The sequence below is a fragment of the Halalkalicoccus tibetensis genome, from assembly GCF_037996645.1.
Classification (GTDB): Archaea; Halobacteriota; Halobacteria; order Halobacteriales; family Halalkalicoccaceae; genus Halalkalicoccus; species Halalkalicoccus tibetensis.
In genome coordinates, this window is the sequence record NZ_JBBMXV010000004.1 from 216587 (window position 1) to 269782 (window position 53196).

General features: G+C 67.3%; 61 protein-coding genes and 2 tRNA genes (2 of these 63 only partly in view). 35 read left to right on the forward strand and 28 right to left on the reverse strand.

Annotated features, from left to right (window positions below; translation table 11 throughout):
* Positions 1-30, forward strand: a tRNA-Arg gene (locus tag WOA58_RS13920) (it extends 43 nt beyond the left edge of the window).
* Positions 31-150: 120 nt separating this feature from the next.
* Here the strand turns inward: WOA58_RS13920 and WOA58_RS13925 are convergent.
* Complete coding sequence (locus tag WOA58_RS13925) at positions 151-936, reverse strand: hypothetical protein (protein WP_340604851.1); 786 nt, start codon at positions 934-936, stop codon at positions 151-153.
* A gap of 285 nt (positions 937-1221) precedes the next feature.
* Positions 1222-1359, reverse strand: a complete 138-nt coding sequence (locus WOA58_RS13930) for a hypothetical protein (protein ID WP_340604852.1) — start codon at positions 1357-1359, stop codon at positions 1222-1224.
* A gap of 179 nt (positions 1360-1538) precedes the next feature.
* Between WOA58_RS13930 and WOA58_RS13935 the strand changes: the two genes are divergently transcribed.
* The 3 genes from WOA58_RS13935 to WOA58_RS13945 are packed head-to-tail and all read left to right on the forward strand — an operon-like array spanning position 1539 to position 7197.
* Positions 1539-3857, forward strand: coding sequence for a type II/IV secretion system ATPase subunit (locus tag WOA58_RS13935; RefSeq protein ID WP_340604853.1), 2319 nt, complete (start codon positions 1539-1541; stop codon positions 3855-3857).
* The gene (locus WOA58_RS13940; RefSeq protein WP_340604854.1) at positions 3854-5857 is read left to right on the forward strand and encodes a type II secretion system F family protein; all 2004 of its coding nucleotides are present in this window, start codon (positions 3854-3856) and stop codon (positions 5855-5857) included. Before WOA58_RS13935 ends, WOA58_RS13940 begins: the two co-directional genes overlap by 4 nt.
* Positions 5857-7197 carry a DUF7289 family protein gene (locus tag WOA58_RS13945; protein ID WP_340604855.1) on the forward strand — a complete coding sequence of 447 codons (1341 nt, stop codon included), beginning with the start codon at positions 5857-5859 and terminating at the stop codon, positions 7195-7197. Before WOA58_RS13940 ends, WOA58_RS13945 begins: the two co-directional genes overlap by 1 nt.
* Here the strand turns inward: WOA58_RS13945 and WOA58_RS13950 are convergent.
* From WOA58_RS13950 to WOA58_RS13970, 5 genes are read right to left on the reverse strand one after another with little or no spacing between them, the layout of a single operon-like run.
* Positions 7190-7906 (reverse strand): DUF7289 family protein, encoded by a 717-nt coding sequence (locus tag WOA58_RS13950; protein WP_340604856.1) that lies wholly within the window; start codon positions 7904-7906, stop codon positions 7190-7192. The genes WOA58_RS13945 and WOA58_RS13950 overlap by 8 nt on opposite strands.
* Positions 7899-8357 carry a DUF7266 family protein gene (locus WOA58_RS13955; RefSeq protein ID WP_340604857.1) on the reverse strand — a complete coding sequence of 153 codons (459 nt, stop codon included), beginning with the start codon at positions 8355-8357 and terminating at the stop codon, positions 7899-7901. Before WOA58_RS13955 ends, WOA58_RS13950 begins: the two co-directional genes overlap by 8 nt.
* The gene (locus WOA58_RS13960) at positions 8354-8773 is read right to left on the reverse strand and encodes a DUF7261 family protein (protein WP_340604858.1); all 420 of its coding nucleotides are present in this window, start codon (positions 8771-8773) and stop codon (positions 8354-8356) included. The genes WOA58_RS13955 and WOA58_RS13960 overlap by 4 nt, the downstream gene beginning before the upstream one ends.
* A complete protein-coding gene (locus WOA58_RS13965; RefSeq protein WP_340604859.1) occupies positions 8761-9348 on the reverse strand; it encodes a DUF7288 family protein in 588 nt (195 codons plus the stop codon). The genes WOA58_RS13960 and WOA58_RS13965 overlap by 13 nt, the downstream gene beginning before the upstream one ends.
* The gene (locus tag WOA58_RS13970; RefSeq protein ID WP_340604860.1) at positions 9348-9818 is read right to left on the reverse strand and encodes a DUF7287 family protein; all 471 of its coding nucleotides are present in this window, start codon (positions 9816-9818) and stop codon (positions 9348-9350) included. Before WOA58_RS13970 ends, WOA58_RS13965 begins: the two co-directional genes overlap by 1 nt.
* Positions 9819-9924: 106 nt before the next feature.
* On the opposite strand from WOA58_RS13970, the gene WOA58_RS13975 reads away from it, so the two are divergent.
* Positions 9925-10122 carry a hypothetical protein gene (locus tag WOA58_RS13975; protein WP_340604861.1) on the forward strand — a complete coding sequence of 66 codons (198 nt, stop codon included), beginning with the start codon at positions 9925-9927 and terminating at the stop codon, positions 10120-10122.
* Here WOA58_RS13975 and WOA58_RS13980 read toward each other — a convergent pair.
* Positions 10119-11564, reverse strand: a complete 1446-nt coding sequence (locus WOA58_RS13980) for an MATE family efflux transporter (protein WP_340604862.1) — start codon at positions 11562-11564, stop codon at positions 10119-10121. The two genes, WOA58_RS13975 and WOA58_RS13980, sit on opposite strands and share 4 nt — an antisense overlap.
* 538 nt (positions 11565-12102) lie before the next feature.
* Between WOA58_RS13980 and WOA58_RS13985 the strand changes: the two genes are divergently transcribed.
* Together WOA58_RS13985 and WOA58_RS13990 are read left to right on the forward strand one after the other, a co-directional pair.
* The gene (locus WOA58_RS13985) at positions 12103-12525 is read left to right on the forward strand and encodes a hypothetical protein (RefSeq protein ID WP_340604863.1); all 423 of its coding nucleotides are present in this window, start codon (positions 12103-12105) and stop codon (positions 12523-12525) included.
* 350 nt (positions 12526-12875) lie between these two features.
* Positions 12876-13499, forward strand: coding sequence for a hypothetical protein (locus tag WOA58_RS13990; protein WP_340604864.1), 624 nt, complete (start codon positions 12876-12878; stop codon positions 13497-13499).
* Between the two features lie 356 nt (positions 13500-13855).
* On the opposite strand, the gene WOA58_RS13995 is transcribed toward WOA58_RS13990, so the two are convergent.
* Together WOA58_RS13995 and WOA58_RS14000 are read right to left on the reverse strand one after the other, a co-directional pair.
* Positions 13856-13927, reverse strand: a tRNA-Ala gene (locus WOA58_RS13995).
* 97 nt (positions 13928-14024) lie between these two features.
* A complete protein-coding gene (locus tag WOA58_RS14000; RefSeq protein ID WP_340604865.1) occupies positions 14025-14228 on the reverse strand; it encodes a hypothetical protein in 204 nt (67 codons plus the stop codon).
* A gap of 484 nt (positions 14229-14712) precedes the next feature.
* Here WOA58_RS14000 and WOA58_RS14005 point away from each other — a divergent pair, with 484 nt between their 5' ends.
* The 7 genes from WOA58_RS14005 (at position 14713) to WOA58_RS14035 (ending at position 20218) form a co-directional block, all read left to right on the forward strand.
* Entirely contained in the window at positions 14713-15789 is a 1077-nt protein-coding gene (locus WOA58_RS14005; RefSeq protein WP_340604866.1) for a TRAP transporter substrate-binding protein, read from the forward strand.
* A 37-nt stretch (positions 15790-15826) separates the two neighbouring features.
* Positions 15827-16390 carry a TRAP transporter small permease gene (locus WOA58_RS14010; RefSeq protein WP_340604867.1) on the forward strand — a complete coding sequence of 188 codons (564 nt, stop codon included), beginning with the start codon at positions 15827-15829 and terminating at the stop codon, positions 16388-16390.
* A gap of 2 nt (positions 16391-16392) precedes the next feature.
* A complete protein-coding gene (locus WOA58_RS14015) occupies positions 16393-17664 on the forward strand; it encodes a TRAP transporter large permease (RefSeq protein ID WP_340604868.1) in 1272 nt (423 codons plus the stop codon).
* 178 nt (positions 17665-17842) lie between these two features.
* Positions 17843-18307, forward strand: a complete 465-nt coding sequence (locus WOA58_RS14020) for a 30S ribosomal protein S15 (protein ID WP_340604869.1) — start codon at positions 17843-17845, stop codon at positions 18305-18307.
* Positions 18307-19353 (forward strand): exonuclease RecJ, encoded by a 1047-nt coding sequence (locus WOA58_RS14025; RefSeq protein ID WP_340604870.1) that lies wholly within the window; start codon positions 18307-18309, stop codon positions 19351-19353. Before WOA58_RS14020 ends, WOA58_RS14025 begins: the two co-directional genes overlap by 1 nt.
* A complete protein-coding gene (locus WOA58_RS14030; protein WP_340604871.1) occupies positions 19350-19586 on the forward strand; it encodes a KEOPS complex subunit Pcc1 in 237 nt (78 codons plus the stop codon). The genes WOA58_RS14025 and WOA58_RS14030 overlap by 4 nt, the downstream gene beginning before the upstream one ends.
* Entirely contained in the window at positions 19583-20218 is a 636-nt protein-coding gene (locus WOA58_RS14035) for a 30S ribosomal protein S3ae (protein ID WP_340604872.1), read from the forward strand. The genes WOA58_RS14030 and WOA58_RS14035 overlap by 4 nt, the downstream gene beginning before the upstream one ends.
* Before the next feature lie 27 nt (positions 20219-20245).
* Here the strand turns inward: WOA58_RS14035 and WOA58_RS14040 are convergent, their stop codons facing one another.
* Complete coding sequence (locus WOA58_RS14040; RefSeq protein ID WP_340604873.1) at positions 20246-20662, reverse strand: plastocyanin/azurin family copper-binding protein; 417 nt, start codon at positions 20660-20662, stop codon at positions 20246-20248.
* 129 nt (positions 20663-20791) lie between these two features.
* Here WOA58_RS14040 and WOA58_RS14045 point away from each other — a divergent pair, with 129 nt between their 5' ends.
* The 4 genes from WOA58_RS14045 to WOA58_RS14060 are packed head-to-tail and all read left to right on the forward strand — an operon-like array spanning position 20792 to position 24630.
* A complete protein-coding gene (locus WOA58_RS14045; protein ID WP_340604874.1) occupies positions 20792-21502 on the forward strand; it encodes a protein sorting system archaetidylserine synthase in 711 nt (236 codons plus the stop codon).
* Between the two features lie 23 nt (positions 21503-21525).
* Positions 21526-22974, forward strand: coding sequence for a HEAT repeat domain-containing protein (locus tag WOA58_RS14050; protein ID WP_340604875.1), 1449 nt, complete (start codon positions 21526-21528; stop codon positions 22972-22974).
* 42 nt (positions 22975-23016) lie between these two features.
* Positions 23017-23364, forward strand: coding sequence for a hypothetical protein (locus tag WOA58_RS14055; protein WP_340604876.1), 348 nt, complete (start codon positions 23017-23019; stop codon positions 23362-23364).
* 12 nt (positions 23365-23376) lie between these two features.
* Positions 23377-24630: a phospholipase D-like domain-containing protein gene (locus tag WOA58_RS14060; protein WP_340605270.1), complete on the forward strand. Its 1254-nt coding sequence runs from the start codon at positions 23377-23379 to the stop codon at positions 24628-24630.
* Here WOA58_RS14060 and WOA58_RS14065 read toward each other — a convergent pair.
* Positions 24627-26525, reverse strand: a complete 1899-nt coding sequence (locus tag WOA58_RS14065) for a DHH family phosphoesterase (RefSeq protein WP_340604877.1) — start codon at positions 26523-26525, stop codon at positions 24627-24629. The genes WOA58_RS14060 and WOA58_RS14065 overlap by 4 nt on opposite strands.
* 92 nt (positions 26526-26617) lie before the next feature.
* On the opposite strand from WOA58_RS14065, the gene WOA58_RS14070 reads away from it, so the two are divergent.
* The 3 genes from WOA58_RS14070 to WOA58_RS14080 all read left to right on the forward strand — a co-directional run bounded on the left by WOA58_RS14070 (position 26618) and on the right by WOA58_RS14080 (position 27897).
* Positions 26618-27130 carry a Mov34/MPN/PAD-1 family protein gene (locus WOA58_RS14070; protein WP_340604878.1) on the forward strand — a complete coding sequence of 171 codons (513 nt, stop codon included), beginning with the start codon at positions 26618-26620 and terminating at the stop codon, positions 27128-27130.
* The gene (locus WOA58_RS14075) at positions 27124-27552 is read left to right on the forward strand and encodes an adenylyltransferase/cytidyltransferase family protein (protein WP_340604879.1); all 429 of its coding nucleotides are present in this window, start codon (positions 27124-27126) and stop codon (positions 27550-27552) included. The genes WOA58_RS14070 and WOA58_RS14075 overlap by 7 nt, the downstream gene beginning before the upstream one ends.
* 168 nt (positions 27553-27720) lie before the next feature.
* A complete protein-coding gene (locus tag WOA58_RS14080) occupies positions 27721-27897 on the forward strand; it encodes a hypothetical protein (RefSeq protein WP_340604880.1) in 177 nt (58 codons plus the stop codon).
* On the opposite strand, the gene purM is transcribed toward WOA58_RS14080, so the two are convergent.
* Positions 27894-28886, reverse strand: a complete 993-nt coding sequence (gene purM, locus WOA58_RS14085) for a phosphoribosylformylglycinamidine cyclo-ligase (protein WP_340604881.1) — start codon at positions 28884-28886, stop codon at positions 27894-27896. The genes WOA58_RS14080 and purM overlap by 4 nt on opposite strands.
* 98 nt (positions 28887-28984) lie before the next feature.
* Between purM and WOA58_RS14090 the strand changes: the two genes are divergently transcribed.
* Positions 28985-29902: a M48 family metalloprotease gene (locus WOA58_RS14090; protein ID WP_340604882.1), complete on the forward strand. Its 918-nt coding sequence runs from the start codon at positions 28985-28987 to the stop codon at positions 29900-29902.
* Positions 29903-29929: 27 nt separating this feature from the next.
* On the opposite strand, the gene WOA58_RS14095 is transcribed toward WOA58_RS14090, so the two are convergent.
* The 3 genes from WOA58_RS14095 to WOA58_RS14105 are packed head-to-tail and all read right to left on the reverse strand — an operon-like array spanning position 29930 to position 32964.
* Complete coding sequence (locus tag WOA58_RS14095) at positions 29930-30997, reverse strand: restriction endonuclease (protein ID WP_340604883.1); 1068 nt, start codon at positions 30995-30997, stop codon at positions 29930-29932.
* Between the two features lie 60 nt (positions 30998-31057).
* Positions 31058-31675 carry a zinc metalloprotease gene (locus WOA58_RS14100; protein ID WP_340604884.1) on the reverse strand — a complete coding sequence of 206 codons (618 nt, stop codon included), beginning with the start codon at positions 31673-31675 and terminating at the stop codon, positions 31058-31060.
* Entirely contained in the window at positions 31672-32964 is a 1293-nt protein-coding gene (locus WOA58_RS14105; RefSeq protein ID WP_340604885.1) for a TraB/GumN family protein, read from the reverse strand. The genes WOA58_RS14100 and WOA58_RS14105 overlap by 4 nt, the downstream gene beginning before the upstream one ends.
* A 198-nt stretch (positions 32965-33162) precedes the next feature.
* On the opposite strand from WOA58_RS14105, the gene WOA58_RS14110 reads away from it, so the two are divergent.
* On the forward strand, positions 33163-34146 hold the full coding sequence (locus tag WOA58_RS14110; protein ID WP_340604886.1) for a TackOD1 domain-containing metal-binding protein: 984 nt from the start codon (positions 33163-33165) through the stop codon (positions 34144-34146).
* Here WOA58_RS14110 and WOA58_RS14115 read toward each other — a convergent pair whose 3' ends face one another.
* Positions 34147-34590, reverse strand: a complete 444-nt coding sequence (locus WOA58_RS14115; RefSeq protein WP_340604887.1) for an acyl-CoA thioesterase — start codon at positions 34588-34590, stop codon at positions 34147-34149.
* Positions 34591-34674: 84 nt separating this feature from the next.
* Between WOA58_RS14115 and WOA58_RS14120 the strand changes: the two genes are divergently transcribed.
* Positions 34675-35130: a hypothetical protein gene (locus WOA58_RS14120; RefSeq protein WP_340604888.1), complete on the forward strand. Its 456-nt coding sequence runs from the start codon at positions 34675-34677 to the stop codon at positions 35128-35130.
* 7 nt (positions 35131-35137) lie between these two features.
* Here WOA58_RS14120 and WOA58_RS14125 read toward each other — a convergent pair whose 3' ends face one another.
* Both WOA58_RS14125 and WOA58_RS14130 read right to left on the reverse strand, forming a co-directional pair.
* On the reverse strand, positions 35138-35281 hold the full coding sequence (locus tag WOA58_RS14125; protein WP_340604889.1) for a rubrerythrin-like domain-containing protein: 144 nt from the start codon (positions 35279-35281) through the stop codon (positions 35138-35140).
* A gap of 68 nt (positions 35282-35349) precedes the next feature.
* A complete protein-coding gene (locus WOA58_RS14130) occupies positions 35350-35907 on the reverse strand; it encodes a class I SAM-dependent methyltransferase (protein ID WP_340604890.1) in 558 nt (185 codons plus the stop codon).
* A gap of 93 nt (positions 35908-36000) precedes the next feature.
* Between WOA58_RS14130 and WOA58_RS14135 the strand changes: the two genes are divergently transcribed.
* Both WOA58_RS14135 and WOA58_RS14140 read left to right on the forward strand, forming a co-directional pair.
* Complete coding sequence (locus WOA58_RS14135) at positions 36001-36480, forward strand: YeeE/YedE family protein (protein ID WP_340605271.1); 480 nt, start codon at positions 36001-36003, stop codon at positions 36478-36480.
* Positions 36481-36607: 127 nt separating this feature from the next.
* On the forward strand, positions 36608-37060 hold the full coding sequence (locus WOA58_RS14140; RefSeq protein ID WP_340604891.1) for a DUF6691 family protein: 453 nt from the start codon (positions 36608-36610) through the stop codon (positions 37058-37060).
* A 54-nt stretch (positions 37061-37114) separates the two neighbouring features.
* On the opposite strand, the gene WOA58_RS14145 is transcribed toward WOA58_RS14140, so the two are convergent.
* Both WOA58_RS14145 and WOA58_RS14150 read right to left on the reverse strand, forming a co-directional pair.
* Entirely contained in the window at positions 37115-37459 is a 345-nt protein-coding gene (locus WOA58_RS14145) for a hypothetical protein (RefSeq protein ID WP_340604892.1), read from the reverse strand.
* A complete protein-coding gene (locus tag WOA58_RS14150; protein ID WP_340604893.1) occupies positions 37459-37677 on the reverse strand; it encodes a hypothetical protein in 219 nt (72 codons plus the stop codon). The genes WOA58_RS14145 and WOA58_RS14150 overlap by 1 nt, the downstream gene beginning before the upstream one ends.
* A gap of 110 nt (positions 37678-37787) precedes the next feature.
* On the opposite strand from WOA58_RS14150, the gene WOA58_RS14155 reads away from it, so the two are divergent.
* Both WOA58_RS14155 and cutA read left to right on the forward strand, forming a co-directional pair.
* Positions 37788-37973, forward strand: a complete 186-nt coding sequence (locus WOA58_RS14155; protein ID WP_340604894.1) for an HEWD family protein — start codon at positions 37788-37790, stop codon at positions 37971-37973.
* Positions 37974-38276, forward strand: a complete 303-nt coding sequence (gene cutA, locus WOA58_RS14160) for a divalent-cation tolerance protein CutA (protein ID WP_340604895.1) — start codon at positions 37974-37976, stop codon at positions 38274-38276. It begins immediately after the preceding gene.
* A gap of 7 nt (positions 38277-38283) precedes the next feature.
* Here the strand turns inward: cutA and WOA58_RS14165 are convergent, their stop codons facing one another.
* Positions 38284-38955: an HAD-IIB family hydrolase gene (locus WOA58_RS14165; protein ID WP_340604896.1), complete on the reverse strand. Its 672-nt coding sequence runs from the start codon at positions 38953-38955 to the stop codon at positions 38284-38286.
* A gap of 92 nt (positions 38956-39047) precedes the next feature.
* Here WOA58_RS14165 and WOA58_RS14170 point away from each other — a divergent pair, with 92 nt between their 5' ends.
* From WOA58_RS14170 to WOA58_RS14185, 4 genes are read left to right on the forward strand one after another with little or no spacing between them, the layout of a single operon-like run.
* Complete coding sequence (locus WOA58_RS14170) at positions 39048-39539, forward strand: hypothetical protein (protein WP_340604897.1); 492 nt, start codon at positions 39048-39050, stop codon at positions 39537-39539.
* Positions 39532-41112, forward strand: coding sequence for a sodium:solute symporter family transporter (locus tag WOA58_RS14175; RefSeq protein ID WP_340604898.1), 1581 nt, complete (start codon positions 39532-39534; stop codon positions 41110-41112). The genes WOA58_RS14170 and WOA58_RS14175 overlap by 8 nt, the downstream gene beginning before the upstream one ends.
* Entirely contained in the window at positions 41109-41552 is a 444-nt protein-coding gene (locus WOA58_RS14180; RefSeq protein ID WP_340604899.1) for a hypothetical protein, read from the forward strand. Before WOA58_RS14175 ends, WOA58_RS14180 begins: the two co-directional genes overlap by 4 nt.
* Entirely contained in the window at positions 41549-43177 is a 1629-nt protein-coding gene (locus tag WOA58_RS14185) for an AMP-binding protein (RefSeq protein ID WP_340604901.1), read from the forward strand. The genes WOA58_RS14180 and WOA58_RS14185 overlap by 4 nt, the downstream gene beginning before the upstream one ends.
* Before the next feature lies 1 nt (position 43178).
* On the opposite strand, the gene WOA58_RS14190 is transcribed toward WOA58_RS14185, so the two are convergent.
* The 4 genes from WOA58_RS14190 to WOA58_RS14205 all read right to left on the reverse strand — a co-directional run bounded on the left by WOA58_RS14190 (position 43179) and on the right by WOA58_RS14205 (position 47305).
* On the reverse strand, positions 43179-43361 hold the full coding sequence (locus WOA58_RS14190) for a hypothetical protein (protein ID WP_340604902.1): 183 nt from the start codon (positions 43359-43361) through the stop codon (positions 43179-43181).
* A gap of 73 nt (positions 43362-43434) precedes the next feature.
* Positions 43435-44478: a hypothetical protein gene (locus WOA58_RS14195; protein WP_390220962.1), complete on the reverse strand. Its 1044-nt coding sequence runs from the start codon at positions 44476-44478 to the stop codon at positions 43435-43437.
* Positions 44479-44482: 4 nt separating this feature from the next.
* Positions 44483-46018, reverse strand: a complete 1536-nt coding sequence (glpK, locus tag WOA58_RS14200; RefSeq protein ID WP_340604904.1) for a glycerol kinase GlpK — start codon at positions 46016-46018, stop codon at positions 44483-44485.
* 102 nt (positions 46019-46120) lie between these two features.
* Entirely contained in the window at positions 46121-47305 is a 1185-nt protein-coding gene (locus tag WOA58_RS14205) for a Cdc6/Cdc18 family protein (protein WP_340604905.1), read from the reverse strand.
* 228 nt (positions 47306-47533) lie between these two features.
* On the opposite strand from WOA58_RS14205, the gene glpA reads away from it, so the two are divergent.
* Genes glpA through WOA58_RS14220 form a run of 3 tightly spaced genes read left to right on the forward strand, consistent with a single transcriptional unit; the run spans position 47534 to position 51949 of the window.
* On the forward strand, positions 47534-49399 hold the full coding sequence (gene glpA, locus WOA58_RS14210; protein WP_340604906.1) for an anaerobic glycerol-3-phosphate dehydrogenase subunit GlpA: 1866 nt from the start codon (positions 47534-47536) through the stop codon (positions 49397-49399).
* Positions 49389-50666: a glycerol-3-phosphate dehydrogenase subunit GlpB gene (gene glpB / locus WOA58_RS14215; RefSeq protein WP_340605272.1), complete on the forward strand. Its 1278-nt coding sequence runs from the start codon at positions 49389-49391 to the stop codon at positions 50664-50666. The genes glpA and glpB overlap by 11 nt, the downstream gene beginning before the upstream one ends.
* Positions 50663-51949, forward strand: coding sequence for an anaerobic glycerol-3-phosphate dehydrogenase subunit C (locus WOA58_RS14220; protein WP_340604907.1), 1287 nt, complete (start codon positions 50663-50665; stop codon positions 51947-51949). The genes glpB and WOA58_RS14220 overlap by 4 nt, the downstream gene beginning before the upstream one ends.
* On the opposite strand, the gene WOA58_RS14225 is transcribed toward WOA58_RS14220, so the two are convergent.
* Together WOA58_RS14225 and WOA58_RS14230 are read right to left on the reverse strand one after the other, a co-directional pair.
* Positions 51946-52212, reverse strand: coding sequence for a hypothetical protein (locus tag WOA58_RS14225; RefSeq protein WP_340604908.1), 267 nt, complete (start codon positions 52210-52212; stop codon positions 51946-51948). The two genes, WOA58_RS14220 and WOA58_RS14225, sit on opposite strands and share 4 nt — an antisense overlap.
* A 48-nt stretch (positions 52213-52260) precedes the next feature.
* Positions 52261-53196 carry the 3' portion of a DUF368 domain-containing protein gene (locus tag WOA58_RS14230; protein WP_340604909.1) on the reverse strand. Its footprint extends 9 nt past the window's final position, so 936 of the gene's 945 nt are visible here — the last part of the coding sequence; its start codon lies off the right edge, out of view — the gene reads right to left on this strand; it ends in the stop codon at positions 52261-52263.

A 53196-nucleotide genomic window follows, 5' to 3' on the forward strand; every position in this document is an offset into this window, starting at 1 on the left:
AGACCGCGGGTTCGAATCCCGTCACGCCCGCTCACTTCGTTCGCGGGCGTTCCTGACTGCCGCTCGCGTTCGCTCGCGGCAGTCCCGCCACGCCCGCTCGTAATAAAGTTAGAGCAACTACTCACAATTAACGAAGTGTCTTCGCACGCATCAGTTTTCGCCGAAAAGATACCTATTTTGCTTTCTTTCTAGTATAGCAGCTAAGTGTATTCCATCAAAATATATATCTTCAAACTCAGTCATCACATAATCCTCAAACCACTCGTAAAGTGACTCCATTGAGGTATAATAATCTACAATCAATTGTTCTAACGGTAACCCACCGTCTCTTGAGTTCTCATTGATGATGCACTTCGAAGAAGAGCTCCATTTATCGCTCTGTAGCAACTTTTCAGTCTTCACGCCGATTTCTCGCTCCATAGTGATTGTTCCATCACGCATCTCCCCTTGCTCGTTTCCGGATAGCGCAGAGGGGAAGTCATGCACGAATACTGTACGTAGGTCTTTGAAGAACGGGCCGAGTGTAAGGAGGTTGTTCAGTTGCTTCGTCTTCTTATCATGCGCTTTTCTCAACTCAATCTCCGGACGCAACTCTTCTAACCTTGGGATAACATGGTCGAGAAGATGCTCTTCGCGGTTTTTAGATGAGACAACGAAATTACTGAGATGCCGTAGAATATCCATGGCGGAATCATCGAGTTTGTTGCTGCCAATCAAATATTCTGATGAGGTGTAGTTTCTGACCTCCGTAATGAGGGCGTTATAATTCTCGTCAACGATGTAGTTTGATCGATTTAGTGTACGCAGGTGGTCAAGTACCTCGCTCCATTCATGGTTGTTGAGTTCTTTCTTGAGAGTGACGAATTCTCGGTATTCTTCATCAGTAAGCTTCTCTTTTCGTTGTTCTATTTGGTGTAACGTGAGAATATTTGGCATTGTATTATGGATAGAATTAGATCGTATTGAAATTTCTCCATTGATTCATATCAGCCGAAATGTATGTAGTGAAAATTTACATGTAGTATTATGATTGATGATGCGACGGTAGCCCTCATAACTGCTGTTCTGGGTAACTGTATTTTCCGGAAGCTGTCTTCTTCGTGATATGCAACACCGATGCAATCCTTCTGTGTCCTAAAAACCTCATTTACAGTAGAGCGCGATGAACGCCCCGCCACGCCGATGAAAAACGAAACCGCGAGAAACGGTTGCCGCTCGGCTCTACTTCCCGAGGATCTGTGAGACGAGCGTTCGGAACCGCAGCGGGTGCTCCGCCGTCGTTTTCCCGTTGTACCCGTCCATCGCCGCGCCCGCGTTCTCGATGTGCTGCGTCTGCCGTGTGTGCTGTGTTCGACTCATAGTTACTCGTCCTATACTACCTCCCTTAGAGACTTAACTATTTTTAGAGATAACAATCATCCAAAAACGCCGACCCGTCCGTTGTGGTCTCTATCTACTGGTATGGTACCGCACGCCGACCGTAGGGAACGACGACACGGTCGAAAAACTTTTTTACATATATGTTTTCTATATGTTCAATGTCAACTGACGATGCCGACGGGAGCGCCGAGGGTCCCGTTTCACCGAGGGGGCTTGTGGGCGCGGAGACGGACGTCGGCGATCGTCCGGAGGGTATCGAGGCGTCGATCGCCGCGGGCGCCGCTGACGCCGCGTTGCTCGCCGACTATCTCGACCCCGACGAGCTCGTCGTCAAGGACTGCTACGCGTGGGAGCACGTCAAGCGCAAGTACCACTACGCGGACGACGGCTCCGTTCCTATGGGCTCCAATGGCGAGCTGATCCCGTTCGACCCCGCGGCACTGCTGGGGTTCGATCCCGAGCGAACCGGGGACCGCCTCCGTGAAGGGGCCGCCGCAGCCGACGCGCTCGCCGATCTCGTCGACGAGCGGACAGTCGACGTGAACCTGGGGATCGACGAGGACGCCTTCTTCGCGCCGGGGGGCGAGCCCGCCCTCACGACGCGCTACGACCTCGAGAAGGCGGTGCCGATGGCGAAGAAACGCCAGTTCAAGGAGGTCGAGCGCTACTGGGTGAACGAGCCCTACGCGTTCGTGATCGTCTTTCACTCCCGGACGGAGAACGAGACCAAGTACTACGCGATCGAACCGCATCTCGACCCGATCGAAACCGAGCTCGCCGAGTTCCTCACCGGGAAGCTCAGGACCGCGATCAAGTACACCGACGACGCCGGCGTCGGAAGCGAGGCCGAACGCAGGGCGGTGATCGAACGCGAGACGCGCCGGCTGCTCGATCGCTACGACCTGATCGAGCGCCACGACGCCGGGCTGATCGGTCGAGTGCGGTCGCTCCTCGGGCGGGGCGAGGGGACCGAGCCCGTCCCCGCGACCGGGGTCCGCCCGGAGCCGGTCGTCCTCGCCGAGGACCCCGAGACGGTGACCGAAGCCCAGATCACGAAGCTGCTCTACTACCTCAAGCGCGACTTCATCGGCTACGAGCGGATCGACCCGATCAAACACGACATCAACGTCGAGGACATCAGCTGTGACGGCTACGACTCGCCCGTCTTCGTCTACCACACCGACTACGAGCAGATCATCACCAACGTCCGCCACGGCCGCGAGCGCCTCGACGACTTCGTCGTGAAGCTCGCCCAGCGCTCGGGCAAGGGGATCTCCAAACGTCGCCCGCAGGTCGACGCCACGCTGCCCGACGGCTCGCGCGCCCAGCTCACGCTCGGCCGCGAGGTGAGCGATCACGGCACCAACTACACGATCCGGCAGTTCAAGGACGTCCCGTTCACGCCGATCGACCTGATCAACTGGCACACCTTCTCGCTCGAACAGATGGCCTTCCTCTGGCTCGCCATCGAGAACCACAAGAGCGTGCTGTTCGCGGGCGGCACCGCCAGCGGGAAGACCACCGCCCTGAACGCCGTCTCGCTGTTCATCCCCTCGAACGCGAAGATCGTCTCGATCGAGGACACCCGCGAGGTCGAGCTGCCCCAGCGAAACTGGATCGCCTCCGTCACGAGGCCCTCCTTCGCCGAGGACGGCGGGGGCGACGTCGACGAGTTCGACCTGCTCGAGGCCGCGCTGCGCCAGCGGCCCGACTACATCGTGATGGGCGAGATCCGCGGCGAGGAGGGGCGCACGCTGTTTCAGGTCATGTCGACCGGCCACACCACCTACACCACCTTCCACGCCGACTCGGTGGGCGAGGTGCTGAAACGGTTCACGACCGACCCGATCAACGTCTCGAAGACGATGTTCACGGCGCTCGACCTCGTCGCGGTCCAGACCTCGACCCGGGTCCGGGGGAGGAAGGTCCGCCGGAACAAGTCGCTCACCGAGATCAACCACTACGACCCGGAGCACGACGAGATCAACGTCAGGGACGTCTACCGGTGGCGCTCCGAGTCCGACGCGTTCCTCGAGGTCGGCGACTCGAACACCCTCGAGGAGATCCGCTTCGACCGCGGCTGGAGCCACGAGGAGCTGCGCGAACAGCTGTTCGTCCGCCGGGTCGTCCTGGCCTACCTCATCGACGAGGGACTCGACGAGTACCGCCAGGTCGCCGCGACCCTCCAGGCGTTCATCAACGATCCCGAGACGATCCTCGAGCTGATCGCGAACGACGAGCTGGCGGCGGGTCTCGAGGACCTCCGCTCGATGGAGAGCGTCCTGATCGACGTCGATCCCGAGACCGAGGCGCTGGTCCCCCGGCCCGAGCCCGACGAGGCGACCGCCGAGCTCGCTAAGGAGGTCCTCGAGCGGGCCGACGACCGGCTGTTCGCGGACCACCGCGGGACGGCGCGGTCGCTCGGGGACGCGCTCGCGGCCGAGTCGGGGCGGGGCGACGAGGGGCCCGCCCCGTGAGCCTCGCGCTCGGGGACGCCGCCACCGACCGCCTCGGCGACGCCTTCTACCCCCTCTATCGCCTGCTGTTCGGCGAAGAGAGCCAGTTCGCCGCGGAGTTCGCGACGACGCTCGAACGGGCCAGAATGAGCGACACCGTCGAGCACTACCTCTCGCGCGCGCTCGCCTACGGCGTGCTCGCGGGCGGGGCGCTGTGGATCCTCGGCCTCCTGCTGGGCTACGCGCTGTTCGCGACCGGGCTCGTCTCGCCCCCGATCGTCGGCGTCCCGATCTCGGATCAGCGCCTGATCGACCTCATCGTCGCCGCGCGGATCCCCTCGCTGGTCGCCGGGACCGGTCTCCTGCTGGGATCGGTCGGCTTCGCCCTCGGGTTCGGGACGCTCGTCGCGCTCCCCTACTCGCGGGCCGGGGCGCGGAGACGGGAGATCGACATGCTGCTCGCCGATTCGGTCTCGTTCATGTACGCGCTGTCGGTCGGCGGGCTCGATCAGCTGGAGATCGTCGAGGCGATGGCGGCGGCCGACGACACCTACGGCGAAGTCAGCAAGGAGTTCCAGAGCATCGTCGCCGAAACGGAGTACTTCGACACGGACTACCGGACCGCGATCAGGAACCAGGCGCTCGAGACGCCCTCCGACGAACTGGGCCAGTTCCTGACGGACATGCTCTCGATCATGAACTCCGGCGGGGACATGACGCGCTTTCTCGAAGACAAGAAGGACAAACACATGCGCACCGCGAAACAGCAGGAGGAGCTCACCCTCGAGACCCTTGAGCTGTTCGGCGAGATGTACATGACCCTCTCGCTGTTCCCCCTCCTGTTGATCATCCTGCTGGTGATCATGAGCATGCTCGGCGAGGCCTCGGAGTTCATGCTGTACGCGACGGTCTACGCGCTGATCCCCCTGGTCGGCGTCGCCTTCCTCGTGCTCGTCTCGACGGTGAAACGCGACGAGCCCGGCGACGGCTATCTCCACGCCGAGGACGGGGGCGCCGATCCGGAGGAAGGGAACCCGCTGTTCGACCTCGGGCTGGTCGAGCGCTACGCCGGCTCGTTCGGCGTGTTCGATCGGATCGAGCACAACGAGGGGACCCACAGGACCGGCCGGCTCCTGCGTCGCCCGCACCACTTCTTCCGGGACTACCCCGCCTACACGCTGGCTCTGACGGTCCCGGCCGCGCTCGCGCTCGTCGGCGCCGCCGTCGTCGGCGGGGCCGCGCCGCTGTCGTGGGGCGGGCTGGTCGACGCGCCCGTCTGGGGTACCTTCGTCTGGATCTACCTCCCGATATACGTCGTCTGCGTCCCGCTCGCGGTCTTCCGGGAGTGGAACGTCCGCTCGCGGACCGCGATCACCGGCTCGCTCTCGGATACCCTCCGGAAGCTCTCGAGCGCGAACGACACCGGGATGACGCTGCTCGAGTCGATCCGGGTCGTCGCCGACACCTCCTCCGGGAAGCTCGCCCGCGAACTCGAGGTCATGCACGCGAAGGTCGCCTACGGGACGAGCCTGAAGGGCGCCCTGATCGAGTTCAACAACCGCTATCACATCCCGCGACTCGCCCGGACGGTCAAGCTGATCACCGAGGCCCAGACGGCCTCGAGCCGGATCACGCCGGTGCTCACGACTGCGGCCCAGGCGAGCGAGAACCAGGACGACATCGCCCGCGAGCGGAGATCCAGAACGCGGATGCAGGTCGTGATCATCGTGATGACCTACCTCACCCTGCTGGCGGTGATGGCGGTTCTGAAGTCCCAGTTCCTCGACGTGATGGGCGGGCTCGACACCGGTGGGGCCGGGGCGGCGGGCGGGGGCGGCGCCGGGTTCGAGGGTGTCGACGCCGGGCTGCTCTCGTTGCTGTTCTTCCACGCGGTGACGCTCCAGGCGATCCTTTCGGGGCTCATCAGCGGCTACATGCGCGACGCGGAGATCCTGAGCGGGGTCAAGTACGTCGTCGTCCTGATGACGATCGCGCTCTGCGTCTGGACGGTGGTGGGCTGATGACCGGATCGAACGGGACGGGGAGGACGGATGGGATCGACGAGCGCGGGCAGACGGAGCTCGTCGGGGTCGTCCTGCTGATCGGGCTGACGATCATCGGGACGACCGCCATCGTCGCGTTCGGGACGGCGACGATCGCCGACTCGCGGGAGGCCTCGGAGCTCCGGAGCACCGAGCACGCGATGACGCTGTTCGACTCGAAGGCCGCGAACGTCGCGCTCGGCGAATCGCCCGTCCGGTCGGTGCAGTTCGGCCGGACCGGCGGCCAGTTCGAGGTGCGCGAGGACGTCGGATCGATGCGCATCGAACACCACACCGAGGGAGAGGAGGAGCCGGTCGAGTGGGAGGGCTGTGGGACCGAGCGCGGCGTCTGTGAGGTCGACCTCGGGGCGATGGTCTACACCCACGGCGGGGCCGAGATCGCCTACCAGGGTGGCGGCGTCTGGCGCCACGAGGGCGGCGGGACGACGATGGTCTCCCCGCCGGAGTTCCACTACCGCGGCGAGACGCTGACGCTCCCGGTCGTCGCGACCAGCGGCGAGGGCTCCGCGGGCGGTGGCCCGATGGCCACGCTCCGACCGGGCTCCGAGGACGGCTCGGCGCCGGCCTACGCCGGCGCGATCGAGAACGGCACCGTCTCGGTCACCGTCGAGAGCCCCTACTACCGGGGCTGGGAGCGGTACTTCGAGGAGCGGACCAACGGGAACGTCAGCGTGGACCGGGAGGCCGAATCGGCGACCGTCGAGCTGGTCTCGACCGAGACCCAGGGCGAGTTCACCATGTCCGGCAACGGCGACGAGATACGGATACGCGGGCTCGTCGAGGAGGAATCGGTGAACGAGTTCGACCTCACGCTCTACCCGAACGTGCCCGGACAGGGGGCGAGCGGGCGGAGCTTCAACCCGTTCGAGTGGGGGTTCTCCGACCCCGACTCCTCGTTCGACCTGCTGCTCTGGAACGACGGCGACGACGTCGGGATCGAGGTCACCGACGCCGACGGCGGGGAGACGTGGCGAAACGACGCGGCGTTCGCGATCGAGGAGGACGAACACGGCGACGAGTACGTGGAGGTCGTTCTGGTCCCCGAGGGGGACGGGCCGATGCTCGAGGGCGATGCGAGCGGCGAGGAGCGCCCGCTCGGCGAGGTCGTCGGCTCGGAGCTGTACGCGGCGGGGCCGAACGTCGATCTCGAGATCTACGACCAGGGACAGGGCGGGGGATCGGGCAGCGACCGGGTCGACTACGAGGTCGCGTTCGGCTACATCGACTACGAGAGCTCCGGGCAGTTCATCGCCTACCTGCACGTCACCGAGAACGAAGTCGAAGTGCGCCTCAGCTGAACGCGACGTCGAGGCTGTCCTTGGTCACGTACACCCGGTCGGTCTCGAACGTACAGGCGACGTTCGTCCCCGACGTCTCACAGCTCGAACCGTCGTCGAGCGACCGGAGGGTCCGCTCCCAGGCGTCTGTCCGGTCGGTTTCCACCTCGATGGTCACGGTATGACTCCCGTCGGTCGCCGTCCGGGTGACCGTGTTCCGGTGGTCCGTGCGGACGAGTACCGTCCGATCCCCGCTCACCGGCGCCGAGCGGACGCCCGAGACGTCCGTGAGGTGGATCATCGCGCGGTCCCCGTCGATCGACATCCGCGGGTCGCGAACCGCGACGGTTCCCGGCGCCGACTCCCTGAGGACCGCCCCGTTGCTGTAGACGATATCGGTCCCCATGTTCGAGTCGTAGACGACCTCCCCCGTCGAGACGATCGGCTCGCCGCCGTCGACGCTGACGGCGATCCGATCGCGGCTCTCGACGCGCAGTCCCGCGTCGGCGAGTTTGACCTCCGTCGCCCGGCTCGGGGCGTCCCGATGGGTGATCGCCTCGACGTTGTCCGCGAGTACGTCGAAGGCGCGCTCGGCGTTGTTCACGCGCTCGGCGTCGCGCGCGTCGGTCAACCCCGCCATCCCGGTGACGTAGACGACCCCGAGGGTCGTCACGACAAGCGCGAAGATCAACACGAACCCGAGCGCCTCGCTCACCCCGCGATCAGCCATTTCGCACCTCGATAGCGCCCCCGTCGAACCCGATCACGACGGTGCCGCCGGCGATCGGGCCCGGTTCCACCGCCACGTCGCGCTCCGTGGTGAACCGGACCGACACCGGCCCGTCGAGCCGGTCGCTTCGCAGCTCGATCCGCTGTGTCGCCTCCCCATCCTCGTCGGGCTCCCCGGCGACCCCGATGGAGTAGCTCCCCCCGCCGACCACGGTAGGAAGGTCCCGCTCGAGCTCGACCGCCTGTCCGCTCCGCGAGAGACGGTCGACGGTCATGAGGTCCGCCGCGAGGCGCTCGCCGTGGACGGTCAGTTCCTCGGCGGTCGCCCGCTCGCGCTGGGTGTCGACGACGGAGCCGGCGGTGACGAACAGTCCCGAGATCAGGACCGCCGTGATCGCGAGCGTGAGGGTGTAGCCGAGCGCGGTCGAGACGCCCCGATCGGACCGGCTCATACCCGCCCCTCCCCGGTGACGGCGATCTCCCCGGAACGATACGTCAGCTCCGCGTTCTCGTAGGTGACCTCGATCGTCGCCCCCGTGATCGCCTCGTCGCCCTCGATGCCCAGGACGTCGACCCGGACGGACGAGCCCGAACGCAGCTCGTGGGCGAGGACCTGCTCGGTCCAGGCGTCGAGCTCCGCCTCGAACGTCCCCGCGTCCGTCCCCGAGGAGGTCATCGTGGCGACGTGGTCGACGGCGAGCGCCTCGGCCGCGAGCGCGTCGCGCTCGCCGACGTCGGCCGTGCGCGTCCCGACGGTCTCCGTGTAGATGACGCCGTTGAGCACGAGCGCGAGGACGACGAACGTGACCGCGATCGTCAGTCCGGCTACCAGAAGAAGCTGGCCCCGATCGTGCACTACATCCGCCACACGACCACCTCCACCTCGACGACCGCGTAGAACGACTCCTCGTTGGTGTTCTCGACGTAGAACTCGTCGGTCTCGCCCAGTTCGTCGTCAGTCGGACCCCCCTCGTCGTAGAACGGGTCCTCGCCGTAGAGGGTGCGGAGGCGGGTCGCGCTCACGGCGTGGTCGCTTGGCTCGCCGGCGTGGACGATTCGCTGTCGCTCGACGGACCCCTCGCCGTCGACGTGGTCGACGTGGAGGTTGTACGCGACCCCGCGGTCGGAGAACGCCCCCGTGAGCCGATCGCCGAGATCGGTGTCGAGCTCGCCCGGGGCGTAGTGGTCGTCGTCCTCGCCCTCGAGACCGTGGAAGGTGCCCTCCGCGTCGTTCCAGTACAGCACCGTTTCCTCCAACTCCCCCGCCCCGTCGGCCGCGCGGAGGACGTCCTCGGCGGCGGCCCGCTGTTGGTTCTCGATGTGCTGGCTCGACGTGCTGGCCGAGAGCGGCGTGACCGCGGTGACCTGCATGGCGAACAGGAGGCTCGCGATCAGGATCACCGCCGCCGCGAACGCCTCGAGGGTGTGGGCCTGGGCGCGCATCACCAGACCTCCACGACGAGGCGGTGGGCCTCCCCGTCGTAGGTCACCGTCCGCTCGGCCACCGTCACGTCGGCCGATTCCGGCGGTGTCGGACCGCGTTCGTGGTCGGTCCCGTCGATCGCGACGTTGAGCCGCGCCGGCTCCGAGACACCCAGCTCGGCGACGAACTCCCCGCTGTCGTCCGATCCGCCGAAGAACTCCTCGACCTCGCTTTCGTCGAGCACGCCCGGCTCGTCCGCCAGGGCGTCGTCCGCGAGATGCGTCGCGGTTCGGTCGGCGACGGCCGGATGGGCCGACTGGCTGGCGCCAAAGGGCACGATCATCTCCGGGACCAGCGCGAAGACGAACCCCACCACCATCAGGAACATCGCGGCCCCGACGAGGAAGTCGATCGTCAGCTGTGCCCGTTCGTCGGTTCGCCACCGGCCCGAACGGCCGGCCCCTGCCCGCGTATCGCCGTCGTCGCTCACTACGTTCTTATTATATTGAGAATATAAAAATACTATGAATTAAGTGATGTCGGGGCGAGCGCGGAGTAAACAGCGTCATTACCGAGGGCGCCCACTGGACGACCGAATGGCGAAATGGAAATGTGACCAGTGTGGAACCGTCCACCGGCGCAACCCGAACAAGTGTCGTTCCTGCGGGAACACCGTTCTGAGCCCGTATCACGGCGATGAAGGCGGGAGCCCGCTCGACGACCCCCGGGTGCGCTACGGGCTGATCGCGCTCGCGGTACTGCTCGTCGTCGTCCTGGTGGTCGCCCTGCTTTAGTCGTCGGTCGGGGCCCCGCGGGGCCCGTACGAGCGGCTGATGACCTTCCACTTGCCGGTCGAGAACCGGTAGTAGTTGATCACCGCGGGGACGGCCGTCTCGGCGACGAACGCGAGGTAGAGCCCCCAGAGCCCGAGCGGCGTGACGGCCCCGAGATAGGCGAGCGGGATCGAGAAGCCGAACATGCCGAGCGCCTGGCTGTAGAAGGGCCAGCGGGTGTCGCCGCTGGCGTCGAGCGGGCCGGCCGCGCCCTTCGAGACGCCCTGAAGGATCGTGGCCACGCAGGCCGCATAGACCAGCGAGACCGCGATCGGGACGGTCGAGGAGGCGGGATCGTCGACGAACGCGAGCACGATCGGCTCGGCGAACAGGAAGATCAGCGCCGCCGAGACCACGTAGACCGCGACCGCGAAGCGGACGATCTCGTGGCCGTAGGCCTCGGCGATACCCTCGTGGTCCTCGCCGAGCTCCTGACCGACCAAACTCGAGGAGGCAAGCCCGAAGCCCCAGCCGGGCGTGTTCATGATGCCCCAGATCCGCCGGGCGACGACGTACGCCGCGACGGTGTTCTGGCCGAAGAGGTCGACGATCAAGAGCAGGGGGAACTCCGCGACCGTCCAGACGAGGTTCCGGCCCATCACGGGCAGCCCGATCGAGACCAGCTGGCGGAGCGTCCCGACGTCGGCGTACGCCCCCGTCGGCGAGACGGTGACGGGGAACTCGCCCATGCCCGGGAACCGGCCGGCGACGAGTCCGACGGCGAACATCCCGGCGACGACGACGTTCGAGAGCACGGTCCCGATCGCCGCGCCGACGACGCCCAGCTCGAGCCCGAAGATCAACACGGCGTTGATCCCGATGTTCGCGACCGCGCCGCTGGCGCGCGCGAGCATCGCGGTGTAGGCGTCGTCGCTCCCGACGAGCGTCCGGCTGCCGATCAGGTTGAGCGCCGCGAAGGGCACCCCGAGCGAGGCGATCCGGAGGTACTGTCCGCCCAGCTCGATCGCCTCGGGGTCGTTGCTGATCAGCGCGATCAGCTCCGTCGAGAACAGCCAGAACGTCGCGGTGAGCGGGAGGGTCAGCAGCACGACCAGCAGCGCGCTCGATCGGACCGCCCGCCCCAGCTCGCCGTGGGCGTCGGCGCCGAACGACTGGGAGACCAGCGCGATCGTCCCGCCGGCGACCCCGCCGCCGACGGCGAACGCGAGCCCCCAGTAGGCGCCCGCGAACCCGACGCCGGCGATCGCCCCGGAGCCGACGGCGACCCCGACCATCGCCACGTCGACCGCGTTCTTCGACATCCGGGCGATACCCGTAACTACGCGCGGCCACGCGAGGTCGGTGATCCGACGGACGCGGTGGCGGTCGATCAGGCCGGCCCAGGAGAGCGCCAGCCCGACCCAGAGGATGAGCAGCTTGACCGGGTTCGGGACACGACTCACAGAACTCGTCCGTTCTAACGGCTTGGGCCCAAAAGCCCTTGTTTACGCGGCAGTCGCGACCGGTTTCAGGGTGGCTCGCACACACATGACCGTCGTCCTCCCGCGTGCCGGATCCGACGAAACGGATTTCACGGGGTGTGCTATATCACGTCACACCTTCGGACGGTCCGGTCACGAGCATCGATGCCGTTCGAGATCGGTTCTCGTCGGACGTTCGTCGCGACGTTCCGCGAACGGGTTCAGGCCCCACGTGTGCCGGATCCCGGCAGTCCGGGCGCGATAAACGGGATCCCCGTCCGGGAGGACGCATCAGAGGCGAACGGTTGCCGTCCCAGGGGAGCTCATCCAGTTCAGCCATGGGAAGGTCCGATCCGGATCGGGGACAGATGGGCTCCGTCGTGAAGAGTAATCAGTGTTATCACTCGAAAATACGCACGTGTTCCCGATATCGCTCCGCGATCGGTCCTCTCGACCCGACGCGTGAGCCGACGGCTACCGAGGCCCCGAACTATAAGGGATCACGTCCACATTCCCTCCCATGGCAGACGTCTCGACGGAGTCCGAGAAGACCCGCGCGGAAGTCGCCGAGTACCTCCGGGAGTTCGCCGACGAGCTCAGCCCGCGAGGGGAGGGCGCGACCGACGACGATCGGGACCGTTCGCGGATGGGCAAGGACCGAACGGGGACCGAGGACGCCCGGACGGGCGACGCCGGAACGGGAGATGCCCGGGAGGCCGGCGACCGAACGACCGACGACCGGACTGCCACCGATCGGAAGGTGACGGTCATCGCCGGGAACGAGAGCGCGACGATCGTCCCCCCGGAGACCCTCTCGTTCGGGGTTGAGGTCGACTCGGAGGACTCGCTGCTCGGGGGTCCCACCGGCGAGCGCGGCGTGACGTTCTCGCTCGGCTGGTCGTCCGACGACGTCGAGACGGACGACGAGCTCGACGTCGAATAGCGCCCTTCGAACCGTCGATCAGACCGCGACGGGAAACGACGACGCCGTCGCTTCCACTGGTCGGCCGTAGCGTCGGGCTGTCGGACGAACGAAGCGAGTCGGGTGGACTCGACGGGATTTGAACCCGTTGAGTCTCTCCTGCGGGGGTATTTTATCAACCAGAATATAGATATTATGCGAAAAAATAGTACAAAAATACGCAATAATTATACTAAGCGAGTTAAATCCCAACCGGCATTTGCCGTCTACGTTTTAGTATCATCAATTATCTCGTTCTATACTAGTTGCGGTGGGTTATTACATCTATATAATTCTAGACCATACTAGCAGTGTTAAACGGTGTACTTTATGTGGGTTGGTCACAAGGACTAATTATTCCAGGCATGGATTTAGACTCTGAAGACGAATTGGGGGACGCTTTCAAGAAAAATCCAGTATTTATTGCTAGTGCCGCTACAATTCTTTTTCTTGGAGTCATTCTTGGTGTACTTCTACCAGGAATTGGCGGCGGTATAGTATTCCTTTTGGTCATTCTCGGATTTATAGTACTTATCTTTCTATGGGACAAGAATATTGAACTCCCAGATCACGAGAAATCACATAGTGAGTACCCAAAATCCTATACTAAATCTCGTGAATATGAGGGATACAATGTCACAATTTCCGTTGAGGAGTGGATAGGTGGAGAACATAACAAGAATATTAAGCGGAGAGTCAGTGCAACCGCAACGGATGTAGACAATACTCTTGTTACAGAAGTAGATGATACACGTACAATCGGACGTGTGATACAAACAACGATTGACGAGACAGTTAATGCAGAGGAATTGAATCATTCTCGGTCCGACCAAACACACGATGTTGTTGAATCGGTCTATGATGACATTATTACCTATGAAGCGACAGGTTCCTCTGAAGACACAACAGAATTAGATTCAGCACTTGATGTGGTATTCGGTGAGAAAGAACCGTGAAGTGGCACTGCATAGAGGCGTTATTCAATTTCGTGCTACACCAATATTGTAATTCAATCCCCGATTATGACTATTCAATAGGGGGAAGTGATGTCATAAATTAACTAATGGCTGTTAGCCAAGCTGGCTATCCAATTCGTTCCAGAACTTCCTTCCGGTCTTATATGGGTGTTTGGTCATATCGCAGGTGGCTGGGGGACTCTTGTGTCTCAATTGGCTCTGTGCTGCTTTTAGGCCTCTCTCTGCGGTCATGTATGCCCCAAGGGAGTGGTTCTCGGCCCAAAAGTGACGAATCCGTCCGTCTCAGAGTCCGTACCTTTCGGTGTGGGACCCTGATTACGACGGAGGAATGGTAGTGGACTCGCCGGGATTTGAACCCGGGGCCTCTCCCATGCCAAGGGAGTGATCTACCACTGATCTACGAGCCCTCGTACTTCCCGGTATCCGGGGTAGAATGATAAACGCTTCGAACCCCGGTCGGGCTGTGTCCCTCGTAGGCTCGATACCGCGCTGGAAGGGCCGACCTCAGATCTGCTCCCCGGCGCTCACCACGCCGATCCCCAGGGTCAGCGAGACGGCCAGCAGGAGCACGAACTCCAGGATGTGGGAGCTTCCCGCGAGCACCGGGAGCTCCATCGGGACGATGTCGGACGTGATCACCGCTACGAGGAGATAAGCGCCGAACAGCGCGGCCGCAGCCGAGAAGAACCCCGCTTTCGTCGAGACCATGTCCCGACCGTAGCCGGGCCAGCCACTAAAGCCCACGGGGTTTCTCCCGTACCGGGCCGTCTTCGGGCCTCCGACGCCCGTCGGGAACGTGCAAGCGAAGACCTTAATCGTCTCGCTGTTCGCACACTTACTACGGCGTTCACGGACCGATCACTGACCGTATCGGCGCCCGAACAGAGCGAACGGCGACCACAACGGACCACACGGATCGACCCGAGATACCTGTTACTCACCAAGTAAACGGACAACACGACCCACACACCGGGGCTTCCGTTCGAACATCGCTCGACAGTGTACCGGACGGTACCAACCATGGCGCTCTGAACGACGAAACGACATCACCAGATAGGCCACGTCCGATGTCCCACGCGCCGGCTCGTACGGCTCCTCGAGGGACGGCTCCGTCCTTAATTGTGTTATTTTATCACGATACCTAACGCATCTTATAATAAGACGTATATATCCCTGTCCGGTAACTGGGTCCATGAGACTCTCGAGGCGGAGAGCCCTGAAGTCGGCGGGGGCCCTCGGCGCGATCGGACTTGCCGGGTGTACGGGCGACGATGACGACGAGAACGGCGACTCGGGGACGATGCGGGTCGCGACCGCCTACGCCGAGGACTCGCCGGTCCCGCTCGCCCAGCAGGAGTTCGTCGAGAACGTCGAGGAAGCGACCGACGGCGAGCTCGAGCCCGACCTCTACCCGGGCGGGCAGCTGACCTCGGGGCCCGATCTCGGTTCCCAGCTCCAGGGCGGGAGCGTGGAGGTCGGCTCGCTGTCCTACTCGAACCTCTCGCCGTACGCCGACATCATGGACATCGTCAACCTCCCCTATTTCGCCGGGGACTTCGAGTCCTTCCTGAACCTGATCACCAGCGACGTCTGGGAGGAGGTGGCCCATGAGGAGCTGCGCCAGCAGGGGTTCGAGCCGCTCTACACCTGGATGAGCAGCCCGCGGGCGGTCGGCGTCCGCGAGGAGGTCGGCGGGGCCGTCGAGTCGATCGACGACGTCGCGGGGCTCGACATCCGGATCGCGGCCTCGGACATCGGCGAGCAGACCTGGGATCTGGCGGGCGCGAACGCGGTCCCCGTCGACTGGGGCGAGACCGCCCAGGCCCTCGAGGAAGGCGTCGTCGACGGGCTGCACGTCTCGGTCCCGCCGCTCGCTGCCTACGGGTTCGAGGACAGCCTCGGCTCGATCACGGTCATCGATCAGGTGATGGACGTCGGCATCTTCGTCGCGAGCCGGGACTGGTTCGACGACCTCGAAGAGGACGTCCAGGAGGACATCCACGAGGCCGCAGAAGAGACCTTCGAGTACCAGCTCGACGGCCTCGTCGAGATGGCCGAGGAGTCCGAGCAGGTCTTCGAGGAGGCGGGCGTCGAGATCAACGAGCTCGACGATGCGGCCCTCGAGGAGTGGGAGGAGGCCACCGGCTACCAGCGCTCGGAGTGGGACGACTGGAAGACGGATCTCGCGGGCGACATGGAGACGTTCGAGGCCTTGGAGGAGGCGACCGAGCAGGAGAGCGACTACGAAGTCCCCGGCTACGACGCGTAACCGGACGGACCGATCCACCTCATTTTCCCCACACACGATGGACTACGATACCCTGTACGAGAAGTCGAAGGGCGTCCTCGGGAGCCTGGAGCTGTACCTGTTGATCAGCCTCTACATCTACCTGATCGTGATCGTCAACATCGAGATCATCCGTCGGTTCATCCTCGATAGCTCGTCGGTCTGGGGCCAGGAATCGGCCCAGTTCATGTACATCTACCTGACCTGGCTCGGCGTCAGCTGGGGGGTCCACAAGCGGGTCCACGTCCGGATCGACGTCCTCCATACGTTCATCTCGGAGCGCGCACGGGGGATCCTCTACGTGCTGAGCGGGATCGGGCTGCTCGTGTTCTCGCTGTACGCGATCCGTTGGACCCTGCCGCTCATCGAGACCTCCCTGGAGTTCGGCTCCGAGACGCCGGGGATGCGGGTCAACCAGGCGTACTTCCAGGCGGCGATCCCGATCGCGTTCACCCTGACGGTGATCCGGACCCTCCAGTGGCTCTATCGGGACCTCCGTGACCTCTCGGCGGGCGACCCGATCGACGACGGCACCCAGCTGTTCCGCACCGACGACGAAGACCAAGCCGACCGAACGATCTGACCATGGAGCTACTCGCCGGATTCCTCGCGCTGATCGTACTGCTCGCGCTCGGATTTCCGATCTTCGTCGCCATCGGGCTGAGCTGTGTCGTCTTCCTCCAGATGGGGGTGCTCGATCCACAGATCTTCGGGGAGACGATGTTCTCCGGGCTCAACGAGTTCGCCTTCCTCGCGATCCCGCTGTTCATCCTGACGGGGACGGCGATCGTCGAGACGGGGATGTCCCAGCGCCTGCTCGATCTGAGCCTGGAGCTGTTCGGCTCGCTGAAGACCGGGATCGGCACCTCGGTCTCCTTCGGCAGCGGCATCTTCGCGACCATCAGCGGCTCGAACGCCGCCGACTCGGCCGCGATCGGGCGGATGGCGCTCGGCCCGCTCGAACAGGTGGGCTACGACCGGACCTACGCCTCGGCGATGATCGCGAGCGGCTCGGCCACCGGGATCCTCATCCCGCCGAGCATCTCCTACATCATCGCCGGGATCGCGCTGGGGGTGTCGGTCTCCCAGCTGTTCCTCGCGACGTTCGTCCCGGGAGCGATCCTCCTGACGGGCGTGATCCTGGTCAACGTCGTGATCAACAGGACGCGGGGCTACGAGACCGACAACCGCGAACACCAGGGGTTCGACGCGAGCGATGCGGCCGCCGCCCTCTGGCGCGCGAAGTTCGCCCTGTTCGTTCCGTTTCTCATCCTCGGCGGGATCTACTCGGGGGTGTTCACGGCGACCGAGGCTGCGATCGCCGCGGTCACGGTGATCTTCGTCATCGGCGCGCTCACCGGGACGATGTCGCTGTCCTCCTATAGTCGGGTGCTCGAGGAGAGCGCGCTGGTCAACGGGATGATCGCGCCCATCATCGCGACGGCGCTGATCTTCGGCGACATCCTCACGCTCAACCAAATCCCCCAGATGGTCGCCGAGACGGTGACGACGCTCTCGACGAGCTACGTCGTGATGATCCTGCTCATGCTCGTGGTCTTCTTCGTCGCCGGCGCGACGATGGAGCTGGGGCCGAACATCCTGATCCTCGGGCCGCTGTTCCTGCCGCTGGCCCAGGAGTTCGGGATGGACCCGATCCACTACACGATCTTCATGATGTGTGCGTTCGGGATCGGCTTCATTACCCCGCCGATCGGGATCAACCTCTACGTGCTCTCGGGGATCAGCGGCGAGTCCGTCATGGACATCTCGCGGGAGGCCGTCCCGTTCATGCTCGTCATGCTGCTTCTGGTGCTGGTCATCGGGCTGGTGCCGGAGCTCTCGCTGGTCTTCTTCTAAGGCCTTCCGGGCCCGCTCCGGGACGAGTCACAACCCTTTAGCCCGCGCATGAACGAACCCGAGTGGGAACAGCACGGCCGCAAATCCGACTCGCCACGGACACTTATCCCGTGGCTCTGGGATTGCGGTAGTGCACGAAAAGTGCCGTCTGCGGTCTGTGCGGTTCCTATCCTCAACAATGGCACGAATGCATACACGCCGCCGCGGCTCGTCCGGTTCGGACCGGCCGGCGGCAGACGAACCACCGGAGTGGAGCGACGTCGACGCGAGCGAGATCGAATCGCGCGTCGTCGAGCTCGCAGAGCAGGGTCACGACCCCAGCCAGATCGGCATGAAACTGCGCGATGAGGGCGTCAAGGGGACCCCGATCCCGAACGTCAAACTCGCGACCGGCAAGAAGGTCGGCGAGATCCTCGAGGAGAACGACGCCTCGCCCGAGGTCCCCGAGGACCTCCGGAACCTGATGGAGCGGGCGATCCGCCTGCGCGAGCACATGCAGGACAACCAGCAGGACGCCCAGAACAAACGCGCCCTGCAGAACACGGAGGCGAAGGTCCGCCGTCTCGTCAACTACTACCGTGGCGACGAGATGCCCGCGGACTTCCGCTACACCTACCAGAACGCCCAGGAACTCCTCGAGTAATGGCCGCCACGGGTCGATCGGAGCATGATCTCGCCGCGGCGCTCACGGAGTCCGGCTTCGTCCGGATAGCCCCGCGTGCGGACGGCGACGCGATCGCCGCCGCCGGGCTGCTCTTGCGGGCGCTCGCGGCCCGATCGATCCCGTTTCAGGCCCGCGTCGTCCCGCCGACCGACGAGCCGTCCGCCGCGGCGACCCTGCCGGTCGGCTTCCCCGACGGGCTCGCGCCCGCGGACCGACCGATCAGCGCCGCCGCGGCCGACCTCGTCCGCGAGCTCGGCTGCGAGCCCGATCCCGGCCTCGTGCTCGCGGGCTGTCTGCTCGGGGGCGACCCCGACGCGGCCGGCGTCGAGCTCGACCGACGACGGGGCGTGGGGATCCCCACGGCCGACCTGGCCGACGGGCTGGCCCACTCGACGCTCGTTCACGCCGAGTTCTCGGGCGACGAGACGGCCGTCGCCGCGGCGCTCGCCGAGCTGGTCGACGACGACCGGGCGGTCGCGTCGCTGGCGGCGCTCGAAACCGTCGGCTCCGACGGGGCGAGCGAACGCGCCGCGGCCGCCATCGAGCGGGCGCTGCGCCCGCACCCGACCCCCGAGGGCCCCTTCGAGACCGCAGAAGGCCTCGCGGACGTGCTCGACTGCCTCGCGGGCGACGCGCCGGGGCTCGCCCTCGCGCTCGCGATGGGCCACGACGTCCGGGTCGACGCGCTCGAAGCGTGGCGAACCCACTCGACGGCCGCCCACGAGGCGGTCCGGGCGGCCGACACCGGCCGGTACGACGGCCTGTTCGTCGCCCGGATCGCAGAGGGGCCGGTCGGAACGGTCGCGCGCCTGCTCAGGGACTTCCGCTCGCCCGAGCCCGTCGTCCTCGTCATCGGGGACGACGAGGCGGGGGCGGCCGGCCTCACCGACGGGATCGGCGACGCGGTGATCGAGGCCGCCGAGGCGGTCGGCGGGACGGGCGGCGCCACCCCGTCGCGGGGTCTCGCCCGCTTCGACTGCCCGCCCGAGGCGTTCCTCGAGTCGTTCCGGGAGGCGATGGCATGAGACGGATCACGATCCGAACGACCCACGACGAGCCCGAGCGGGTCGCGCGAGCGGTCGGCCCGGACAACACGCCCGAGATGACGACGCGGAGCGACGACGACCGGGTGGTGACGACGATCGAGCGCGAGTCGACGGGCGGCCTGCGGACGACCGCGGACGACTACGTCGTGAACCTGACGGTGGCCGACGAAGTGGTACAGCTTTCAGACCGAACCGATGAACACAAACCATGAGTGAACGATCAGTTTCCCGACAGCAGCAACAGAAACGGTGGTACACCGTGCACGCGCCCGAGCAGTTCGACCGGGCCGAGCTCGGCCAGTCACCCGCGAACGAACCCGAACAGCTCCTCGGGCGTAACCTCGAGACCACGCTCGGCGAGCTCAACAACAACGCGAGCGAGAACAACATCAAGCTCACGTTCAAGATCAACGACGTGGGCAGCGACAGCGCGTACACGGAGTTCACGAAACAGGAACTCACGCGCGACTACCTGCGCAGCCTCGTCCGCCGTGGCGCCTCGAAGATCGACGCCTACGTCACGGTGATGACGACCGACGACTACCGCGTGCAGGTCCAGCCCGTCGCCTTCACCACGAAGAAGGCCGATCACAGCCAGGAGCACGCCATCCGAAAGCGGATGATCGAGATGGTGCGCGAGGCCGGCGAGGAGCGCACCTTCTCGGGGCTCGTCGACAGCGTGATCGAGGGACGGCTCTCGAGCGCGATCTACGGCGAGGCCAAGACGATCTACCCGCTCCGACGGGTGGAGATCCAGAAGCTCACCCTCGAAGCCCGACCCGAGGAGGTCGCCGAGGAGGAGGCGACCGCCGTCGACGTCGACGAGGAGGACGTCGAGGCGTAATCGGCAATCGACGCTCGATCCGATCCGCTATTCTTCGACGACGATCCGGCCGATCATCCCGCCGCGTTCGTGCGGGACGCAGTAGTAGTCGTGCTCGCCGGGCACCTCGAAGGTGTGCTCGAACCGGTCGCCGGTGTAGATCGAGCCCTCGCGGTCGTCGTACCACGCCATCCGGGCGTCGTTCTCGGTCTCGAACCCGCCGGTGGCGAAGAAGCCCGCACCCTCCGGTTGGCCGCCGTCGTAGGCGGTGACCGTGTGGGCGCGCGAGCCGGTGTTCTCCCAGATCACCGTATCGCCGGCCTCGACAGTGTAGGACTCGGGCAGGAACTCGTGGGCGCTCATACCGATGTCGTGGTCCTCGGTGAGGTCCGCGATGGCGGTACAGCCCCCCAGGCCGGCGATGGTGCCGCTCCCGGCGAGCGCGAGGAACGTACGCCGTTTCATGGTTCGATGTCGGCACCCCGGAGCCTATAGGCTGTCGATCACCGGCAAGGGTGGGGACGTCGCGGCACCGTTACCGATCCCTTCACACGGATTCACAATCGATAAAAGGACGCTGTGAGAGCGGGGGGTATGGAGCTCGCGCCCCGCTTCGTCGGCCGGCTGGGGATCGCCGACGCGGTGACCGTCGGCAACGCCGCGCTCGGCTTCCTGGCGGCGGCGGTCGCGGCGGTCGACGTCCGGGTCGCGGCGCAGTTCGTCCTGCTTGCGGCAGTGCTCGACGGGCTCGACGGCGTGCTCGCACGGCGCTACGGCGGCACGCCGGCCGGCCCGCATCTCGACTCGCTCGCCGACGTCGCCTCCTTCGGCGTCGCGCCCGCCATGCTGGTGATCGCGGTCGCAGAGGACGCGGCCGAGGGCGCACCGGAGGCGGCCGTCGCCTTTGGGATCCCCGCGCTGTTCGTCGCGATGGCGGTCGTCCGGCTGGGGCTGTACACGGCCTACGACGCGGAACGGACGACGACGCTGGGCGCGCCGAGCACGCTCGCCGCGACGGCGCTGGGCGCGGCGGTGCTCGCGGGGGTCGAGGAGCCCGCTGCGGTGCTCGCGATCACGGCCGCGTTCTGTTATCTGATGGTCTCGCCGATCGAGTATCCCGACCTGCTCGCGCGCGACGCGCTGTTGATGGGGGTGATCCACGTGCTCGCGGTCGTGATCCCGGGCTTCCAGGGCGGGCTGTTCCCCGTCGCCCTGCTGACGCTCGCGCTCGCGTATCTCGTCCTCGGGCCGCGCTTCTACTGGGGGGAGGCCGAGCGGCGCCGCGAGGAAGGGAAACGCTCATAGGCCGCTCGGCCGGACCCCACTGTATGAGCGAGGACGCCCCCGACGAGAACGAGGCGGCTCCCGAGGAGGAGCCCCCGGCGGACGACGAGGCGGCCGAACAGGAGGACGCCGAGCCGGAGCCAGAGCCCGATACCGAGGGCGAGAACGGTGAGGAGGTCGCCGAAGAGGAGGAAGACCCGGACGACGAAGGGGCCGACGAGGAGGAAGGAGCTGACGAGGACGAGGCCAGCGAGGACGACGAAGGCGAGGAGGGCGACGACCTGCCCGTCGAGCCGCTGACCGAGGAGACGCTCACCGAGCGCCTCGACGGCGCGGAGGCCGCCCTCGAGGAGGCAGAGACCGAGGACGACCTCGACGACGTCTCGGCGACGCTCGTCTCGATCGGCGACGACCTCGAGGAGGCCGACCTGCCCGAGCCCGACGAGGACGACGAGGACGCGGAAGACCCCCGTGAGGCCCTCGAGGAACGTCTCGACGGGCTCCAGGACGAGCTCGAAGAGCAGCGCGGCCCCTACAGCGAGGACGTCATCGAGGGGATCGAGGAGGCCGGAACGACCATCGACGAGACCCGCTGGACCGAGACGGGCGAGGCCGAGCTCGTCGAGCCCGTCGAGTCGTTCGTCGAGACCGTAAACGACGTCCTCGGGGTCCATCTCGGGCTCGGCGGCGAGGAGCCCGACGCTCTCGTTGCGATCCTCGAGTCGGCCGCAGTAGCGGTCGGCGACGCCGAGCTCCACCCCGACGAGGACGGCGAGGAGATCGCAACGCTGCTCGAGGCCGTCGAGGAGCTCCAGGCGGCGCTCAACGACGCCGAGGAGTGGGACGACCTCAGCACCCGCCAGAAGCTCGCCGCCCACGGCTTCTACGACGTGCTCGACCATCGCAAGGACTTCCCGCCCGAGTGGCACGCGCTCAAGGTCTACGAGAAGCGCGGCGAGCCCGAACCCATCCTGCTCGCGCTCGAGCAGCTCGGCTCGGAGTTCATGGAACGCCACTGCATCGAGTCGCTCACCCGGATGGGCGACGAGGCGGCACTGGACGCGATGACCCAGCGCGCGAACAAGCGCGACAAGCCCGCGATCAAGGCGCTCGGGAAGATCGGCAGCGAGGAGTCCGTCGAGATGCTCTCGGAGTACATCGAGGGCGACAGCGACCCGAAGCTCCAGCTCGTGACGCTCAAGGCGCTCGGCGAGATCGGCAGCGAGGAGGCCACCCAGGCCGTCGCCGACCGCTTGGTCGCGGACAACGACGAGGTCCGAAGCCGGGCGGCCCGCGCGCTTGGCCTGATCGGGGACACCCGGGCGATCGAGCCGCTCTCGGACCTCCTCGCCGACGACGACTCCGACACCGTGCGCGCGAGCGCCGCATGGGCGCTCAACCAGATCGGCACCGAGAAGGCCCTCGACGCCGTCGAGCCCTATGCCGACGACCGTGCGTTCCTCGTACAGGCCGAGGCCGAGAAGGTCGCCTGACGGGGACGAAGCTTCTTATACGGGGACGGGGCCAACCGGGGCGTGCCCCGGTCGCGCCCCGCCGTCGCCGCTCGCCTGCTCGCTCTCGTTCTCCTGCTCGGTAGCGCTGCGGCTCTCGGAGCGGCCGCGACGGCCGATCCGTCCGAAACCACCATCGTCGAGGTCTATCCCAACACGAACCACGCGGGTAACGCCGGGGAGTACCTCGTCGTCGAGTTCCCCGACGACGGCGACCTCGCCGAGTACTCGCTGACCGACGGCAAGACGACGACGCCGCTCGGCGACGATACCGTCTCGGGAGCCGTCGCGTTCAGTCGCGCGCCCGACCTCACTAGAGGGAAGGTCGCCCACCCGGTCTACGAGCTGCCCGAACACTTCGCGATGGCCTAGACCGGCGAGACCATCCGCCTCCAGCGCGACGGCCGGACTGTCGACGAGACCACCTACGAGAGCGCCTCACAGGGCGAGCGGTGGCTCCGGACCGACGAGGGATGGGGATGGGAAAAGCGCGGGGCGACCGACTTCGAGGCCCGCGACCTCCCCGCCGAGCGCGCGACGGGGTTCACCCTCCCCGACAGCCCCGAGGTCCCGCTCGACACCCTCGGGGATGCCGACGACCGGCTCTATCTCGGCGGCTACTCCCTCGAATCCGAGCGAACGGTCGAGGAGCTGCTCGCGGCCCATGACCGGGGCGTCGAAGTGCGCGTGCTCGTCGACGGCACGCCCGTCGGCGGCCAGAGCGAGACCGAGGCCGAGGCGCTCGACCGGCTCGCGGCGGCGGGCGTCGACGTCCGGGTGTTCGACGGACCCCCGACTCGATACCGGTTTCACCACCCCAAGTACGCCGTCGTCGACGATCGCGCGCTCGTCATGACCGAGAACTGGAAGCCCGCCGGCACGGGCGGGGCGTCGAGCCGCGGCTGGGGCCTCCTCGTCGAGGGAAGGGAGGTCGCCGACGAGCTGGCGACCGTCTTCGAGGCCGACGCGGGCTGGGAGGACACCGCCGCGTGGGACCGCTCGCTCGCCGGAACGTTGGTCGAGGCGGAGGCCGAAAGCGCCGGTTTCCCGGGCGAGTTCGACCCCGTGACGGCCGAGGTCGACTCGGTCCGACTGGTGGTCGCGCCCGACAACGCCGAGGAAGAGACGCTCTCACTACTCGCAAGCGCCGAGGAGTCGATCCTGGTCAAGCAGCCGACGATCGCCGACGACCACGCGTTCCTCCGGGAGGTCGTGGCGGCGGCCGAACGGGGCGTCGAGGTCCGGGTCCTGCTCGACTCGACGTGGTACGTCGAGGACGAAAACGAGGAACTCGTCCGCTGGCTCGACGATCAGGCCGAGTCGGGCGGCCTCCCGATCGAGGCCCGGCTGGTCGAGCCCGACGGCTTCGAGAAGCTCCACGCGAAGGGGATCGTCGTCGACGACCGGACCACGATGGTCGGGAGCATCAACTGGAACGCGAACTCGGTGGAGAACAACCGGGAAGTGGCGCTGATCGTCGAGAGCGAGGCGATCGCGAGCCAGTTCGCCGCGGTCTTCGAGGCCGACTGGGCGGGCGAGGACGGTCGCTGGTCGTTCCCGGTCGGAGTCGGCCTCGGGGTCGCCGCCGCGGCCGCCGGCGCCGTCCTGGTCGGGTCGCGGCTGGTCCGCTTCGACTAGCGATCGGTGACCGTCTCGGCGCTCGAGAGCGCCTCGTCGATCTCCGCGTCGCCCATCTTCTCGACCAGCGCGTCGAGCACTTCCTCGCGCATGCCCGCGACGAACTTGATCGACCCGACGACCAGATGGCCGCCGCCGGCGACGCCGGCGCCGTCGATCTCCTCGACGAGTTCGCTCACCATTCGGGGGATGTCGAGGCGCACGCCGTCGGACCGGAGGACGGCGAAGTCGGGACCGTAGCCGATCGTGATGACGGGGTCGCCCGTCTCCTCGACGACCCGGTCGTGGATCTCGCCGGTGGTCGTGCCGGGTGCGGGGAACGTGAAGCGGTGGGCGTGGTTCTCGACGTCGATCCGACAGAGGTGTGCACCGTTGTCTAAGCGCTCACGTTCGACGTGGGGCATCGCGGCCTCGAGCTGTTCGTCGATGTCGCGCCGGGCGCGCTCGGCGAGGAACGAGACGAGCTCGGCGTGACGGTCGGTGTCGCTGCCGACGTCGAGCACGTCGGCGATGAGCGACCGGCCGGCGCTGTAGCGCAGCCAGTGGGCGGCGTAGTCGAGCGCCTCGCTGACGTCCCGGAGCTCGTTCTCGTCGTAGCCCTCCTCGCGGGCCAGCTCGAGGTAGTCGTCCATCGCGTCGGCCTTCGAGCGGTCGGCGATGCCCGCGACCGCGGGGACGTGCCGGAGCTCGTCGGTGATCGTCGGGTCGATCATCCGCGCGAGCTCGACACAGAGCATCCCCGTGGTGATGCGGTAGTCCTCGCCGTGGAGATACGGGTTAACGTGGGCCGCGAGCAGCTCCTCTACGGCCTCCGGGTCGGGGTGGTGGTGGTCGACCGCGGCGATCGGGATGTCGTAGTGGGCCAACGTCTCGTAGGCCGGAACGTCCTCCTCGGTGCTCCCGTTGTCGAGCATCAACAGGAGGGGGAGCTTCTGGCCGTGGCGCGCCCGATCGCCGAGCGCGTAGTTGAGATCGCGCGTGGCGTCCTCCATCTCGTAGAAGGGCGCCTTGCTCGGCAGCCGTTTGAGGAGGTGCTGGGCTGCGTCGGGGTCCTCGTGGGTCGCCTCGATGAACCGCTCGATCGCGAGCGCGACGGGGACGGCGGCGCACATCCCGTCGCCGTCGGCGTGATGACGCATCCGGATGGGACGCCCCTCCAGAACCATCCGCCGGATCAGCCGCGCGACCTCCTCGAGTCCCGAGAGCATGGGTTCGAGGGCGTCCCACTCGATCAGCGGGTCGATCCCGTGGGGTTCGGATCGCTCCGCGAGGGCCTCGGCGAGGCGGTCCTCGGCGGCCGTCCTCGTCTCGCCCTCGAGCGTCGATAGCTCCTCGACCTCGACCTGTAGGGCGCCCTCGCGCTCCTCGACGCCTCCCGAGACGTGGACGAGGTCGCCGACCTCGATCTCGGGATGCGACCGAACGCCCGCCCCCTCGAAGGCCGTACAGGGGACGACGCCGTTCTCGTCGCGGACCTGAAAGATCGTCGGGCCGCCGGTCTGTTTGATCTGGACGACCTCGCCCTCGAGATGGACCGACTCGCCCGTGGCGAGGTCGCTGGTCTGGGTGGTCTCGTAGCTGTGTTCGATCTCCTTGGTCCTCGCCGATTCGGGGTCGATCGGGGCCGGCGAGAAGGCGATATCGCCGTTCTCGCGGACCTGATCGAGCGTGACGACCAGCCGGTCGCCGACCTCGTAGTCGGCGTCGCCCTCGAGCGTCGATTCGTGGACGAGACCGGAGACTTCCTCCGAGAGATCGACGAAGACGCCGTATTCGACCACGCCATTGACCGTCGCGAGATAGGGAGTGTCGGGATCGAGGTCCTCGACCGTACACGCTGCACGGAGCTCATAGACGACTTCGTCGTCGCCCGCGAGCTCAGAGTTCGCTGTCATTACGGCCCCTTTTGGGGGCGCCCGGTTTAACCGTTATCAAGCGCGCTCGGGGTTTCGCAACCGTTAGTACGCGCCGGCGGCCAGACGTGGGTATGGGACTGTTCCGGTCGCTGTTCCGATCCAGCGAGATCATCGGCATCGCGGCCGACACCCTCGACTTCGCGCTCTCGGCCTCGGAGGAGACCCACCCCGACGAGTACATGGGGATGCTCCGGGGCGAGGACGCCCGCAAACTCGGGCTCGATCGCGACGGCACCGTCGTCACCGACGTGCTCGTGATTCCCGGGACCGAATCCGGCCCCACCAGTGCGACCGTGAAAACGAACATGATCCCCAACGACCTCTCTGGGGTCGGCTCGATTCACTCGCATCCCAACGGCGTCCTCGAACCCAGCGACGCCGACCTACGCACCTTCGGCAGCGGCTCGGTCCACGTCATCATCGGCGCACCCTACCGGCGGAACTGTTGGAAGGCGTTCGACTCGAAGGGCGAACCCCGCGAGCTCGACGTTCTCGACGTCTCGCTGCCCGAGGAGCGCTTCTTCGACTTCGACCAGCAGGACATCGACCGCGAGCTCAAGGAGGAGGACCGCCGGCGATGGTGAGGGCGCTCGCACAGGGCACCTTCGACCTCCTGCATCCCGGCCACGTCCACTACCTCGAGGAGGCCGCCCGGATGGGCGAGGAACTGCACGTCATCGTCGCTCGGAGTGCGAACGTCACCCACAAGGACCCCCCGCTGCTCGACGGCCGCCAGCGCCGGGACATGGTCGGGGCCCTGGAGGCCGTCGACCGCGCCCACCTCGGCCACGAGTCGGACATCTTCGCCCCCATCGAGCGGATTGACCCCGACGTGATCGTGCTGGGCCACGACCAGCACCACGACGAGGCGGCGATCGAGCGCGCGCTCGCCGACCGGGGGATCGACTGCGAGGTGCGCCGGGCCTCCCCGCGCGAGCCGGCCCATGACGACGAACTGCTCTCGACGGGCCGGATCATCGACCGGATCCGCGAGCGGCGCTGCTAACGGACTTTTTTATCGGAGGTCCTCACTCACTTCGTTCGCTCGAACCCCCGACAAAAACCTCCACTAAAAAGGCCGGCGCGGCGGAGCCGCGCCGGGCCGCCACCACCATGATCAGCCAGTTCTCGGTTTCGGTGATACGTTGAAGTGGCTGCCGAGCCTACTACCACCATGTTCCGAGCCATCCTCCCCGAAGGCGAGTTCGACTGTGAAAGCTACGAGCAGACCGATCAGGGCGTCGAGCTCTACACGGGGGACGGGGAGCTGATCGCGTTCGTCCCCTACGCGAACCTCGTCGCGATCCTCAACGAGGAGGTCGAGTCGGCCGACGATCGATCGGTCTTCTAGAGCGAGAGTCCGCGGATCGCGACCGCCTCACCCTCCTCGACGCGGCCGATCACCCGGCCGTCGGTCCCCTCGGCGAGCGCCTCGGCCGCCCCCTCCTCGGGGACCGCCGCGACGAATCCCGTCCCCATGTTGAACGTGCGGTGCATCTCCTCGTCGGAGACCCCCGCCGACCGAACGAACTCGAAGACCGGCTGGGCCGGGTAGGGGTCGTCGATCTCATAGCGAAGATCGCCGAGGCGCTTGAGGTTCGTCCACCCGCCGCCGGTGATATGGGCCGCACCGCGGACGCCGTGTGATCGCATCGGCTCCAAGAGATCCGTATAGAGGCGGGTGGGCTCCAGCAACGCCTCGCCGACGGTCTCGTAGCCGTCGTGGGGGAACGGGTCGTCGTAGCCCCCCTCGCGGGTCGCGGCCTCGCGGGCCAGCGTCAGCCCGTTGGAGTGGATTCCCGACGAACGCCATCCCACGAGCGTGTCGCCCGGCTCCGCGCTCCCCTCGAAGACCGCGTCCTTGGGCGCGAGGCCCGCGCAGGTGCCCGCGAGGTCCAGTCCCCGAACGACCTCGGGCATCACGGCCGTCTCGCCGCCGACCAGCGCGAGGCCAGCTTCCTCGGCACCCGCCGAAAGCCCCTCGCCGACCTGTTCTGCGACCCCCTCGTCGGGCTCGTCGACCGCGATGTAGTCGACGAACGCGACCGGCTCGACGCCGGCGGCCACGAGGTCGTTCGCGTTCATCGCGATGCAGTCGATCCCGATCGTCGAGTAGTCGTTGAGGGCTTCGGCGACCAGCAGTTTCGTTCCCACGCCGTCGGTCGCGAGCGCGAGGTACCGGTCGCCGATGTCGAGCAGGCCCGCGTAGTCGCCCTCGCTCTGGCCGACCGCCGAGACCAGCGCCGCCGTCGCGGCCTCGCTGTCGGCGATGTCGACGCCGGCTCCCGAATAAGTGAGCTCCCCGTCGGCGCCCGCGTCCGTGTCCTCGTTCTCGCTCATGGCCGAGTGCGCGCGCGGTGCGGCCAAAAGCCCACCGTTTCGCCCCTCGAGCCCCCGCTCCCGATACGCGTTTGCGTCCCGACGCCCTACGCTCCCCCATGGGACGCCGCACGCTCGCCACCCTGCTCGGGCTGTTCGTGCTGGCGGGGTATCTCGCGGCCGCCTACCTCCTCTACCGCGGCCTGGTCACGATTCTCGGGGCGATCGACCCGCTCACGCTCCTCGTGGCGCTGCTCGCCGGCACCCTCCTCTCGGGCTATCTGAGCTACCGCTTCGGCACCCGGGGGCTGCTCCGGAGCCTCGATTCGCGACCCCTCGAACGTGCACAGGCACCCTGGCTCCACCGCCGGATCGACGCGCTCGCCGGGTCGATGGCCCTCGAGCGCCCGGACGTGTTCGTGGCGTCGCTCGGCGCGCCCAACGCCCTCGCGATGGGCAGCTCCCGACGGGGCGCGCTCGTCCTCGACGTCGGGCTCGTCCGGCTGCTCGACGCCGACGAGCTGACCGCGATCGTCGCCCACGAGCTCGCACACCTCGAGAGCGACGACGGGCTCGTCCGTACGCTGGTCTACGCGTCGGTCCAGACCCTGCTGGGCGCCGCGCTCGTCGTCGCGGCACCGTTCGCGCTCGCGCTCACCGGCGTCGGCCACGGGCTGGCGCTGATCACTGGTTGGCGGGAGAACCCGGCTCTCAGGATCCGGGCGGCGCTCGGCGCTGCGGTCGGCCTGGTCGTCCTCCTGGTGGCGGCGCTCGCCCGGGCCCGCTCGCGCCGGCGCGAGATCGCCGCAGACGACCGCGCGGCGGAGGTAACCGATGACCCGCTCGCGCTCGCGCGGGCGCTACGCAGGATCGAACACGCCTCACAGCCCCGCGTGGGCCCGTTTCGGATCCCCGTCGAACACGAGGAGAGGCCGATCGAGCGGGTGCTCTCGACGCATCCCTCGACGGACGAGCGCGTCGAACGGCTGGCCGAAAGCGCTCGCGGGAGGACGGGACGGCGGGTGCGAATCGAATAGTCACTCAAACGGGTGCGAATCGAATAGTCACTCAAGGCCCACCGCCCGCCAGCGCATCAGCAGGTACCACCCTCCGACGAACATCGCGAACCCCGGGAGCAGCGCGGCGACGGCGTACCATCGCCGCCACCGAGTCCAGGTCCCGTCCTTGAGGATGGCATAGGGAAGCCCGGCCCACGCGATCAGCATCGAGAGCCCGCCGTCAGCGCCGCCGAGCATGGCGGCGATCGGCCACAGCGCCGTGGTCGCCGCGACCCACTGCCAGCGCTCGCCGGGGAGCCGCGAGTCGAGCGGCCCCTCGTCCTCGCGGGCCGCCGTTCCCGCCTTCGCCGTCGATCCACGATCGGCTGTCGTTTCCCCGATCGAACCCGCTTCGATCGACTCGTCGGGCGATCCGAAGCTCGGTGTCGACGTCCGCGACTCCACCTCCGCCTCCGCTTCCGAATCCGATTCGGGCTCGGGATTCGGTTCGACTCCTGGGCCGGGCTCGGGTTCCGGTTCGCGGATCGCGGGGACGTACCGCTCGACGAGACCCGTCGCGTCGAGCCCCTCGACCAGGCCCGCGAGGTCGTCGCCGTCGACGAGCTTCACGTTGAGCTGGTGGGCCAGCTCCCGTGCCTGGCCCGAGAAACCGTTGGTCGTCACCACCAGCACCTTGTCGACCCCGTGGCGCTGGTGTTTCAGGCTCGCGTACTGCTGGATGTCGGGGCTTCCGACGGTCGTGTTCGGCCCGTAGCGTTTGGCCTGGATCAGCGCTTTCTCCTCGTAGGGCGAGTTCCGCGTCGCCACCACGTCGATCCCCCGATCGTTCGACTGGGTCGAGACCTCCGTCTCCCAGCCCATCCGCTCCCAGAGGTCCGCGACGAACTGCTCGAAGTCGTAGTCGTCCATCGACTGGAGGGCCTCCTTAAGCCCCGAGTCCGGGGTCACGTCCGTTTCGGTAGTGCGGGCCCGGGCGTCGACGCCCACGTTCGATTCCGCACCCGTCTTTCCGTCGCTCTGCCCGTCCTCGGCGGCCTGCTCCAGGGCTCGAATCGCCTCCTTGGTCTGCTTGCGTGCCTGGCGCCGAAGGAGGCGCTTCAGGCTCCGCTTCACCGACCACACCCCTCGGTGTCCATGGGATACCCACAGACTGACACTACAAATCGCTGCCGGCTACAGGAAGAGGAACGCGGCCGCCCCCAGCGCCAGCCCGACGCTGACCCCGAACGTGAGCAGGAATACCGGAAGGTTCCACGCGAGGACGGTTTTCCCATCTAGGGGCCCGAACGGGATCATGTTGAACGCCGCCAGCAGGAGGTTGATCCCGACGCCGTAGAGTCCGAGCCGGAAGACGAAGTCGGCGGGGACGAACAGCAGCGGCGCGAACAACAGCGCCAGCGCGAGGTTCGTCACGGGGCCGGCGACGGCGATCAGGCCGTTCTCGCGTTTCGTGATCCGGCCGCGGTGGTAGACTGCGCCGGGGGCGGCGAAGATGAAGCCGGCCATCGCGCTGACGATCGCGAGCCCGAGCATGCTGTAGTCGGCCTTGAACGCCGCCTGCTGGCCGAACTCGATGGCGACGACCTTGTGGGCCAGCTCGTGGAGCAGGAACCCCACCCCGGCGGTGAGCATGCTGATCAGGAGCAGCGACGCGAAATCGCCGCGCGCGACGCCCGCCGCCCCGCCCGCGAAGAACAGCGCGAAGGCGACCCCAAGCGCGACCCACGCGATCAGCAGGTCCCGGAGCTCCTGGCTCCCGAACCGGATCGAACCGATCGTCGCGCCGCTCATGCCAGCACCCCCCAGATCAGCTCGGCGCTGTTTCTCGCCCCCTCGATCATGAGGTCGCCGACCGCGCCGACCCCGCCGATGTCGCTCGCGAGCCACGGCAGGACGACCAGCGGGAACAACACGGTGGCGATGACGCTGCCGATGTTGGTCGCGGCGACGACCGCGATCAGACGGAACAGCGGAACCTCGAGCATCCGCCTGAAGAGGTCGAGGATCGCGCTCTCGTCGTCCGAAAGGATCTCGTTCAGCGTCCCGATGTCGGCGACGTTGACCGCCTGATAGCGCAGCTCGACGTAGCCCGCGAACCAGCCCGGCGCCAGCAGCGGGTTGACGCTGGTCATCCAGGCGATCGCGCCGCCGACGGTCGCGCTCGGCCAGTGGGCGCCCGCGAGCTTCGCCATCGTGAACGCGAAGACGCCGTTGAAGAGGAACCACGCCGCGAACACCCGCAGCAGGAAGTCGTTCTGCGCGCCGGCCATCGCCAACAGGAAGAAGAAGCCGAGGAAGGCCAGCGCGATCAGGTAGCCCACGACCTTGTAGATCGAGAAGCGCCGCCCCGACTGGGTGCCGACGAGCGACTCCATCGGCGGCAGGCCCGCGGGGTCCTCGAGATGGCGCTCGATCCCCTGGCGGTGGCCCGCGCCGACGACCGCGACCACGTCGAAGCCCTGCTCGCGCAAGGAAAGCAGTTTGTGGGCGATGTAGGCGTCGCGCTCGTCGATCAGCGCCTCCGCGCCGCCCGGCGAGAAGCGGCGGAACTCCGCCATCATCGCCGTGACGACGTCGGCGTCGGTCAGCTCCTCCATGTCGATCTCCTCCTCCTCGGAGCCGTAGCCGAACATCCCCATGAACAGCCCGCCGACGAGCTTGAACTTCTCGATCAGCGTCATCCGGGCCCAGAAGCGCTGGATCGTCGTCTGGATCTCCCGGTCGACCAGCGCGACCCCCAGCCCGATCTCCTCGGCGGTCTCGACGGCGGCGTGCATGTCCGCGCCGGGCTCGATGTCGAAGCGCTCGCCCAGGCGGGTCTGGACGTACGAGAGCATCCAGTAAGCGAGGAACTGGAAGACGGTGTTTCCGCGCAGGAGGTCGCCCGCGTCGAGGTCGTCGGGGAGCTCGCCCTTCATCTGGCGGTAGCGACCCTCGTCGAGCTCGACGGCGACGACGTCGGGGCGCTCGCGTTCGATCGTTTCCTCGACCTCGGCGACGCTGTCGGCGGAGATGTGGGCGGTGCCCACGAGGCGGATCGAGCCCTCGCCCGCCTCGCGTGACACCTGCCGGTCGGTCATCACCACCCCTTGTGGGGCCCGGTTTTTATACTGTCGGTTGTCCGCCCATGGGTCGGACCACCCCATCGGTGGCTTCGTCGGCACGGCCGGTTCGGGCATATCCGTCGGAGCAGGGCGGATAACGTCAAACAGTCGAAATGTAGGGCCGCACGAGAGAGGCAGATTCATGCGCGTTCGTGAGAATGGGCCAGTAGAACCATGGTTTCGCCAGGGGAGCTGCGGATGTTGCTGGAGTTGACCGAGGGAGAGGGGGAGTTCACGCCGGAGACGGGGACCGGCGGGGCGGTCGAGTACCCGAGGGCGGCACAGCTGCTCGACGACCGCGACGAGCAGGTCGTCGACGTGCTCGAACGCTACGGCACGCGGGGCGTGCTCGCGGGCGAGTTCGTCTCGAAGGTCTACAGCTGCCCGGAGTGTTCGACCCAGGGCATGCAGTACACGACCGCCTGCCCGAGCTGCGAGTCGGCCCACGCCGTCGAGACGACCGTCGCCGAGCACCGCGCCTGCGGGCTCACGGTCCCCGAATCGGAGTTCCGGCACGACGGCGAGCTCGTCTGTCCCGAATGCGAGACGACGGTCGGCTCCGAGGAGCTCGACCGCGACGAGCGCTACGTCTGTAAGGAGTGCGACGAGCAGTTCACCGAGCCCGACCATCGGCTGTGGTGTCGGGAGTGTCTGTACATGTTCCCGCCCCAGGAGACGATCGAGCGGGCGCTCTATCGCTACCGGCTGACCGACGACGGCCGCGAGTGGATCGAGCACCACCGCAGGGCCCGGGAGGCGGCCGCCGACACCCTCGAGGAACGCCGGTTCGAGGTGAGCATCGACGCGGCCGTCGAGGGCGAGGGCCGGAGCTACCCGGTCCACGTCTTCGCCGAGGACCAGCTGCTGGGCGAGCGCCGGATCGTCGCGCTGGCCGAGCGCCCGACCGACGAGGATATCGAGGAGTTCAGCGAGCTCGCCCGCCGGGTCGACGCCCACCCGATCGTCGTCACCACGACGGGGGCCGTCTCCGAGGAGGTCGCGGAGCGGGCGAACACCTCGGAGCTCACGCTGCTGTCGGCCCGCTCGGACGGCACCCTCGACAGCGACTTCGACGTCGGCCGGACCGCCACCCGGAACCGCTCGCTGTTCCAGCGCTTCACCTCGGCGGTGGACGTCCCGGCCTGGAAGAGCCAGTAGCTACCGCCCGCCGTTCTCGCCGTCGAGCGCCTCCTCGCGCAGGCGCTCGCCGCGCTCGCTCCCGACCGTGAGATCGGGCACCGAGGTCGGGTGCCGATCGTCGTCGATCGCGACGTAGACGAAGTACGACTCGGTGGTCTTTTCGGCCTCCCCGGTCCGGAGGTCCTCGCGATACGTCCGCAGACGGACCTTCACGCTGGTCTTCCCGGCCTCGTAGACGTACGCCTCGATCAGCGCGACGTCGCCGACCTCGATCGGGCGCTCGAAGTCGACCCCGTTGATGTGGGCCGTGACACAGGACTCGCCGGCGAAGCGCATCGCGCTCATCGCGCCGATCTCGTCCATCCACTTCAGGACGTTGCCCCCGTGGGCGGTCTGGAGGCTGTTCGCGTGGTTGGGCTGGACCATCTCCCGGTTCTCGATGAAGGTCTCGAGCAGATCCATACGCCGGCTTGCGCGGGTGGGTAGATGAGCCTGCTGTCTCGTCCGAGGGTCACGCTTATCGGCGTCCCCGACCTCCGATCGGCCATGGGCCTCGACGTCGAAATCCCCGATCCCCCCGAGCTCGACGCAGATGATCCCGCGGAGTACGACGACGTCGACGCGGTCGGCGTCGAGGACTACCGCCGCGAGGAGCTAGAGGGCTTCCTCGCCGACGGCGCGTGGGCCGACGCCTTCGAGGAGTGGGCCGCCCACACCGAGCTCACCGAGGAGGAGTACGCGGTCGCCCGTGACCTCGATCTCCTCGATGAGTTCGACTTCTTCTGGGACGACTTCGCCGACCGCGTGGGCTATCACGCCCCCGGCCTCCCGGAGGACTGGCGCGAGCGCGAGCTCCATCCCGAGCTCGACTCCTGGAGCACCGTCTCCGCGATCAACGCCTCGCTCACCGAGCTCGGCCAGATCGCGAGCGACGTGCTCAAGGAGGAGTACGTCGACTGGGAGGCCGAGTACGAGGCGCCCGACGACCTCCCCGACTTCTGAACGCCGGCTACTCGCGGGGAACGGCGAGGTTCCGGACCGGCTCGCCGCAGTCGGGACAGCTCCCAAGGTGGTCGTCGCTCACCGTGCGCGCCTGACAGGCCACACACTCGTAGTACGATCCGGTCGGGCTGTAGGGGTCCCCTTGATGCATGGTCGTCGGTAATCGCGTGCTACTGGATAACGCTTGTCCTGATATACGACCGAATCGATTGAAGTATATTAGGCACTACTAGCGACGACGGCGAACGTTTCTGGACGTTCGTCCGAAAAACCGACCTCGAAGCCGGCCGCGACGAGCTGTTCGGTGGCGGCCGCGAGGTCGTAGCGTTCCTCGGTCGGCGGGCCGTCCTCGCCCGCACCGGCGGCCGACCAGTCGACGACGACGAACCGGCCGCCCGAGGCGAGCACCCGCCGGACCTCCGCCAGCGCCGCCTCGCTGTAGAACTCGTGGTAGGTCATCGTCGTCACCGCGGCGTCGCACTCGTCGTCCTCGAAGGGGAGATCGGCCACGTCCGCGGTCACGGGCGTGACGTTCGCCGGGAGTCCCTTCTCGCGATAGATCTCGTGCATCTCGGCCTGGAGGTCGACCGCGTGGACGCGATCGGCGAAGGGCGCGACGTCGTCGGTGTAGAAGCCGGTCCCGCTGCCCAGATCGACGACGGTCTCGGTGCCGTCGAGCGCGAGCAGCCCAAGCAGCTCCTCGCGCGAGCAGTAGCGATAGCGCGAGGGGTCCTCGAGGCTCGTGGCGCGCTCGACCGGGTAGGTATGAAAGCCCATGATCTCGGGAGGTGTCCCCGGGACTTAGCTCCCGCGCGGGCAGGACGTGCCGATTCCGTGGTTCATATAGGCACCAACCCCTACGTGACTGTCATGCTCGAACTCGCTCCGCTCGCGGACCCGTTCCCGCGGGGGATCGCCCATTACCTGATCGGCGGGCTGTTCATCGGCCTGGGGGTCGCGACGATCTACCTCGGCACCGGCATCATCGCCGGCGCGAGCACGTTCCTCGAATCCACCCTCTCGTACGTCTCGTCGGTCGAGCGCTTCCAGCGGTACCGGCCCTCGCGCGACTGGCGCGTGGTCTTCACCGTCGGGATCGTCCTCGGCGCGGGGCTCTACGCGCTGGTGTTCGCCCGCGAGGTCTTCGTCACGGACGTCCAACCCTGGCGCCTCGCGCTCGGCGGCGTGCTCATCGGGATCGGCACCCGCGTCGGGAAGGGCTGTACCTCGGGCCACGGCGTCTGTGGGATCGGCTCGCTGTCGGGCACCTCGGTCGCGAACGTCGCGACGTTCATGCTGATCGCGATCGGGACCGCGCTGTTCGTCGGGACGATGGGGGTGAGTCCCTGATGCACGAGGTTCGACGAGTGCAGACGAGGAGAACCTCGGTATGGACGAGCGGGAAGGGACGACCCGCGAGTCACGAGATCCGAGCACAGCGAGGATCTCGGAACGAGCGAACGGGGAGGAACGACTCATGAGCCTCGACAATCGCGGGACGGCCCTCGTACTCGTCGGGGGGATCCTCTTCGGCTTCGGGCTGGGCTACAGCCGGATGGCCGAACCCGAGATCGTGCTCGCCTTCCTCCAGCTCACCGACTTCGGGCTGTTGTTCGTGATGGGCGGGGCGGTGATGGTCACCGCCACGGTCTTCGCGATCGCGACCCGGCGGGGCGGGCGCGCGCCGCTGACGGGCGAGCTCTACGCGATGCGCCACAAGTCCTTCGACAACAACGTGCTGTTCGGCGGGGCGATCTTCGGCGTCGGCTGGGGCCTCTCGGGGATCTGCCCCGGCGCGGCCTACGCGAGCCTCGGGCTGGGCAACTACCTCATCCTCTACGGGATCGGCGGGATGTTCCTCGGCGCCTACGTCCAGGGCCTCGCCCGGTCGTACGTCGGCGGAACCGACGCCGCCGCCGACCCGAGCTGAACGGCGGCTCCCGACACGACACTGTCGCGATCGGAAACCACGGGCCGGTCCCGCTCAGGGCCGGATCTCGCGAACGGCGACCCGTGCCGCCGCGCCGGGCCACACCCGTGCGGGGGCGACCCCGAGCGCACGCGAGAGCGCCGTCGGCTCGACGTGTGGGCCGATCCGGGCGACGGTGGTCCCGCCGACCGCGACGTCAGCCGAGAGTTCCGCGTCGACGAACCGCGAGCCGAGGGGACCGATCAGCTCCGTTATCGTCCCTAGGCTCCGGAGAACGGCGATCGCCCCGCTCACCGACTCGAGCCCGACGGTGAGGTGCGTACCCGAACCGGTCATCGAGACGGGGTGGCCCTCGACGGCGAGTTCGAGATCGGCCTCGACGGCGATCGCCCGGTCCATCAGTCGCGCTCGCGCGTCGAGATCCGCAGCGTGCCGTCGACCCGCCAGTGGGCGTAGTCGGCGTCCTCGCCGGTCTTGCTCGGGACGTCGACCTCCATCTCCTCGAACTCGTAGGTGATCTCCGCACCCCGCCCCGTCAGTCGGTCGTAGAGTCCGATCGCGAGCTCGGGCCAGGTCTCGGTCTCGTCCACTCCGTCCGCCGGATCATCAGAGCTCATCGGACCCGTCTAGGGACCCTCCCTACGTCATTGTTCACATCTGACCGATTATCGATACGAGCCCGGCTCCTTTCGCTACGGTTATGAGTGTGCACTTCATTGCCATGGGTATGCTGGCACGCACCGAGCTACGAACGCCACAACAGCGCGAATGCGAACGCTGCGGACGGCGCGAGGTATGGGACGCGACCGATGGATGTTGGCGGATCGCGACCGAGGACGGCGTACGATCGAGCGGCAACCTCCACTGTATCCATGAGTGGGACATCGACGGCACCTTCCGCCCCTACGAGTAGATGCCCACGGCCTATATCACGGCCCCGACCGACGCCGCCCCCGCGCTCGCGCGGACCCTCGTCGAGGAACGCCTCGCGGCCTGCGTCAACCGCGTCCCCTGCGAGTCGACCTACCGCTGGGAGGGCGAGGTCGTCGAGAGCGAGGAGGTGATCCTGCTCGCGAAGACCACCGACGGGCGCTTCTCCGAACTGGTCGAGCGCGTCGAGGCGGAACACCCCTACGAAACGCCCTGTATCGAACGGTTCGACGAGGAAGCGGTTCTCCCGGCGTTCGCCGAGTGGATCGAGGAATCGACCCGGTGAGGGCCGCTCAGCGAAGCTCCGACAGCACCGACAGCGCGCCCGCCGAGTAGCTCCCCTCGATGACCTCGTCGGCGGCCGCGAGCGCCGCGTCGTCGGCGTTGGCCACCGCGAACGACCGGCCGGCCGCCTCAAAAGTTGAAACGTCGTTCTCCGAGTCCCCGATGGCGACGAACTCCTCCGGCGAGCGATCGATCACCCGACAGACCGCGTGCAGCCCCTCGCCCTTCGAGATCGCGGGGTCCTTGACGTGGTAGGCGTAGCCCGTATCGACGACCTCGAGGCCGTGGTCCTCGGCCAGCGCCTCGAGAGGGGCAAGCGGCGAGGCGCGGTTGACGGCGACCTCGGTCTCGCGCCAGCGGTTCACCAGGTCGCTCTCGCCCCATCCTACACTATGGCCCGCCTCGCGGTACTCCGCGGCGACCGTCCGGGGGCCGTCCGCGTCGCCCGTCACCCGGACCTCCTCGCCCGCCAGCGCGATCCCGCCGTTCTCGGCGATCACCAGCGGCTCGATTCCGACGAACTGACAGAGCGCGACGGGATAGGGGAAGGCCTTCCCGGTGGCGATCACGACGGGGGCGGGCCACTCGCGCAGCGTCTCGAAGACGCGCGGGTCGATCGCGCTCGAGCCGTCGCCGCGGGTGATCGTGCCGTCAATGTCGAGGACGATCGGTGGGGTCATACCCTCCCTCGAACCCGGACGGGTAAACTGGCGACGGTTCCCATTTCCAGTACCATCAAAGGTTATGTTCCCGCTCATTGATGTGGGCCGTGATGCCACGAAACGTACTCATGACGGGAATCGGGGGGCTGTCGGTCGCGCTGCTCGTGACGGGCGCGCTCGGCGCGTATCGGGTGTTCTCCTATCTGGCCGCGCTGCTCATCCTCGCGACGTTCGCCGTCCCGGCGATCGAGGCGGGCGAGCGCGAGCGGTCGGTCGCGCCGTTCACCGGGCTGATCGCCGGGTTGGCGGTGTTCTTTCTCGTCGGCCTCACCGGGATCTGGCTGCTCTGGGATCCGGCGGTCGTCGAGTACAGCTACGTCCTCGGGGTGCCCGAACCCACCCTCGTCTACTTCGCGTTCATCTGGCTGCTCCCGCTTCTGGGGGCGATCTACTACTCGCTGATCTTCGACCGGATCGGCGGCGAGGGGATCGTCGACGACATCCTCGAGCGGGCGCGCGACGCCCAGCGGACCGAGCAGTTCCCGCTGGCGCCCGATCAGATCGAGCGGACGACCGACCTGGAGGTGGAGGACGATGATTGATCACCTGCTCCCGCTCCAGGAGGGGGGGATCCCCGTCGCCGACGACCCGGTGATCCTCGCGTTCGGGGCGGCCTACCTGCTGATCGTCATTCTGATCGGCGCCTGGGGCTACCTACAGACCAACTCCACGAGCGACTTCCTGATCACCGGCAAGTCCATCGGGACGTGGGTGCTCGCGATGACCGCTTTTTCGGTCATTCAGTCGGGCTTCGGCTTCGTCGGCGGCCCCGAGCTCGTCTTCGAGTTCGGCATCTCGGCGCTATGGATCTTCTTCACGGCACCGCTGGGCTTCCTCGTCACTTGGGTCGTGCTCGCCAAACGGCTGCGGATCCTCGCGGACATCCGCCACGTGCTGACGCTCGCGGACGCGACGTACGTCCGCTACGAGAGCGAGTGGGTCCGCGGGCTCACCGGCGTGGCGGTCGCGCTGGGCGTGATCGCCTACCTGGCGGTGAACCTCGCGGCCCTCCAGTTCGTCATGCGCGCGATCTTCGGGATCCCGCTGCTCTGGGGGCTGCTCGGCGGCGCGCTGATCCTCCTGCTCTACAGCATGCTCGGCGGGATGATCGCCGGCGTCTGGACGGACTTCCTGCAGGCGATCACGATGATCATCGGCGCGGTGTTCGTCTTCGCCTACGCGCTCTCGTTCGGCGGCGGGATGGAGGGCATCACGGGGAACCTCGCGAGCGCGGACCCCGCGCTGATCTCGCCCTTCGGCGCGCTGGGCGGCGCGACCACCGCCGTCCTCGTCGGGATCTCCTGGTGGTTCCTCTTCTCGATCGGCGCGGCCGGCCAGCCCCACCTCATCACGAAGTTCTACATGAGCCGGAACATGACGATCCTGAAGTGGGGCGCGCCGATCGCGGCGATCTCCTATGCGATCTCCAGTCTGATCGCCTTCTCGGCGGGGCTCTCGATGCGCGCGCAGGTCGAGGCCGGCGCGATCGAGCAGACCTTCAGCGCCTCGGAGGTCGGGCCCGTCTTCGTCCTCGAGTTCACCCCGAGCATCGTCGCCGGGCTGATCCTCGCGGCGCTGCTGGCGGCGATCATGTCCACGAGCGACTCCTTCCTCAACATCGGCGCGGCCGCCATCTCGCGGGACATCCCGCGGGCGATGGGCCGGCCCATCACCGACGACAGGACCGAACTGCGGGTCACCCAGGGCGCGCTGGCCGGGCTGACGGTGCTCGCGACGATCGTCGTCTTCTACTCGGAGGCGCTCGTGGGCATCCTCGGCGCGATCAGCTGGGGCTTCTTCGCCGCGGCGTTCGTCCCCGTCGTGGTGCTCGGGCTGAACTGGAAGGGCGCGACCAAGGAGGGCGCGGTCGCCTCGCTGCTGGTCGGGATGGCGTTCAACATCGTCTACAACCTCGTCCCGGAGGCCGCGACCGTCGCGGGCGCCGACTGGCTCGTCGAGGCGGTGCTCGCGACCTACCCGTATCCCGCGGAGGTCCCCGCCGAAGCGATCTCGCTGCTGGTCGCGATCGCCGTCTTCGTCTTCGTCTCGCTGGCCACCCAGGGCCGGGACGGTAACGCGCTGCCCGAGGACCTCCACGCGCTCATCGAGCGATGAGCGAGGAGCGTCTGGGGCATCTGACGGGCTGGATCCGCCGGCGCCCGAACTCGCTCGAGTTCTGGGAGCTCGTGCTCACGACCGACCGGCTGCTCTGGTGTTTCGCCGGCGAGACGTACTCCTCGGCGCTGTTGCGCGCCGACATGGGCGAGAGCACCCGCGACGAGCTCGCCGGACTCGACCCCGAGGCGATCGCCGAGTACGACGACCGCAACTTCGCGGTGCCCCTCGACTCCCTGGCGTGCCTGCGGCTGGTTCGGGGCACGCGCTTTCGGCGCGCCCGCCTGGAGGTCGAATGGAACGGCGGGGAGCGGACCCTCTACAGCACGAAGGCGAGCGACCCCCAGGAGGAGTTGATCGATGCGCTGTCCTCGGAACCCGCCCTGGAGGGCGTCGCGGTCGAGGCGCGAGCGCCCGCCTCCCTGTTCGAGCGATCATGAACCCCGAAGACGACCCGTGGTACTGCCGGCTCGACTACGAGGGCTACGAGGAGGCCCGCCGCGAGTTCTCGTGGGACCTCCCCGAGGGGTACAACCTCGCGTACGACCTGCTCCGGAAACACCCCGATCCCGACGCGCCGGCGCTCCTTCAGGCCTCCCCCGACGGCCGCCGGGAGACCTACTCCTTTCGCGACCTCGATCGGCTCTCGAACCGGCTCGCGAACGCGCTCGAATCGCGGGGGATCGAACGCGGCGACCGCGTCGGCGTGATCGTCCCGCAGAAGCCCGAGAACGCCCTTACACATCTCGCCTGTTGGAAGATGGGCGCGATCTCGCTTCCCCTCTCGGTCCTGTTCGGGCCCGAGGCGCTCGGCCACCGGCTCGATGACAGCGGCGCGACGGCCGTCGTCGCCGACGCCTCGGTTCGAGAGACCGTCCGGGAGGTCGAGGACGACTGCCCGGCGCTCGACCTCGTCGTCGGGGTCGGCGAGGACCACGGGTTCGAGCCCTTCGAGTCGCTTCTGGAGGGGAGCGCCGAGGAGTACGCGCTCGCCGAAACGACCGCCGAGACGCCCGCGATAATCATCTACACCAGCGGTTCGACCGGCCCGCCGAAGGGCGTCCTCCACTCCCACGGGGTGTGGGTCGGGCACTGTCCCGCCTTCTCGATGTACTTCGAGGGCGATCTCGAGGGGGTCTACTGGACGCCCGCCGACTGGGCGTGGATCGGCGCGCTCGGCGATCTCGTCTTCCCGGCGTGGCACTACGGCCAGCCCGTCGTGGGCACCCCGCTGGGGAAGTTCGATCCCGAGGAGGCGTACGCGATCATGGAGGAGTTCTCGGTCACGGGGACCTTCCTCCCGCCGACGGCGATCCGCATGATGATGGACGTCGATTCGACCCAGTATGACCTCTCGATCGAGGCGATCTGCTCGGGCGGGGAGCCGCTGACCCCCGAGATCCTCGCGTGGGCCGACGAGGAGCTGGGCGGCGTGCCGGTCAACGAACTCTACGGCCAGACCGAGGCCAACCTGCTGGTAACGAACTGTCGGAAGTGGTTCCCCGCGCGGGCCGGCAGTATGGGCAAACCCGTCCCCGGCCACGACGTGCGGGTCGTCGATCCGGAAACGGGCGAGGAGCTGCCTGCCGGGGAGATCGGCGAGATAGCGGTGCGTCGAAAGGGCGACCCGGTCGTCTTCTCGGAGTACTGGAACCGATCGGGGAAGACCGACTCCGTGACGGTCGGGGAGTTGCATCTCACGGGGGATCTGGGCTCTCTCGACGAGGACGGCTACTTCTGGTTCAAGTCGCGCAACGACGACCTCATCGTCACCAGCGGCTACCGGGTGGGGCCCCGCGAGATCGAGGACGTGTTGCTCGATCACGAGGGCGTCGCTCAGGTCGGCGTGGTCGGCGTTCCCGACGAAACCAGAGGCCAGATCGTCAAGGCGTTCGTCCAGCCCGCGTCGGGCCGCGAGGGCTCGGAGGAGCTGCGCGAGACGCTACAGGCGTTCGTCAGGGAGCGCCTCGCGGCCTACGAGTACCCCCGGGAGATCGAGTTCCGCGAGGAGCTCCCGCGGACGACGACCGGCAAGATCCGGCGCAAGGACCTCCTCGAGGAGTGACTCAGCCGTTCCCGAGGACGTTATCGAGCAGCTCGCGGATGTCCTGAACCTCGGCGGCATCGAAGCCGAACTCGCCCCGATCGGGGCCGACGAGGTAGTAGTCGAACCTCTCGTCGTCCTGGGCGCTCTCGATACCGATCCCGTCGGGATCGCCGACGAGCAGGTCGTCGTCTCGCGTGCTCATGGCTATTGCATCGCTTGCTCCGCTCATTAACCTATGGCCTGCAAAATAGGATTGAAACGGCGTCCTCAGCCGGTTAGAGCCCGAGATACGCCGCGTTGGGCAGGAGGCCGAGCAGATACAGCACGCCGATCAGCAGCGTCATGATCGCGATCGCCATCGCCGGCGGGTCGACGTGGGTCCCCGAGTGGGAGTAAAAGACCCGCTGGGTGACCTCGCCGAACAGGCCGCTGAGACACCCGAAGAGGGCGGCGACGATCAGGACGACGGGATCGCTGCCCACCGCGGAAGCCGCGATCATCGCGCCCGACGAGCCCAGCAGCGTTATGTGGTGGGTGACGGGGATCTTCTCGACGCCGAGGTTCAAGAAGAGCAGGCTCGCCGCGGAGATCCCATAGCCGAGGAACATGCTCCCGGTCTCCAGCCAGGCCCATCCACCGAGGACGCCGCCGACGAGTCCGATCGCCGTCACGCCCGACCACGTGTACTGGTGGGGAAGCCAGGGCTCGGTCGACGGCCGCTCGCTGCCCGCACGGGTCTCGCCGCGCTCGAACGGCGACATGTCCAGATATCCGTTCCCCGCTGGCGTCCCGATCAACGGGTAGTCGAAGACGACCCGCGCGACGAGCGCCGTAAGCGCGACCGACATCGCGATGTTGTCGAGCGGGAGCCCGATCCCCTCGCCGATCTGGGTGACGAGCATCCCGAGGGCGCCAAACAGCGCGCCGACCAGCAGGATGTCGGGCTTGGTGCCGAAGGCGTAGGTGATCTCCTTCCCGAAGTGAAACCCGCCAGGGGTCCCCATCTCGGGATAGCGCTTGCCGGCGTAGGCCGTGGCCGCGACCCCGCCCGCGAAGGCGATATGTGGGCCGACGACCGGTCCGAAGCCGATCGCGCCGGTCACGTCGAGCGCGATTCCCTCGACGCCGGCGTCGGCGAGCTCCGCCTGCAGCGCCCCGAGCCCCTCGCCCAGGAGGACGACGAACCCGGTGAAGACGAAGGAGGGAAGCGCCCCGAGCGCCGCGCCGAACGCGCCGCCCGCGAGCGCCGCGATGAGCAACGCGGCGAACGCCTCGTACTCCATCCCGAGGACGGGGACCTGGAGGACGGTGGCTTCGATCATCCTACTCGTCCCTCGCCCAGCCCCGCGAGCGCTCGACGGCCTCGGACCAGCGCTCGTAAGTGCGATCGGCGTCCTCCGGGTCCATCTCCGATTCGAACTCCCGGTCGATCTGCCAGTTATCGCGGAGCTCGTCGACGGTCTCCCAGTAGCCCACGGCGAGACCCGCGGCGTACGCGGAGCCGAGCGCGGTGGTCTCGTCGACCTCGGGCCGGACGATCTCCGAGCCGATGATGTCGGCCTGGAGCTGACAGAGGAAGTCGTTCTTCACCGCGCCGCCGTCCACGCGCAGCGAGCCCATCTCGATGCCCGAATCGGCCTCCATCGCCTCGGCGACGTCACGGGTCTGATACGCGATCGCCTCGAGGGTCGCCCGGACGATGTGTTCCTTCTTGGTGCCGCGGGTCATCCCGACGATCGTTCCCCTCGCCCTGCCGTCCCAGTGGGGCGCGCCGAGCCCGGTGAGCGCGGGGACGAAGTAGACCCCGTCGGTGGAGTCGACCCGGCTCGCGAGCTCGGCGGTCTGGGCCGCGCTCTTGATCAGCCCGATGTCCTCGAGGAACTCGACGGCCGCGCCGGTGATGAAGATCGACCCCTCAAGCGCGTAGTTGATCGGCTCCCCCGAGCGCTGGAACGCGACGGTCGTCAGCAGGCCGTGTTCGCTTTCGACTGCGTCCTCGCCGGTGTTCATCAGGAAGAAGCTACCCGTGCCGTAGGTGTTCTTCGCGTCGCCGGCGTCGAAGCAGGTCTGGCCGAACAGCGCGGCCTGCTGGTCGCCGAGCGCGCCCGCGACGGGCACCTCAGCCCCCAGAAAGCCGTCGGGGTCGGTATGGCCGTAGTAGTCGTCGTCCGAGGAGGGGCGTACCTCGGGGAGACACGCCTCGGGAACGCCGAACTCCTCCAGGAGCTCGTCGTCCCAGTCGGCGTCGTGGATGTCGTACAGCATCGTCCGCGAGGCGTTGGTCACGTCCGTGATATGGTTGCCCGTGAGCTTGTGGATCAGCCACGTGTCGATCGTCCCGAACAGCACCTCGCCCTCCTCGGCGCGGTCGCGCACGCTCTGTTGCTTTGCGGGTTCGAGCTTCATCGGGTCGGCGTTCTCGAGGATCCACTCGGCCTTCGTCGCCGAGAAGTAGGCGTCGGCCTCGAGCCCGGTCTTCTCGCGGATGGTCCCGGCCATCCCCGCGTCCTGGAGCTCCTCTACCCTGTCGGTCGTCCGGCGGTCCTGCCAGACCAGCGCCTCGTGGACCGGCGTGCCCGAGTCGCGGTCCCAGAGCACCGTCGTCTCGCGCTGGTTGGTGACGCCGATCGCCGCCAGCTGGTCGGCGTCGATCCCCGCCTCCGAGAGCGCGTCCGTCATCACCGACTTGGTGTTCTCCCAGATCTCGACGGGGTCGTGTTCGACCCAGCCGGGCTGGGGGTAGATCTGTTCGTGTTTCTCGTACGCGTTGGCGACGACCTGTCCCGCGTGGTCGAACACCATAAAGCGCGTTCCGGTCGTCCCCTGGTCGATCGCACCGACGAATTGTTCGCTTGTCATGGTTAGTGTCGTTTCCGGGGCGCCCCGGTCCGACGGCACCATTCTTTATCGAAGAGTGCCGTACTACCAATAACCAATACTGACATTCATGATAAACCTTTCCTACCGCTCGCGGGCAGATCCGTGGGTCGCGTCGAACACCTGTCGGAAGACGAGCGTCGGGAACCGGGGCTCGACGCGGCTCGGCGGGCGCCCCAGCCCGTCGGTTCGTTCCGCGCGCACCCGGTCGAGGACGCCGGTTTCGGCCAGTTCGTAGAGGAACCGCTTGACCGTCGCCGTCGAGAGCTCGAGCGAGCCCTCGCTTGCGACGGTCTCCGCGGTCTCGCCGATCGACTGCCCGCTCGTATCGAGGTCGAGCAGCCGCCTGAGGACGCGCTGTCGGTTCTCGGGTAGCGCCAGCACGCACCCGATCGCCACGCCGGACCGTGGGACGGCCTCCATGCCGGCGTCGACCGCCCCCGACTCGATCGTTCGCTTGCCCGCCTCGTCCGCCCGCACCGCCGCGCCGAACAGCGCCGCGAGCGCGTCGTGGACGTCGCCGTTGGCCCACGTCGCGATCCGCCGGAGCTCCTCATGTGGGATCGCCTGATGTGCGAGCCCCCGCGAGGCCCGGCTCGTCAGGATGTCCACGAGCGCGTAGCGCTGATAGCTCGGGAGGTGGACGGTCGAGTCGATCGGCGTCCCGTACTCCCCGGGCGGCTGGCGGCCGATCGCGAGCCACGCGATCGAGTCGGGAACGCGACCGAGGAACGCCTCGACGGTGTCGACGGGGACGGTTTCGGAGCGCCCGAGGTGATCGACCGCCACGACCGCCGTCCGATCCGACCCGCCGAACGCTCCCTCCAACCGCTCGACGAGGTGGTCGTCGCCGACGCCCTGTTTCGGGATCCGCTCGTCGAGCAGGGCGTCGAGGATCGCGTGCCGGAGGCCGAACTCGCTTCGCGTCCCGCGCGCGTCGACGTAGGCGAACTCGGCCATGTCGCCGCCCTCCACGCGCGTGCTCGTGTGGATGCTCGTGCGGCTCTCGTCGCTCACTCGCTCGAGTTCCGAGAACAGCGCCGTGACGAGCGCGGACTTGCCCGACCCCTTCGGCCCCCAGACGTAGGTGTTCGACGGGAGCTCGCCACCGAGTGCGGGTTCGAGGCCGTCGAGCAGCTGCTCCAGGGCCGAGCCCCGGCCGTCCGGGTCCCGGACGTGGGCGGCCGGGCTGAGCGCGTCGTAGCTCCTGATCAACTGCGGACCGCCGTCGGATCGTCGCCGCCTCGCGACGCGTTCTTCGATGTTCATCGTATCAGGGAGGGTGGGCGGACACCGATGGACCGTGTGTCCGACGGGTGCCGTCGTCCCGGGATCCCCGGACCGCGCTCGCGACCCCGATCTCGGGGGACGTTCGACCGACGGGAAACCGGTTCGGGACGGTCATTACTAATCTAACAATCAGTCATGTGGGAAATAGTTTACTCCTGGGTCGCGTCGAGGGGTAAAGTAAAGTAGACGGGAGCCAACGGGAAGACGATGACAGACAGGGTCGACGTCCTCGTCGTCGGCGGCGGCTCGACGGGCTGTGGCATCGTCCGCGACCTGGCGATGCGCGGGCTCTCGGTGGCGCTCGTCGAGCAGGGCAACCTCACCCACGGTACGACGGGGCGGATGCACGGGCTGCTCCACAGCGGCGGCCGGTACGCCGTCTCCGACCAGGCGAGCGCGCGCGAGTGTATCGAGGAGAACAGGGTGCTGCGCGAGATCGCGGGCCACTGCGTCGAGATGACCGGCGGGATGTTCGTCCAACTGGAGGACGACCCCGACGAGTACTTCGAGCAGAAACTCGAGGGGTGTCGGGAGTGTGACATCCCCGCGGAGGTCCTCTCGGCCGAGGAGGCCCGCGAACGCGAGCCGTATCTCACCCGCGAGGTCAAACGCGCGATCGCGGTGCCCGACGGCGCGGTCGATCCGTTCCGCCTCTGCGTGGCCAACGCGGCCGACGCGATCGAACACGGTGCGCGCGTCGAGACCCACGCGAAGGTGACCGACGTCCTCGTGGAGGGCGGGGAAGGCGAGGCACGAAGTGCCTCGGAGATGCCGAGCGGGCGAGGCCCGCGAGGCCGTGTCGTCGGCGTGGAGGTCGAACACGAGTCGGGGCCCGGAAAGCGAGACCACGCCGAGCCCGGCACCGTCGAGGAGATCCGGGCCGACCACGTCGTGAACGCGACGGGCGCGTGGGCCGGGCGCGTCGGAGAGATGGCCGGCGTCGACGTCGAGGTCCGGCCCTCGAAGGGCGTGATGGTGATCATGAACGCCCGGCAGGTCGATACGGTGATCAACCGCTGTCGGAAGAAGGGCGACGCCGACATCATCGTCCCCCACGAGACGACCGCGATCCTGGGGACCACGGACGTCGAGGTCGACGACCCCGAGGACTATCCCGAGGAGCGCTGGGAGGTCGACATGATGATCGAGGAGCTCTCGGGACTCGTGCCGATCCTCGAGGACGCCCGGACCATCCGCTCCTTTTGGGGCGTCCGGCCGCTGTACGAACCCCCTGGAACCGGAACGACCGACCCCACCGACATCACGCGAGACTTCTTCCTGCTCGACCACGAGGACCGCGATTCCCTGCCGGGGATGACTAGCATCGTCGGCGGGAAGTTCACCACCTACCGGCTGATGGCCGAGAAGATCTCTGACCACGTCTGCGAGAAGCTCGACGTCACCGCGGAGTGTCGTACCGCCGACGAGCCGCTCCCCGGCAGCGAGGACTTCTCGGTGCTTCGCGACTACATGGACGAGTTCGGGCTCCGCTCCCCGATCGCCCGCCGCAGCGTCCAGCGGCTCGGTTCGCGGGCCGACGAGGTGCTGAAGACCGACGAACCCAACCCCGTGATCTGTGACTGCGAGGCGGTCACGCGCGCGGAGATCCAGGACGCCATCGAGGGCGCGGGAAGCGACCTCAACGCCGTGCGGATCAGGACCCGCGCCTCGATGGGCAACTGTCAGGGCGGCTTCTGCTGTCACCGGATGGCCGGCGAGCTCCACCCCGAGTACGACGAGGCGACCGTCAGCGAAGCGTGGGACGAGCTCGTACAGGAGCGCTGGAAGGGCGAGCGCCACGCGCTGTGGGGCGAGGGGCTCTCGCAGGCCGCCTTGAACTACCAGCTCCACGGCACGACGATGAGCCTCGACCGCGAGCCCGCCGTAACGGAGTTCGACGCGTTCGATTCGGGCGCCGAGGCGGCGACGGACGGCGATGAGCGAACCCACGGTGAGCGCGAGCGAGACGAGCGCGATCCACATCGGACCGCGAGACGGTCCGAGGATGGTTCGCGATCCTCGTCGGATCCTCGATCCGACGGCGGGCGACGGGGAGGCGACCATGGCGATTGAGGACGACGTACTCGTGATCGGCGGCGGGCTCGCGGGCGCGACCGCGGCCATCGTCGCCGCGCGCGGCGGGGCCCGAACCCGGCTTGTCACGCACAAGGAGAACACGCTGCGCAACGCCAGCGGGCTGGTCGACGTGCTGGGCTATCACGGGAGCGACGAGCCGATCGTCGAGCCCTTCGAGGCGATCCCCGACCTGCCCGACGAGCACCCCTATCGGACGGTGGGCGTCGACGCGGTCCGCGAGTCGCTCGCGCTGTTCGACGAACTCACCGAGGGGCTCTACGAGGGCGGGCACACCGACGTGAACGCGCTCTCGCCGACCTACGGCGGGCGGATCAAACCCACGAGCCGGTATCCGACGAGTGCGGCGGCGGGGCTGGCGAGCCGAGCCGAGGACACGCTGCTGGTAGGCTTCGAGGTCGTCACGGGCTTCGACGCGCCGCTCGCGGCCGAGCGTCTCGACGCCTCGGTGCCGTTCGACGTCCGGGGGGTCACGGTCCGGTTCCCCGGCGAGTTCCGGGCCGACGCCCGGGTCACCCGGCTGGCGAAGGCGCTCGACGCCGACGAGCTGCTCGATCGCGAGAACCGAACCGGCACCCGCGAGGCGCTCGCGGATCTGGTCGCCGAGCACCTCGGCGATGCGGAACGCGTGGGCTTTCCCGCGCTGCTGGGCGACCACGACCCCGGCGCGGTACGCGAAACCCTCGAGGCCGAACTCGGCGTGCCGGTCTTCGAGGTGCCGATGGGGCCGCCGAGCCTGCCGGGGATGCGCCTCGAGGACCGCCTCGAGGAGGCCCTCGACGCGGAGGGCGTGCGCGTCGAGTCGGGCAACCCGGCCGTCGATTACACCGAGGACGAGGGCCGGATCACCTCGGTCTCGATCGACCGGGGCCGACGCGAGACCCCCTATCACGCGGATCAGGTCGTGCTGGCGACGGGCGGGCTCGTGGGCAAGGGGATCGACTCCGATCGCGAGGGGATCAGCGAGCCGGTCTTCGACTGTCACGTCCCCCAGCCCGAGGAGCGCTACGAGTGGTTTCATGACCACGTCTTCGACGACCAGCCGTTCGCCCGCTTCGGGATGGACACCGATGATAGCCTCCGGCCGCTCGATTCCGAGGGCGAGCCAGAGTTCTCGAACCTCCGGGCGGCGGGCGCGGTGCTGGGCGGCTACGATCTGGCGCGCGAGAAATCGGGAAGCGGCGTCTCGCTGGCGACCGGACTGGTCGCCGGCCGAAACGCGAGCGAGGATCTAACAACACAATGAGTGACGCAGAGAGTTCCGACGAGTTCGAACCGGTAGAAGTGTTCCCCGAGGCCGAGTCCGGAGGGATGGACCTCCGATCGGGGGCCGACGACTGTTACAAATGTTCGACCTGCGACAGCGAGTGTCCGGTCGCGGCCGTCGACGACGACTTCCCCGGCCCGAAGTTCCAGGGGCCGGAACAGTGGCGCCTGAAGCGCAAGAGCGATCAGGACATCGACGACTCGGTGATGAACTGCTCGAACTGCATGCGCTGTGACTCGGCCTGTCCCTCGGACGTGCCGCTCAGCCAGATGCACAACACCGCGCGGGGGACCTTCGTCGAGAACCAGATGGCGAAGCTCTCCCGGGAGTACATCCGCAATCGGATCCTCTCGAACTACGGCACGCTCGCGTGGGTCGGCTCGAAGGTCCCCCGCCTGACGAACTTCCTGATGAGTAATTCGGTAGTTCAGGAGGTCAACGAGAAGGTGATGGGAATCACCGCCGAGCGGGAGTTCCCCGAGTTCGCCGAACAGACCTTCCGGGAGTGGTGGTCCGAAAGGGACGGAGCCAACGTGGAGAGCGACGAGAAGCGCGTCGCGTACTTCCACGGCTGCTACTCGAACTACAACACCCCCGAGGTCGGCAAGGCGATGGTGCGGGTCTTCGAGTCCTTCGGCTACGAGGTCATGGTGCCGCCCCAGAAGTGCTCGGGCACCCCGATGTTCGCCAACGGGATGTTGCCCGACGCGCGGCGCGCCGCGGAAACCAACGTCGCCGAGCTCTCGGCGGCCATCGAGGACGGCGCCGACGTCATCGCCTCGTGTACCTCCTGTTCGCTCTCGCTTCGCCAGGAGTACCCCGAGCTGTTCGATCTCGATGGCATCGAGGACGTCTCCGCGCACACCTACGAGGCGCTGGAATACCTCCGGATCCACGAGGACCTCTCGGGGGCACTGGAGGAAAGCGAGGTCGATTCCGAGCGCTTCGCCTATCACGCGCCGTGTCACGCGCGCAACCAGGGGCTCGCGGGACAGGCGATCGAGCTGCTCGATCGGGTCGAGGGTGCGGAGGCCGAGGACGTCGGCGACTCGTGTTCGGGCATTTCGGGCACCTACGGCTGGAAGGAGGAGAAGTACGACACCTCGATGAAGATCGGCGCGGAGATGTTCCACCACATGGAGGACGCCGAACCCGACGCGGGGATGACCGAGTGTCCGACCTGCGCGATGCAGATGGAACACGGGACGGGCTACGAGGTCCGACATCCCCTTCAGGTGATGGAGGACGCGCTGGTCGATTAATCGCGGTCGTCCCACCAGTCGAGCCACGCGAACAGCGGGCCCGAGAGCCCCTCGGAGCTGATTTTGACGCTACCGTTGAGGCGGACGGTCGCCGGCGGGCTCTCGCCGAACTCCGTGGGAACGTCGACCGTGAGGTCCTCGGCGGTGAGTTCGATCGTCTCGTCGCGCGCGAGGTTTCGATCGATCACCGAGTCGGCGGTGTCGAGCCAGGTCGTCGACTCCTTTCGTTCGTCCGCGTCCCCGCCGGCGTCGGTGTCGCTCATACTCGGGGTAGGGAGCCGAAGCCCCCTGTAGTTTCCTCCGGCGGTCGTTCAGATCGCGGTGTCCTCGGTGTAGTCGAGCGAGTCGGTGTAGTGATCGAACCCGAGGACGACCGCGGCGCCGACGAGCGTCGCGCCGACGACCGCGGCGAGCAGGCCGGGCGTCCAGACCTCGGTCGCGGCGGCGGCCTCGTCGACGGGCAGGCGAAGCGCCCCGACCATCAGCCCGACGAGGAAGCCGAGCGTCGCCATCCGGTTGCGTTCGAGCGCGCGCCTCACGAGCCGGGCCATCGTCAGCAGGCCGACGGTCGCCCCGACCATGAAGACGACGACCGGGACGCCCGGGTCGACGACCGCTTCGAGCGATCCGTCGCCGAACAGGCCGACCAGCGCGTCCGTAAACTCGGTCAGCGCGCCGAGCATGTATTCGTACTGCCCGAGGATGTAGAGGAAGGCCGCCCCCGAGATCCCCGGGAGGACCATCGCCGAGATGGCGATCGCCCCCGCGAGAAAGACGAGCAGGAGGCTCGCCTCCCCGCCCGACTCGGTCGCACCACTGACGAAAAAGGCCAGTACCGCCCCGAACAGGAGTGCCCCGATTCGACCGGGCGTGTCGACATCGGTCACCCGGTAGATCACGACCGCCGAGGCGGCGATCAGGCCGAAGAAGAAGCCGTTCAGCACGGCGGGATACGCCTCGAACGCAGCGGTGATCAGCCGGGACATGAGGAGGACGGCCGTTCCGATCCCCAGCCCGAGGACCAGCAGGAAGGGGACGTCCATTTCGAGGAGGTCGTCGCGAAATCGGGTGCGGCCCTCGCCGCTCGCGAGCGCGGGCACCGTCGCGAGGATTCGGGGGTCGAGGCCGGCGATGGCGGCGATCAGCCGGTCGTAGATCCCCGCGATGAGGGCGATCGTCCCGCCCGAGACGCCGGGGACGATGTCGGCCGCGCCCATACAGACACCCTTCAGATAGATCGAGAGCCA

Bases quoted from the DNA above. Each gene is read 5' to 3' on its own strand.
- WOA58_RS14005 (WP_340604866.1), top strand. From the start codon at position 14,713: ATGAGACTCTCGAGGCGGAGAGCCCTGAAGTCGGCGGGGGCCCTCGGC.
- WOA58_RS14050 (WP_340604875.1), top strand. From the start codon at position 21,526: ATGAGCGAGGACGCCCCCGACGAGAACGAGGCGGCTCCCGAGGAGGAG.
- WOA58_RS13935 (WP_340604853.1), top strand. From the start codon at position 1,539: ATGTCAACTGACGATGCCGACGGGAGCGCCGAGGGTCCCGTTTCACCG.
- WOA58_RS13965 (WP_340604859.1), bottom strand. From the start codon at position 9,348: ATGCGCGCCCAGGCCCACACCCTCGAGGCGTTCGCGGCGGCGGTGATC.
- WOA58_RS14135 (WP_340605271.1), top strand. From the start codon at position 36,001: ATGCTCGAACTCGCTCCGCTCGCGGACCCGTTCCCGCGGGGGATCGCC.
- WOA58_RS14220 (WP_340604907.1), top strand. From the start codon at position 50,663: ATGAGTGACGCAGAGAGTTCCGACGAGTTCGAACCGGTAGAAGTGTTC.
- WOA58_RS14140 (WP_340604891.1), top strand. From the start codon at position 36,608: ATGAGCCTCGACAATCGCGGGACGGCCCTCGTACTCGTCGGGGGGATC.
- WOA58_RS14105 (WP_340604885.1), bottom strand. From the start codon at position 32,964: ATGACCGACCGGCAGGTGTCACGCGAGGCGGGCGAGGGCTCGATCCGC.
- WOA58_RS14110 (WP_340604886.1), top strand. From the start codon at position 33,163: ATGGTTTCGCCAGGGGAGCTGCGGATGTTGCTGGAGTTGACCGAGGGA.
- WOA58_RS13950 (WP_340604856.1), bottom strand. From the start codon at position 7,906: ATGGCTGATCGCGGGGTGAGCGAGGCGCTCGGGTTCGTGTTGATCTTC.
- WOA58_RS14225 (WP_340604908.1), bottom strand. From the start codon at position 52,212: ATGAGCGACACCGACGCCGGCGGGGACGCGGACGAACGAAAGGAGTCG.
- WOA58_RS14030 (WP_340604871.1), top strand. From the start codon at position 19,350: ATGAGACGGATCACGATCCGAACGACCCACGACGAGCCCGAGCGGGTC.
- WOA58_RS13925 (WP_340604851.1), bottom strand. From the start codon at position 936: ATGCCAAATATTCTCACGTTACACCAAATAGAACAACGAAAAGAGAAG.
- WOA58_RS14100 (WP_340604884.1), bottom strand. From the start codon at position 31,675: ATGAGCGGCGCGACGATCGGTTCGATCCGGTTCGGGAGCCAGGAGCTC.
- WOA58_RS13930 (WP_340604852.1), bottom strand. From the start codon at position 1,359: ATGAGTCGAACACAGCACACACGGCAGACGCAGCACATCGAGAACGCG.
- glpB (WP_340605272.1), top strand. From the start codon at position 49,389: ATGGCGATTGAGGACGACGTACTCGTGATCGGCGGCGGGCTCGCGGGC.
- WOA58_RS14020 (WP_340604869.1), top strand. From the start codon at position 17,843: ATGGCACGAATGCATACACGCCGCCGCGGCTCGTCCGGTTCGGACCGG.
- WOA58_RS14130 (WP_340604890.1), bottom strand. From the start codon at position 35,907: ATGGGCTTTCATACCTACCCGGTCGAGCGCGCCACGAGCCTCGAGGAC.
- WOA58_RS13945 (WP_340604855.1), top strand. From the start codon at position 5,857: ATGACCGGATCGAACGGGACGGGGAGGACGGATGGGATCGACGAGCGC.
- WOA58_RS13985 (WP_340604863.1), top strand. From the start codon at position 12,103: ATGGCAGACGTCTCGACGGAGTCCGAGAAGACCCGCGCGGAAGTCGCC.
- WOA58_RS14015 (WP_340604868.1), top strand. From the start codon at position 16,393: ATGGAGCTACTCGCCGGATTCCTCGCGCTGATCGTACTGCTCGCGCTC.
- WOA58_RS14180 (WP_340604899.1), top strand. From the start codon at position 41,109: ATGAGCGAGGAGCGTCTGGGGCATCTGACGGGCTGGATCCGCCGGCGC.
- glpK (WP_340604904.1), bottom strand. From the start codon at position 46,018: ATGACAAGCGAACAATTCGTCGGTGCGATCGACCAGGGGACGACCGGA.
- WOA58_RS14075 (WP_340604879.1), top strand. From the start codon at position 27,124: ATGGTGAGGGCGCTCGCACAGGGCACCTTCGACCTCCTGCATCCCGGC.
- WOA58_RS14185 (WP_340604901.1), top strand. From the start codon at position 41,549: ATGAACCCCGAAGACGACCCGTGGTACTGCCGGCTCGACTACGAGGGC.
- WOA58_RS13975 (WP_340604861.1), top strand. From the start codon at position 9,925: ATGGCGAAATGGAAATGTGACCAGTGTGGAACCGTCCACCGGCGCAAC.
- WOA58_RS14090 (WP_340604882.1), top strand. From the start codon at position 28,985: ATGGGACGCCGCACGCTCGCCACCCTGCTCGGGCTGTTCGTGCTGGCG.
- WOA58_RS14080 (WP_340604880.1), top strand. From the start codon at position 27,721: ATGTTCCGAGCCATCCTCCCCGAAGGCGAGTTCGACTGTGAAAGCTAC.
- WOA58_RS14065 (WP_340604877.1), bottom strand. From the start codon at position 26,525: ATGACAGCGAACTCTGAGCTCGCGGGCGACGACGAAGTCGTCTATGAG.
- WOA58_RS14045 (WP_340604874.1), top strand. From the start codon at position 20,792: ATGGAGCTCGCGCCCCGCTTCGTCGGCCGGCTGGGGATCGCCGACGCG.
- WOA58_RS14165 (WP_340604896.1), bottom strand. From the start codon at position 38,955: ATGACCCCACCGATCGTCCTCGACATTGACGGCACGATCACCCGCGGC.
- WOA58_RS14070 (WP_340604878.1), top strand. From the start codon at position 26,618: ATGGGACTGTTCCGGTCGCTGTTCCGATCCAGCGAGATCATCGGCATC.
- WOA58_RS14115 (WP_340604887.1), bottom strand. From the start codon at position 34,590: ATGGATCTGCTCGAGACCTTCATCGAGAACCGGGAGATGGTCCAGCCC.
- WOA58_RS14120 (WP_340604888.1), top strand. From the start codon at position 34,675: ATGGGCCTCGACGTCGAAATCCCCGATCCCCCCGAGCTCGACGCAGAT.
- WOA58_RS14190 (WP_340604902.1), bottom strand. From the start codon at position 43,361: ATGAGCACGCGAGACGACGACCTGCTCGTCGGCGATCCCGACGGGATC.
- WOA58_RS14125 (WP_340604889.1), bottom strand. From the start codon at position 35,281: ATGCATCAAGGGGACCCCTACAGCCCGACCGGATCGTACTACGAGTGT.
- WOA58_RS13955 (WP_340604857.1), bottom strand. From the start codon at position 8,357: ATGAGCCGGTCCGATCGGGGCGTCTCGACCGCGCTCGGCTACACCCTC.
- WOA58_RS14150 (WP_340604893.1), bottom strand. From the start codon at position 37,677: ATGAGCTCTGATGATCCGGCGGACGGAGTGGACGAGACCGAGACCTGG.
- WOA58_RS14025 (WP_340604870.1), top strand. From the start codon at position 18,307: ATGGCCGCCACGGGTCGATCGGAGCATGATCTCGCCGCGGCGCTCACG.
- WOA58_RS14170 (WP_340604897.1), top strand. From the start codon at position 39,048: ATGCCACGAAACGTACTCATGACGGGAATCGGGGGGCTGTCGGTCGCG.
- WOA58_RS14000 (WP_340604865.1), bottom strand. From the start codon at position 14,228: ATGGTCTCGACGAAAGCGGGGTTCTTCTCGGCTGCGGCCGCGCTGTTC.
- cutA (WP_340604895.1), top strand. From the start codon at position 37,974: ATGCCCACGGCCTATATCACGGCCCCGACCGACGCCGCCCCCGCGCTC.
- WOA58_RS14035 (WP_340604872.1), top strand. From the start codon at position 19,583: ATGAGTGAACGATCAGTTTCCCGACAGCAGCAACAGAAACGGTGGTAC.
- WOA58_RS14040 (WP_340604873.1), bottom strand. From the start codon at position 20,662: ATGAAACGGCGTACGTTCCTCGCGCTCGCCGGGAGCGGCACCATCGCC.
- WOA58_RS14010 (WP_340604867.1), top strand. From the start codon at position 15,827: ATGGACTACGATACCCTGTACGAGAAGTCGAAGGGCGTCCTCGGGAGC.
- WOA58_RS14205 (WP_340604905.1), bottom strand. From the start codon at position 47,305: ATGAACATCGAAGAACGCGTCGCGAGGCGGCGACGATCCGACGGCGGT.
- WOA58_RS14155 (WP_340604894.1), top strand. From the start codon at position 37,788: ATGCTGGCACGCACCGAGCTACGAACGCCACAACAGCGCGAATGCGAA.
- WOA58_RS14145 (WP_340604892.1), bottom strand. From the start codon at position 37,459: ATGGACCGGGCGATCGCCGTCGAGGCCGATCTCGAACTCGCCGTCGAG.
- glpA (WP_340604906.1), top strand. From the start codon at position 47,534: ATGACAGACAGGGTCGACGTCCTCGTCGTCGGCGGCGGCTCGACGGGC.
- WOA58_RS14175 (WP_340604898.1), top strand. From the start codon at position 39,532: ATGATTGATCACCTGCTCCCGCTCCAGGAGGGGGGGATCCCCGTCGCC.
- purM (WP_340604881.1), bottom strand. From the start codon at position 28,886: ATGAGCGAGAACGAGGACACGGACGCGGGCGCCGACGGGGAGCTCACT.